Genomic DNA, 57,671 nt, shown 5'->3' on the forward strand with positions numbered 1-57,671 from the left:
ATGCTAATCGCTTTACTTTCGCTGTCATTGATGTAACCGTCGGCTGCTACGGCAATTAGCGCGATCGCCGCAAATGCTTCTGCCGGCCCTAACGTTACGTCCGTTTCTTGACGAGTCTGCGATACTTTATCAAATAAACCCATGATATTTTCCTCATTATTTAGTGGTCGATTTATGGAGTCAGGATGGGTTCTGGCTCTGGAGGTTTCTTTGTGGATTTTGATAATTATATCAAATTTTGTTAGTTATTTATTATCAATAAAATTATGAAAAACTTAAGAATTTTTCTTTCGCCCTTAGGCGCTGCAATGGCGGGTTTATTCAGCTCGTGAATTGCCTTGCCATATTTCAGGTAAAACCCGCCCTCCCAGCGCAGACGATCTACTTGTGAAAAACGGCTAAATCTGCTTTCAGGAAATCAACAAACTGCCGCGCAGTCCTGCCAGATCGCCCGTTGCGACGAGTTGCCCATTCTTTAGCGCGGTGTTCCAAATCATCGGGAGCGAGTTTGATTCCAGCAAGCTCTGCCAGATGTCGGACAATTGTTAAATAAGTGTTTTGATCGGCCGGTTCAAAAGTTAAAGTCAAGCCAAATCGATCGCTAAATGAAAGTTTTTCCTGCACAGTATCCCAAGCGTGAACTTCGTCTCCATCGCGGGGGCGAGGCCTGTCGTCAAAAAACTCTCGAATTAAATGCCTGCGGTTAGATGTTGCGTAAACTACCACATTTTGAGAGCGAGCAGTGACATTTCCTTCCAAAACAACTTTCAGAGCTTTAAAAGCATCGTCATCTTCCTCAAAGGAAAGGTCATCCACAAAAATAATAAACTTTTGAGCAACTCCCCGCAACTGCTCGACAATTAGCGGCAAATCTTGCAAATCCGATTTAGATATTTCAATCAAGCGCAGATTGCGAGATCCAAATTCATTTAACAGCGACTTCACCAAAGAAGACTTGCCCGAACCGCGGCTCCCGTACAGCAAGACGTGCAAAGCCGGATAACCTGCTAACAAAAACTCCGTATTTTTCACCAGAGCATCCCGCTGCCAATCGCAGCAAACCAACTCTTTTAAAGTTATGCCATCGGGATGTGAAATACTCGCAAACTGCCCTCCCCGCCACCTAAAAGCGCGGTATTCGGCAAACAAACCCGTGCCAAACTGTCGGTAATAAACTGCCAAAGATTCCGCCGCGCTCGACCATTTTTCTAGTTTTCCGTGCAGCGGCAAATCTCGCTGTTCTGCTACAGTTTCTGAATACCAAATCGGAGGCACTGCGTCAAGTTGACCCGCTACCCGCACCCACTTGCTCAACTGTTCGCTGCTGCATTCGTAAATATTTTGCAGCACTTGTAAATCATGTCGCGCGGCCTCCACCAAAGCGGGGGGCAAACTTGCAAAATCTGTTTGCTGTGCTCGGCGTGAAAAGGGGTTTTCGTCTTTGAGAATTTCGGAAATCAGAGAATCTTTCCAGCTTAAATTTTTAGCAGCCTGAACTTTGAACCAGTTCCCGTAAGCTACCTGACATTCCAAACCGCTGACTTCGCTGTGGTGAAGGGCTTGCAGCAAATCGAGAAAAGCTTGACCTGCGGGGCTTTTGAAAACCGATTGATACAGCAGCAGGGATGCTGCTTGGCGCTGGAGGTAACGGATTTGGGCGATCGCAGCAGAAGTTAGGGCTGACATAATGGCAATTGTATAACAGTTACATATCCTGACTGGCTTTAATAAATTTTCTAACAATTCGTGACACTAATTGCAGGCTGCGCTGTATAAATTTAGATGCAAAGAGTGAAATCGGGAGGATTAAAAATGAATTTAGGGACAGCAGCGGCGATCGGCTACGGCATTTTAACACTGGTTGGCGGCATCATGGGTTATATCAAGGCCAAAAGCCAAGCCTCGCTCATTTCGGGCGTGATTAGCGGTTCCCTCCTAATTTTTGCCGGCACCGCCCAGCTTATGGGACAAAGTTGGGGTTTAACATTAGCAGCAGCCATCTCCGCTGTTTTAGTAATAGTCTTTATTGTGCGCCTTGTTAAAACTCAAAAATTCATGCCTGCAGGAATGCTAATTTTAGCTAGCTTAGCGTCTTTGGGCGCGATCGTTTACGAAATCAGCGGTCAATATCAATAATCGGTTGACTGTTGACTGTTGACTGTTGACTGTTGACTGTTTTTAGTGGTCAGTGGTTATTTGTTAATTGTTAGTTGTTCGTTCTAATAACCAATAACCAGTGACCAATAACCAATAACCAGTGACCAATAACTAATGACTAATCACTAATGACTAATGACTAATCACTAACCACTAATGATTGATGGCTGCATCAATATACTGCTGAACTTCCCTGAGTTGCTGCCGCTGGCATTCGATCCACTCTTTTTCCGCCGATCGCTGTTCCGGCGTCTCTTTCTGATACCGCGCCTGCTTCTCTAAAAAATTATTGTAGAATTTAAGCGCTTTTTCAACTGTTTTAATAGCCAGTTTCATGCGCTCATCAAAAACTGCTACAATCGCATTATCTAGGATTAACCCAATCACTTTACAGGATTCTTCAAAATCGACCAAAGTGACTCCCAGATTGCTTTTATGAACGAGAGTTTCTACAGGTTCTTTCAACGTTTCTTTAAAACTTTTTATATAAGAATCAGGCAAATATTTCAGTGGCTCCGTAAACTTCGATACAATCTCTCCGCCTATTGATTGTAGCCGCTCTCTAAATTTAGATTGACTGTTTAGGTCAAAACATTCTATACAAGCTTCAATTTTTTCTATATCAATAGATTGTAACTCTTTGAAAATTAAACTCAGTTCATTCTCCATAATTAAACTCACTCGCTCTGCCTGGGAATCCACTTCATTACGCAACTCTTTGTACAAATTATCTTTGTCGAAAAAACCAATAGTATCTCTTTGAAATACTTGAGGGTTTTTATCCCACAAAAACCACTGAGTTTTTAACTTGGTCGCCTTGTCGCTCCAAGATTTGCGAACTTTAACAACCGCATCATATTTGCCCTGTTTTCCTAAACTGCGAATTCTCACATCGCATCCGCTTAGTTCGCCAATTTGCTCCCAGACATCAACATGAGATGCTCCAGCAATTCTCGGCTTGCTATTCCAGACATCCTCAGCCTGAGAGACATCTTTGAAACATACCTGAAGTAGCCCCTTGAGTCTGATGGCAGATTGCTTAATTTCGTCAATACAAGGTTCCACATCTAAACTAAGTTGGGTAGCTGACTGTTTAATCTCCACGGATTGATATTCGTCTGCCAACAATCGATCGCTAAACAGGGTAATAGCCTGGAATGCCTTGAGATACTCATTCATTTCCTTTCATCCCTCGTTTCCCTAAACAGCATACAATACAGAACATCTGCCTTTTTGAATGGAAACTGAGCCACAACATGGATTATATATTCACCCCTGCAACTCAGGCACGACTCAATAGTGGCAACCTAGTACAGCCTGCTGCAAAAACAGGAAAATTGCTCCCGGCAGCTAGAGATCCGGTGACAGGGGAGTTTGTGGAGCTTGCAAAAATTTTTTATCAATCAAGAAGTGAAACTATAGCCGATCGCGGAGTTATAGGATTGCTCGCACAGTTAGCCGGAGGTGGGCCCATACAGCCGCTGGTAGCTCCCGTGTACGTGACACTGGCGCCGCTGCAGGTTGCTCAAACTCATCAGGGGTTTCAAAAAATATACCGAATGCTTAACTGTCTGAAAATTAATTTGGCAGTGATGCAAGCGACTGCTGCTGTCATTGGTATTGGCACTGTATCGAGCACAGTTTTGTCAGCAGTAAACCTCAACCAAGTATTAAAAATCCGAGAAGAGGCCAAACACCAGAAGCTAAAAATTAAAGACGGATTTATCGATCTCAGACACATCCTCAAAGATAGGGGAGTAGAGGTGATCCAGCAGATTTTTAAGGTGGCTCACGACTCTAGTTTTGAAATGCACCGCCAGAAACTGGTTAACGGTTACGAAATTTTTTCTAAAGCTATCAAACGCTGTCAGTCTGCCCTGACAGTGCCAGATATTAAACTTCGGAATTCCGAAATTAATAGCGGGCGGGATATGCTGTTTGAGGCTTTAAAAATTTATGATAATCCTAGTTTGTTGGAGGGGCTGTCTTCTGCTGGACAGCTCAGGCAAATGGAATGTGTTTGGGCGATCGAGCAGGCGATCGGGGTCACGTTTCAGTTGCAGCGGGCTTACAAGATGGTGAGCGATCGCCTGCTGGAACTGCAATCAAAAATTTGTCAAAATCTTCTAACTGTTGTTAAAGGATGTCAATCCGAACCCGAACTAGATTTTTTATTTCCTGAAGTTACTAGGATTCTCGGTCATGATTTAAGTGTAATAGAATTTTGGCAAAATGAGGTTGATTGGATGCAAACTTTGTCTCCAAAAGAGCAGCACCAGTTAGCGAGTTTAGATAAACTCACCGGCGAGAGTTTAAAAAGCAGCGTGTACACTACCTTCGCGGTATTAGCTGCGGAACCTTCCCTTTATGAAACTTTAAAGCAAAAGTCTCACTTTCTATCCTTGCGCGACCAGCTAACCTTCGCTGTGTCGCCGGAAATCCGCCGGAGATACGAATTTTATGTCAGCCAGCAGGCGATCGCTACTGGCTATCAAGCTTTAGCTGCCTCGAATTGGCAAGAAATATCCGATTTAACTGTAGCTAACCTCTACCACTTTTTTCAAATCCGAGAGAAATCAACTGAAAATTATCCAACTGAGGACGAATTAGAAACGCCTTATTGGCACTTTCCCCAAACCTTAAAAAACGAGCTTAATCTTAGGAATTAAATGACCAGTGACTAATGGATACTGTTGACTGTTGACTGGCTTCTTCAGTCCTGGACACAAGTTTTCAATTGTTACACTATCTGTAGTAGTAAGGTACGCACTTCGTACCGTACAAGTATAGTCTGTGCGTCAAGGACTATTTTTCCTTCTTTCTTCTTCCTTCTTCCTTCTTCCTTCTTTCTGATTACCTCAGCCACAACTTAATAGTATTGTCTTTAGAACCGCTAGCAATAGTTTTGCCGTCGGGACTAAAAGTCACCACATAAACTTCATCGGAATGTCCAGTCAAAGTATTCAGCAATTCTCCGGTAGCAAAATCCCAAACTTTAATAGTTTTATCCTTGCTCCCGCTCGCAATAAACTTCCCGTCCGGGCTGATAGCAACCGAGACAATATCGTCAGAATGTCCCTGGATAGAGCGAATTAAATCTCCTGTTTCGATATTCCAGATTTTAATACTTTCATCGTAGGAACCGCTAACAATTGTCTTGCCGTCCGGGCTAACAGCAACCGACCTCACCGCGTCGCCGTGTCCCTCAATAGTTTTGAGTAACCTCCCCGTTGCTACATCAACAACTGTAATTTTTTTATCCTTAGAAGCGCTAACCAAACTTTTTCCATCGGGAGTGAAAGCAACAGAATAAACAAAATCTGTATGGTCTGGAAAATTCTGAATCAAACTGCCAGTTGCTGCATCCGAAATCTTCGTGGTTTTGTCTCCGCTACCGCTAGCAACAAGCTGTCCGTCGGGGCTGAGAGCGACAGACCAAACAGAAGCAGTGTGGTCGAGACTGCGAATCACTTGCCCTGTTTTCAAATCCCACAGCATGACTCGCCAAAAACCGGTTCCAGTCGCCAGTTTCGTACCGTTTGAGTCAAAAGAAACCGACCAAATAGTGGAGGAATCTCCTGGAAAAGTGCGGATCGACTTGCCTGTAGCTAAATCCCAAATTTGGATGGTTTTGTCTTTAGAACCGCTGGCTAACATTAAGCCGTCTGGACTGAAAGCAACAGACCCAACTGCATCTGAATGCTGAGCGAAATTTTTGACTTTGGCGTTCTTCCACCGCAGACCTGCTTGGCACTGTTCCTGTAACTCCTGAGCGGACGCATAGGTGCTGGAAGTGTTGGCAATTGTTGGTATTTGGTTGATGCAGTCTTCATAATTGCTGGCTTTATAGAGAGCGGCAATTTGATTGAGCTGTTGGGATTCTTTCTGAGCTCGCTGCTCCCATTCTTGCCACTTGAGATATCCGTAAATTCCGCCGATCGCAGCTAAGATAGCCGCAATTGTTGCCCCGGCGAGATAAGGATTGAATTTGCGAGTTTCTTTGGGGACAAGTGCTGCTGGGCTGGCGATCCTCTCCGTTGGCGTAGCCCCCGTAGGGGCGGGCTGCGCTAACGAGAAATCGGTTTTTCCGTTCAGATGTACCTGCGAGGATACCGCCGGACTTGCCTGCAATTCGAGTTGAGGGGCGCTGCTGGCTGGTGGTCCACTGGGGTTGCGGTGTCCCTCCAAAACTGTGGAGATCGCCTTGTACAATTTAGCAAATAAAGATTTAGGAATGACTAATTCTTCGATTTTCGCGGCATCTTCGTCGGTAAGCCCTAAAACTTGCTGCAAGCGTTTTAATTCGTCGCGAGTTTCCTGAGAAAAGGGATATTCTTGCTGCATTGCTTCTTGCAGTGATTGTTCGTAGCGTTCGCCTTTTTGCCTGTATTTGCGGTAAGGGTTCAATACCTCATCTTCGATCGCCTCTGCTTCTTCTGGCAGCAATTCCAAACTGACGCGCAGTTCATCTAATATTCTCCGACCGACGACTGTAATATCACCCCGGCTGCTGCTGCGCCGATCGACTTCTTCGCGATATATTGTCAGCTTGGGAATCCGCGCCCGCGAGCGATCGCCAATTTTCCTCAAATCGGCTAAAGCTTCCGCCGCCGACTGGTATCTCTCCCGAAAATCGTAGCGCACCATATTATCCAAAACATCGGCCAGCGCTTGGGAACACGTGGCTAAATGCCGCCAAACAATTTCGCCCTTATTAGAATTTTTCAAATCCCGCAGTTTAGGCAAATCGTAAGCCGGCAAACCCGTCATTGCTTGGATACCAATCATTCCCAAAGCGTAGATATCGCTGTTGAGTTGCGGGTTGTATTGAAATTGTTCGATCGGCATATATTCCAGAGTGCCAATCCGCACAGTTACCGGTGCTTGTCTTTGAGCGATGTGAATTTCTTTCACCGAGCCAAAGTCGATTAAAACTAACTTGTTGTCTGAATAGCGGCGGATTAAATTTGCCGGTTTAATATCTCGGTGAATTACTCCCTGTCCGTGTACAAACACTAAAATTTCTAACAGTTCCTTCAGCAAAGAAATCATTTTTTCTTCGCTCAGAGGTTTGCCCGGTACAATCTCGGTTGATAGCGAGTGACCGGCAACAAAGGATTCAACTAAGAAAAATTCTTCATTTTCTTCAAAATAAGCGAATAGCTGAGGAATTTGGTCGTGTTGACCGAGCCTTTCTAGAACTTCTGCTTCTTTTTGAAAAAGACGGCGCGTAGTATTAATTAATTTCGGTTCGGTAGTACCGGGACGCAGGTGCTTGACAAAGCACTGCGGTTCTCCGGGACGGCGAATATCTTTAGCAAGATATGTTTGTCCAAATTCTCCTGTTTCTATGACTTCAATGATTTGATAGCGTCCATCTAAAAGTTGGCTCACCATGATAATAACGCAGCCTTTTTTTGGTTGATTTTCGCAAGAAACAGTTGCACTGTTGAGTCACTTGTCTTTGAGTTTCGCTCCCTAAATCCTCCTTTTTCAGGGGTTTGAGGGGAGCGAAAGAAGGCTCTTGTCCCACCCCCTAATCCCCTTTTTTTATGGGTTTAGGGGGAACAAGGAGCTAATCCTTCTTCCTTCTTCCTTCTTCTTTCTTCCTTCTTCCATACTTTATTTTTTCAACATCTGCAAAGCTTGATATCCTAAAAAGAAAAAACCGAAAGCACCAAGTACGGCTATCCCGTTCGCCAACACATCGACTGTCAAAAATTCGCCCATTCCAATATCCTCTGACAACTGATATCTATCCTCGGCTTTTCGGTCGCTGTCTGGGTGAGGGGTCTTACCCCTCGCTGCGAGCGAGCCGAAAGATGCTCACAAATTATAGCAAAAGAGGCGGTCAAAATAACTTTTCGGGCGATCGACTAGCTTTTTGTTTTAATATTTTTTAATATTTAGGGAGACAAATCGTGTACCGAAAATTTGAGGTCTGTTCGCTTTGATATTGTTAACCCTGCTAATTTTTTCTCTGATTGTAAGTAGAGCTTACACTAAGAACTTGCGCCGATCAGTGGAAAATGCGCCTCGAACCGACAGAAGTTTGGCTAAGCTGTCACCGGAGTCCGCCGCGCAGTTCCCTAAATTTTCGGTAATCGTACCAGCATACAACGAGGCAGAGAATATTCGGGATTGCGCGATCGCCATTTTGGAGAGTACACCGCTGTCTGTGGACAACCTAGAGGTTTTGATTGTAGACGATCGATCGACAGACGACACGTTAGCGATCGGGCAAACCCTGCAACAGCATCTCAACGACCCCCGGCTTAAAATATTAGCAGGTCAGCCGCGACCAACCAACCAATTACCTGGTTAACTATCTGTTTATCCGTAATCGTAATTTGGCAGCATTACACTTTGCGCCGCTTGGGTGCCGAGATTGCTGAATGTCCTACGAAATACTGGTGGTTGGGAGGTTTCGGAGGTGCGTTAGTGGCGGCGATTGCGATCGGTTCTGCGATTAAAACCGAAACAGGTTGGGGATGGACTTGGCGCGGTAGAACTTTGCAAGTTAAGAGTTAATTAAGACTTGCAGATGGGCAGGCAAGATGCCCACCCACAAAAAATTAACTCCTTGTGGAACAGGCATCTTGCCTGTTCTTAAAAATCATCTAAAATGTGAGTTATAGAAGAATGAAGGAAGAAGAAATAAGGCAGAGCTAATCATAACATCCCTTACATCCGTTACAGAATCCGTTGCCGAACTTCCGCGTATACAAAAGCAGGTACGCGCTTGTAAGCAGGCGTGCCCGATCGCCTTTCAATTTCCGGGTGAAAAATCACATTAACTTCAGGGTAAAACATCAAAGCAGCACCCTCACGCACCGCCCCGTAAATCACCTCGACATTTTCCATTTTCCCCACATTTCCCTGCACCGTAACCCGCTGATGTTCATGCAAACCCACACTTTCTGCATCCGCACGATTCATCAAAATGCAGTTGCGGTGTGGCATTCCCCGGTACTTGTCATCAATTTTGTAAACTACAGTATTGTGCTGAGAATAGCTGCGTCCCGTCATCAAAGCCACAGCTAAACCCCGCACGGAGTCGGATACTCCAAAATCTTGAGCTAGCGGTAATTTCAGCTTAGGTAAAGGCGTGACAAACATCTTCGCTTTCCCAGACTCTGTAGGGAATTTAGGTTCCGTAAAAATGCGACCGCTGATGGTGAATTCCTCTTTGGTTTCATCAATTGTCGCTATTTTTTCATAGCCAGGAATAGTTTTAGCAATCAATTGCCGAACGTATTTTGTGTCTTGAAGTTGGCGCCAATCAACGGGAAAATCGCCGTGAATCCTGCTGGCTAATTCCGTCAAGAATTCTACCTCGGGAATCAGATCGGCATTTTTGAGATGAGTTTCACCCTCATCATTTAAACGCACAAAATTATTACCGGCTTCCACCGTTGTTTTGTGGGGATTTTCAAAGCGATTCAGTACAGGAATCACAATTGTATTGTGCTTTGCCAATCCGTGAAAATGCCCTAAATTCGGTTTGGTTGCGAGGTAGATAACGGTCTCAACATTGCTTAAAGCCTGTTTTGCCTGCGTTGAATCTGGATTCGCCCCATACAAGTTACCGCCCAGACAGATCAGCGTATCGACTTTGCCTGCATCTGCTGCTTCAATGAGCGATCGAGTGTCGTAGCCCTTAACAGGACTGAGGGGACGATTCAATAACTTTTCTAAAGCTTGTTGAATTTCTTTTTTCAGCTTCACAGTGACGCCCATAGAGCCGAATCCTTGGACGTTTGAGTGTCCTCTGACGGGCATTAATCCCGCCCCTTCTTTGCCGACATTTCCCGTCATCAATGCCGTGTTGGCAATGCTGAAAACGTTATCTACACCGTTATCGTGTTGGGTAATTCCCATCGCCCAACCGAATACAACCCGCTGGGATGTGCCGATAATTTTGGCTGCCGCCTCAATTTCTGCTTGGGAAACTCCGCAGGTTTTAGTAATAGTTCCCCAATCGGTTTCGCGGGCGTGCTGGACTACTGCTTCCCAACCTTCTGTATACGCTTGTAAGTATTTTTTGTTCAGGAGTCCTTGTTCGATTAGAGACTTTTGAATGCCGACAAAGAGCGCCGTATCGCTGCCGGGAATTGGCTGCAAGTATAAGGAGGAAATATCGGAACCGGGGATGAGCGACTTGACGGGAAATGCGGGAGAACCAAACTTGACTAACCCGATTTCCATCACCGGATTGATTACAATTATTTTACCGCCTTTGTCGCGAATTTTAATTAACTCGTTCATCAATCGGGGATGGTTGTAGGAAGAATTGCTGCCCGCAAGCACGACGCAATCTGCTTCCTTCAAGTTTTCTAGACTCACTAACGAGGTGCGGGTGGCAAACATTTCGCTTAACCCGATTGTCGAGGGAGCGTGGCAGAGATCGGAACAATCTGCTAAGTTATTGGAACCCATCGCCCGCATCATCAATTGCAGCAGAAAAGCGGCTTCGTTGGAAGAGCGACCGGAACTGTAAGATGCCACTCGTTCGGGGGTTGTGCGAAATGCAGCTTCGGCAATTTGATAAACTTCTTCCCAAGAAATGCGATCGTAATGAGATGAACCAGCCCGCAAAATCATCGGAAAACTCAGCCTTCCCAACCTATCGGCTTCCATTGAAGTTAATTGCTGAAGTTGGGCAATACTCTGCTGTTCAAAAAATTGAGTTGAGATAGCCGGCTTGATTTCAGCGGAGATTGCTTCAACGCTTTTCATGCAGCGCTGAAGTTTTTCCCCCTCTTCATTTGTAAAACCTCCTTTCTGCCCGCCAGTACCCCAAGAACAGGACAAACACGCACTTTTGTGCAGCAAAGTTCTCCAAAGTTTCGGCCCTTCCGGGGACAATGTATGTTTTGCCCAATATTCTATTACGGGCAAACCGCCACCTATCTCTGGTGTTTCCTCGTTTGTCTCGTTGAATGGCGGGATTGGTTGGACATTTTGGGAATTGACATCCATGTGGTTTACCTTTTGTTTGAATTGCGGATTAGTTGAAGAAAGGCAGCCGGAGCACAAGGCATTCGGCAGAATGAAATTAAAATTTTGAAGGCAACAATTTTGTTGTTTTTCAAAGCGATTTTTTTGAGCGCACTGTACAATACAATTCTGCCACAGACCGACTTACTTCTATTGACTCGGCGGGGGAACCGCCAGAGGTGTTAAATTTATTACTTTAATTTTACCGCAAATTTACAACAGAAAAAACTACTCAACCGATAGATGTTTTAATCTCTATTCAAGAATAGGTTCGCAGTAAGGACTTTAATCCTCATTCACAGATAGAGAGAAAGCTGAAGTCCTCACTACAAACCAGAATTACTTCCTCTTATTTAACGCCTGCTTCCCAAATCCAAGACACAGCAGTCGATCGCCCTCAGGAACATTCGGGTCATTCTGCAAATAATCTCCCAACCACTCGCAACTGCGAGCAATGATATTATTTAGTTCCAAATTCTCCACAGGCAACAGAATTACAGTCCTATCCCGACTAGCAAAACCCAGAGTTTTGCTGTCAGCACTAAAAGTAACGCTCAACACGCGATCGCTCGATTCCAAAGTCTTAGATAGCAGCGCCTTCTTGCCGTCAAAATCCCACAGTTTAACAGTATTTCCCCCACTCGCCGCCGCAATCAATTTGCCGTCTGGACTAAAACTCACGCTTTCTACAGTATCGCTGTGGTCGAGTTTTTCAGTTAAATTCGCCCCCTTTCCATCAAACCCCCACAAGTAAACTTTTTTGTCAGCGCAAGCAGCAGCAATAGTCTTGCCGTCGGGACTGAAACTAACATTTTTAACGCTGTCTTGGTGGTCGAGAGTTTTCAGAACTTTCGCCGACGAACCGTTAAATTGCCACAGGTAAACTCTCTTTTCTCCGGTAATTTCAAAAGCCTTTTTCTTCCCGCTTGCCTTGTCCTCAGCAGCGGTAGCAGTAGCAATAGTTTTGCCGTCGGGACTGAAGCTAACGCTAATTACTGGATTGCTGTGATCGAGTTTTGCCAACAAAGTTGCTTTAGCACCGTTCCAGCGCCAGAGGTACAATTTGCGATCGGCATTGGCGGCGGCAATTATCTTTCCGTCTGGACTAAAACTCACGCTTCTAACAATGCCGCTGTGGCTGAGAGTATCTAACAGTTTGCCGTTTAAACTCCAGACTTTCACTGTTTTATCATCGCTCGCCGAAGCAACAGTTTTATCATCAGGGGAAATACTCACCCAGGTAACAGAATCCTTGTGACCTTCTAAGGTTTTCAATAAACTGCCGTCAGCCCGCCAAAGTCTCACGGTTTTGTCCCCGCTAGCAGAAGCAATTGTTTTGCCATCAGCGCTAAAACTTACTTTGTAAACCCAGTCTTCGTGTCCAGATAAAATCTTATTCAGCGGAGTGCTGTCCGGTTTCCAAATTTTCACTATTTTGTCTTTACTTGCGGAAGCAATAGTGCCGTCCCCGCTGAAACTTACGGCCCTAACGTCGTCTTGATGTCCTCGAAAAGTATTGAGCAAAGTGCCGCTGCGACTCCAAACTTTCACCGTATCGTCTGCACTGCCGGTGACAATTTTTTTGCCGTCGCGACTGAAACTCGCGCTGACAACTTCATCGTTGTGTCCTTTGAGAGTTCTGATTTCCTCACCGTTTCGATTCCAAATTTTAGCTGTGGTGTCGGCACTTGCTGAGACGAGTTCTCGGCTGTTTGGACTGAACTTAATGCTGTACACAATGTCAGAATGTTTGGTTAATGTTTTGGGATTAATTGTAAATTTCTGGGTTTTACTTTCTCGGTTCCAAAGTTTGACAGTTTTGTCAACACTTGCTGAGGCTATTGTTTGGCCGTCGGGGCTGAAACTGACGCCGAGCACCCAGTCTTTGTGTCCGGTTAAGGTTTGCAGCAATTTTTTGTTCGCAAGGTTCCAGATTTTTACGGTGTTGTCGTGACTGGCGGAAGCTAGGGTTTTGCCGTCGGGACTGAAACTGACGCTGGTGACGATATCGCGGTGGCCGGATAAAATGCCGATGGCACTTTTGTCGTTATCTACTTGCCAAATTCTAATTGTGCGATCGGCACAACCAGTAGCGATCGTTTTCCCATCGGGACTAAAACTAACACTCGTCACGCTATCTGGGTGATTGAAAGTTTTTAATAACTTACCTTCTTTGCTCCACAATTTAACAGTTTTGTCAGCACTCGCCGAAGCAACTGAATTGCCGTCAGGGCTGACACTCACATCCAAAACAAACTTGCTGTGCTGCTCGAAACGGTTGCGTTCTTGCACCCCGGAAACTGCTTGTCTGAGTCTTTCAGCAATTTGATTTTTAGTGTCCACAGGCAGCGCTGTACTTTTCTGAGAATCACGGCCGATTTTGATACTATTTCCCAACACACCTAATTGATTTTTTTCATTAGAAAGCACTAAAGCTTCCGACGCCGAATTTAGGGCATCAGTCCGACTTTTTTCTGCTTCTTGCCGCGCGCTTTCTGCTAGTTTCGCTTGCTCGAATGCCATCGCCGAAACACCTCCGAGTACAAGCACTCCTAGAACCGCCGCCCGCAATTGCCATCTCCGAGTGTGGTAAAGTTGAGCTTCCGCTTCGTGCTGTTTGTCTCGGGCTTGGCGCTGTTTGTCTCTAGCTTCCGACAGCAAAGCGTCTCGCTCTCTGTCTTTGCGAATTTGTTCAATTTCATCTCGGTTAATTTGATTTTGCTTTCGCAGTTCCTCGAACTCGGCCTTTTTATCTAATGCCTGCTGCTGGCGGATGAAGGTAACTAAATAGTCGTGAACGAGCTGATAAAGCTCTGCGGGCAGTTCCGTCCATCGAAAAACCAAACCCGAGTTTACTAACAGTTCTAAGACTAAATCTAATTTGTCAGATTCGGCAAATGTCGCTAAATTTGAGGCTAATTCGGCGCGGGTTTTTAGGGGACGGATCTCATCTTCATCTGTGAGGAAATACAAAACCCGGCGCGCCGCTACTTCATTTTCCGGGCCGCAATCTTTGATGACCTCTTCAAGAAACCTTTCGACTAATTTTTGTTGCGGATTGTTGCCTAGTTCCTGATATTGAGTTAAAGTTCTAATGTCCTCTTGTTGCAGTTGAGCGCCGACAAGTTGTAGTTCGATCGGGCGGACTTCTCCCAATTCTCCAGCTAAATCTTTGACTAATTCTTCGATCAGATCCGGTTCTAAGTAAAACTGCGCTCGTTCAGTTAAAGTGCGAATTACCGAGCGCGCATCGACCAGCGAAAAATTTCCCAAATAAAACAGAATGTTTTTGCTGAGAATGTCCTCCAAAATATCATTGTTAACGAATCCTGTCTGGTTTTTGGGTCGGGAAAATTCCAGCAAATAGTGCAGGTAATCTTCCCGCAAACACAGGACGACTTTTAAATATTTAATTTTCAAGCATTCCCGCAAAAAATTAAAAAATATTTGCCTTTCGGCTGGCTCTTTCCACACGAAAAAAAATTCTTCAAATTGGTCAAATATCAGAACACTCACTAAATGTTCGGAATTTCTTTGCAGCTCCTTGAGAATATTTTCGTATTCGATCGCCTGTTGTTCTATGATTAATTCTACTGGCTGTGACTCTTCCCTTTGATCCTCATTATTCCCAGTCGATCCACTGTGAAATCCCGAAATAAGATTTCCCTCGACTGCACCTCCTTCTACTGGAAAATCTACCGGAGCATTCTCTGGTAATGCTTCGGAAATTTCCGGATCGAATATTTCCGCTTTCCCAGCAGATAACTGTCTGGTTAATTCCCGCGGCCAGTTGTTGTAAACTTGCAGCACTATCGGCAAAACAGTCCGCATTTCTATTTTTTTTTGTTTGAGAGCTGGTACTAATCCTCCCGTGAGTATTGAACTTTTGCCCACTCCAGACTGACCGTAAATTACTGTCAGTTTGTCGGGGGTATTGTTCATCCTATATATCAAGCGGTTGAGGTCTTGCTCTCTGCCGGAAGCTGTAATTTCGTCAGCAATAGTAGCAGCGCCGGCAACAGTTTCGGCGACGGAATTAACCGCTTCTCTGTGCGGCTGCAACTTTCCGGCTCCAATAAAAGCTCGGAACCGATACGTGTGCTCCACCGCTCGATAATCTTGCTTAATTTGAAAGGCTTTGAGATATTCTCCCCGCTGAAAATAGAGCGATCGCAGCATTTCTAAAACCCGCAAATACAGTTGCGGGTTGTAGCACGCTTCGGTTTCCGAGCGAGCCAGCTCTAAATGGGCGATCGCCTCCTGCATCTCGCCCAACTGGCTCTGGGCCTCTGCTAAAATTAACAGATACGAGCCTAGATGCTGCGACTTTACAGGGGTACCCTGTCCCGTCGCTTCTAAATTTGAGTTGAGAACGTTTAGAGCCACTAAAGCCCATTCTTTCGCCCCTTGCCAGTTCTTCTGCTCTAAGGCTACTCTAGCCAAAAAGCCGTAATCTTGAGCTAAATTAACTGCTGAATTTTCCATATTTTCATGTAACATCCGAGCTTTGATAGCTAAATTCCAGAGTGCATCCCAATCTTCTAAATGCTGCAATACTTCGCCAAGTTGATTGATGAATACACCAACGGCATCCGATCGTCCCGCCCCTTCTAAAACATTAATACATTCCTGAAAATAATTCTTAGCTTCCGTCCAGTAAGGACGGTTGCCGCTGCGGTGTTTTTCTGCTTGGAAGCGGTAGCAAAGACCGATGTGGAATAGCAGAATTCCCTCTAATACCGGTGCTGGGTGAACGGTAAATAACAAATCGCTAAATTGTGTTTTAGACCCAATAAACGCTACTTGATGCTTCCAAAAAATGAGACTTTTTTGATACAATTCAATAGCCGCAGGGATGCGGTGACAAGCATATTCGTGCCTACCGCGAATAAATTGCAAACTCGCTTCTATAGCTGGTTCTAACCTGATGTTGCAAGTTTGCAAGTCTTGGCTAGCCGACTCTAGTTCACTCAAAGAATTGGCTCCGAGAATGGCAGAATTAGTTAAACGCCAATTGCCACTTTCTAAAATATTGGAAAAAATGCGATCGGCACTTTTGCCAAGGAAATCCACCAAGTCGTCGGGGCCGATCACAAATTCAACAGTGGTCGTCCAAGTCTCGATATCTGTTACTAACCGAATCAGTTTTTTTAATATTTTGTCTGTCACCCACAGCACCACCGGGAAGGGAAAATTATTCCGAAATTCTTCCCTCACGTAGTTGGTAGAAGTCAGCAGTCGATCGATCGCACTTACCGATTCCAATCCAAACACCATTAAAGCTGCCGGGTGGCTGCAGGAAAGTTTGGTTTCTATCGTCGTGTAAAGAGTTTTAACCGATGGCGGGAGGACAATTTCTAGAATCTCGATATCAGACTCCTCCCGCAATTGCCGTACAGTTTCCTCTCTCATCGCACTGTAATTGCACCGGACCAAAATCAGCGAAAATTGCCCCTGAGACATTCTCAGAGTCCGGGAGAGAGTTTGCAGCGAACTTTTGTTTTGCTTTGCTGCGGTGTCTTGCTGACAATGCGAATTCATCATAATTAATATTTGAAAAAGTTTTTCAGAAGAGGTGCTGTCAACTGCCGAAGCCAGAAAGAATGCCCTTCTACTTCGCAAGCGAGGAAAAATAAGGAAGAAGGATTTGACCGCATGGGAAAGGTGCAATTAAGAAAGTGCTGACCCTTTTTGCGGTTGATCTAAGCTGATTTGTAACCGTTTTTGCGATCGCCAATCCCAGCGAACAATGGCATAGTTAAGTTGATTTCAGCTTCTTTTTGCGATCGCCAATCACAGCGAACAATCACCTAGTTAAGTTGATTTCAGCTTGCATACTTATTGTTGTAGCGGATCAAATTAAAGCATACCCGAAAAAATACATACTCTGTTATTCGCATATTCTCAGCAAAATCAACCATATTTTACTGAAATCTTTACGATCGCTCCAATTGTACCCAGCAAAAGAGTCGATCGCCCAAATCCGATTCAGTTATTCGCAGATCCCCGAAATCCGGCATTGCCGGGTTGACTGGCCCCTCGCCGCACTGAGATAAACTACCGGCGGCGGCTCATCAATTACAGCTTGAAGATTGTTTGTCATAAATTTACTAATCTCCATATCTAAAGTAGCTGTAAAATCAGGTTCATCCCAATCCTCGCTTTCTTCAATGCTGATTGTTGTTGGTGCAACCATATCAAAATCAAGCTCATCGCCCAAATCCGAAACTTTCTTAATTGGATCTATTTTCGGACTGGTATCAGCGGCAAAAGCTTGAGTTGTATTGGTCATTAGTAGGATCGGCAGTGCTACTATGGCGCTTATTGTTTGTCGCGCCGTGATTTTCCTCATGGTATCCTCCTGATATAAACCAAACTTTGGTGCTGCTATACATTCAACATCCGCCGCTACTTTAGAGCGCTGTGAGCCGATTTAGATTTTAGATTTTAGATTTAGTCCACAGATGAATCTGAGAGCTTGAACGAGGGTCTAAAATTGTGGGCTACTTACCACTCCTGCCCTTGGCAAGTATCCGTTTTTGAGCATAGTCATTAATTAATAGTGACTTGTTTTTCCACAGGATATAACCTTATCTGACTCTTCGCGGCAAGTTTGCTTAACGGAGCATATCCGGTCAACTGTTTGCCTTTCTATTTACTACGTGAAAACTCTTAAACAGTCAGGTTTTCCCGTTAAGTAATTCCCCAGCCTTTGCGAATGTTCATCTCAGACTCAAAGCAAAGTGGGTGAGAAGTTCGATCGCACACCAGTTTTCGCACTCCCGCGCTGCCACCAGCAAGCTGATGTGACATACCACAGGCCCCGGATATCTGTCAATACTTATATCTTAACATTTCTAAGTTTTTTCATAATTCTCGTTACCAGGAAGAGCCTGGTAACGCAGCTCGCCGAGGCAGAGCCTCCAGCCAAGTCGAGAGGACGTTTATTTCGTCAAGCCGTGTTCGAGAGCGAAGCGAACCAACTCAGTACGGCTGTTAGTACCCGTCTTGCTAAACAAACGGCTGACGTACTTTTCCACATTGCGGACGCTAGTTTCCAAGCGGCGGGCAATTTCCTTATTCATCAAACCTTGAGCAACCAAATCCAAAACACTTTGTTCTCGCGGAGTCAAATCAATTTTAATCGGCGAAGGACTTTGGGCGATCGAACTCCGCCCGCTCAGCAAAGACTCAATTCTCGCCATCTGGCTTGTCAAAGCAGCAATATCTGGACTTTCAGCATTTTCGCTCGTCTCCTTAGCAGCCGCGCGGCGGGCCAGCAAATTGGTTACTATTGCTACTAACTCGTCGGGATCGAAGGGTTTAGAAAGATAAGCATCGCAGCCTGCTTGATAGCCTTGAATGCGATCGCTCGTCATCCCCTTAGCAGTCAAAAACACCACCGGCAAAGCCTTATAGCGAGGATCTTCCCGCACTTGCTTGAGAAATTGATAACCGTCCACCTGGGGCATCATAATGTCTGAAATCACCAAATCCGGATTAGTCTGCTGCAAGAGTTCCCACCCATCCCGAGCATTACTGGCCACCTCAACCGCGAAATCGCTATCTTCCAAATAAGCTTGTACTGCTTCCCGCAAGCCCGGTTCATCATCTACCAATAATAATCGTGCTGACATAGTTGTTACCCTTACGCTTTACCACTATTTTTTAATTTAGCCGTATTTAACTCTTCTTGTCACTCTATCCCTCGAAGGAAGTTAAAAAATTGTTGTTCAACTCAAGAGCTTTGAGTTAGGTTTTGATCTAACGATTAAAAAGTTCTTAAATCTTTAATTCAAAACTCGAAACTCAAAACTCAAAATTATTGTTGAACCCTTCAACTTAAACTTTTGAACGATCTGTCAAAATTTCATAACCAGTTTCTGTCACCAACACAGTATGCTCAAACTGAGCCGACATAGCATTGTCAACGGTTACAGCAGTCCACTTGTCAGAAAGCGTCCGAGTGTACTTAGAACCGGCATTCAGAATTGGTTCGATCGCCAATGTCATGCCGGCTCGCAATTTCACGTTCGGCATTTCCCGCGTGCGGAAATTGAAAACCGACGGTTCCTCGTGCAAATTTCGCCCGACACCGTGGCCGGTAAACTCCTCAACGACGCTAAAACCGTTGCTTTTGACATGATCTTCGATCGCACCAGCGAGATCGAGCAAATAAGCTCCAGCCTTCACTTGTTCGATGCCTTTGTATAGAGCTTCTTCTGCGACTCGGATTAATTTTGCCGATTCGGGAGTCACTTCCACAACTGCGATCGTAATGCAAGAATCGCCGTGAAAACCTTGATAATATGCCCCCGTATCTACCTTAAGAACATCTCCTGCCCGAATTACTTTTTTGGCGCTGGGGATGCCGTGAACAACTTCGTTATTAATGCTAGAGCAAATCGATCCCGTGAAACCGTGATAGCCTTTAAAACTGGGAGTTGCGCCCATTTCGCGGATGCGTTTTTCGGCATAAGCATCCAAATCAGCAGTAGTCATTCCCGGTTTCACCATTAGGGAAATTTCTTTGAGCACCGTTGCAACGATTTTCCCTGCCTGTCGCATAATTTCGATTTCGCGTTCCGACTTAATTTCAATGCCTCGACGCTGTTTTTTGACTTGGGGTGCTTGAGTTGGGCTAGAAAGCAGACTGCTAAAAATATTCATGTATTGATGGCGGGTAATTTTGTACTTTGACGGCAGGTTGAAGCAAAAAAACGGCAAATATCCAGTTTTTTGTGGAAAAACGGGTGTCTTGTTCCGAACTGTCGATCGCTTGTCCTTTAAGCTAGCTTAATATTTTTCTCACTAATCGGCACGGGATTGGGGGGTCAACAAAGCGGTTGAAACCGCCGAGTCCGTCTGCTCGGGATTTCCGAGCCTTCCTGTGAGGTTAGCAATTGCGGTAATTAACTTAGTTAGCTCAACTGGTTTAGATAAGTGCATCTGGAAACCAGCTTCCAGCGCTTGCTGCCGCTCTTCCTCTCTGGCGTAGGCCGTCAGGGCGATCGCAGGCATCTTTCCACCCCTGAGCCTTTCCATTTCTCTCACGCGCGCGATCAACTCATAGCCGTCTGCTTGCGGCATTCCAATGTCGCTCAGCAGCAGATCCGGCCAATAACTCTCCAGTGCAGCTACAGCCCCGGCCACCGATGCCGCCGATCGCACCATAGCTCCTTCGTCCTCGAGTAAAGCAATCAAAAACTCCCGCGTGTCATCGTCATCATCCACCACCAGCAATTGCAAATTAGCCAGAGTTGGGAGAGTCTCTGTCGCCTCATTGAGCGGCGACCAAGCATCCTCTGCACCTCGGGTCTTCTTCTGTGCCAGAGGTAAAACCACCGTAAATTTCGCACCCGCGCCCGGATTATTCTCTGCATCCACCTTACCGCCGTGCAGTTCCACCAAGTGACGGACGATCGCCAATCCCAGTCCCAAACCCCCGTAAGACCTAGTTGTGCTGCTATCAGCTTGGCGGAAGCGATCGAAAACATAAGGCAAAAAATCAGGAGCGATACCAATGCCGCTATCAATTATTTCAATTTGAGCCTGATCGCCAACTGACTCTAACCGCACCTGTACTTTACCCTCTTGCGGACTAAACTTAATCGCATTTGACAGCAAATTCCACACAATTTGCTGTAAGCGATCGAAATCGCCGATAACTTCACCTACATTTGGACTGCACGTTAATTCTATGACTATTGATTTTTCCTCAGTCAGCGGCTGCAAAGAATCTATTGCCAGCTTGATCGCAGATTCCAACCGAATCGGATGCATATTTAAATTTACTTTCCCCCGCAGAATCCGCGAAACATCTAAAATATCGTCAATGAGTTGCGATTGAGATTTAGCATTGCGCTCAATTGTTTCTAGGGCTTTCTCAATAGTGTCTTGGTCAAATGTTTTGCAGCGAAGCAGCCTAGACCAGCCGAGAATTGCATTTAAAGGAGTACGGAGTTCGTGAGAGAGAATAGCTAGAAATTCATCCTTCATTTGGTTAGCTCTCTCCGCTTCTTGCCGCGCCACTTGTTCGCGGATTAGTCTGCCGCGTTCTTCCTCTGCTTGCTTGCGGTCTGTGACATCTCTAACCGTGCCCACGTGACCGATCAGTTGTCCAAAATCCGAAAACATTGGCGACGACTGTACGTGAATCCACCGCACAGTTTCGCTACCAGCTAATCGAAACTCGTTAGAATATTCCTGGCTTTCTTTAATCCAAGCTAACCAATCTGCTACTACGCGATCGCGATCTTCTGGATGAACTTCCCGCTGCCAAACCTCTGCCAAACTTTCCTCCAAAGTTAACCCGCAAATCGCTTGACAACGCGGGTTGATGTAAGTACAGCGGCCTTCAACGTCAGCTAAGTAAATTCCCAGTGGTGAACAAGCACACAAAGTGCGAAACCGCTCTTCACTTTTCCTTAGTTCACTATTAACCGCAGCTAACTGTGTTGCTTGCTGCTTCACCTCGACTGTTTTTTGGAACAATTCCACAAATACCTGCACCTTCGAGGTCAATATTTCCGGTTCTAAAGGTTTGAACAGGTAATCCACCGCGCCCAGAGAATAACCTTTAAACACGTGGGTGTCATTACTGCTGAATGCTGTGATAAAAATAATCGGAGTCGCTCGCGATCGATCTCTAGAGCGAATCAATGTAGCTGTCTCAAATCCATCCATTCCCGGCATCTGCACATCAAGCAAAATTACCGCAAAATCTTCATTAAGCAGACATCTCAGAGCCTCCGCGCCCGAATTAGCTTGTACTAGATGATAAGAAGGGCTGTTGAGAATAGCTTCTAGAGCTACCAAATTTTCTGGGCGATCGTCAACTAAAAGGACATTTACTCGATGGGGGGGCTGCAGAGTCATAGTTTTTTTAATCTTTAATTCTTAGCAAATTGACTAAACAGGGAGCGATTTTAGAGAGGGGTAAAATCCAGTCTACTTCAACATTTGCGATCGCCGACGCTGGCATGGCCGGGCATAGAGCTGAAGCCGGTTCCTCCACAAATGTCAATCCTCCCTCAGCTTTAATTTTTGCCAGCCCTTTACTGCCATCCGAATTAGCTCCCGTTAAAATTATTCCGATAACTTTCTCCCCAAAGGCATCCGCAGCAGACTCAAACAGCACATCGATTGAGGGCCGCGCGTAGGAGACAGGAGCCTCAGTTGATAGTGCAAATTTAGGAGTTCCGCGATTGGGGATTGGGGATTTTGAATTGTGGATTGGCTCCGCTGCCACGCTCCCCCATTCTGTAAAGTCGTTTTCATACAGGCTAAACTCCTCGTCAGATGGCGATTCTATTAGCAAGTGATAGTCAGCAGGAGCCAAGTAAACCCGTCCAGGTACGATCTCCTCTTTGTCTCGGGCCTCTGTGATTTGGAGAGAGCTTTGCTTTTGTAAAAAATAAGTCAGCCTATTCTGAGAACTCTTATGGCGGTGTTGGACAATAACTACAGGCAAAGGAAAGCTTTGCGGCAAATTTGCCAGCAGCACAGTCAGAGCCTCTAGCCCTCCCAAAGACGTGCCAACAACCACTATTTCAAAATTTTTTTTATTTAACTCTTCGGTAGATTTTCTCACTACTTTCAATTGGTTCATAGTATTTTTCATAAGGTGTAAAAGTCAGAGACTCCTGATGTCCTAGTCCCAAAACTCCAAACATTGCTAGGCTCTCATAAAAAAGCTTGTGTACCCGCTCTTGGAGGCGTGAATTGAAATAAATCAGCACATTACGGCATAATATAACATTAAATTCATTAAAAGAATTATCCGTTGCTAGGTTGTGGTGAGCAAAGACAATATTATCTTTAAGTGAAGAGCGAAAAATCGCATTTTCATAGGCAGCCGTGTAATACTCAGAAAACGCTTTGTTGCCCCCCGCTTGGTGGTATAGTTGCGTATATTCTTGCATTTGTTTCAGCGGGAATATCCCTGTTTTGGCTGTTTTCAAAACTAATTCATTCATGTCCGTAGCGTAAATCCGACAACGGTCATACAGTCCTTCTTCTTGCAGCAAGATTGCCATAGAATAGACTTCTTCTCCCGTTGAACATCCAGCGTGCCAAATCCGAATAAAAGGATAAGTACGCAGTAGCGGCACCACTTTATTTCTGAAACTAATGTAAAAGCTGGGATCGCGAAACATCGCCGTTACATTGACAGAAATGTCCAGCAGTAAACGGTCTAGGTAAGCAGGATTGTGAAGTACCTTTTCCTGAAGTGCAGAGACCGTGGTGAGCCGTTCCGAGCGAATAGTGTTCCAAATACGGCGCTTGAGAGAGGCAAGAGCATAATTGCGAAAATCAAATCCGTAATAGCGAAACATTCCCTCTAGTAGGAGTTGAATTTCGATTGTTTCCAGTTCATGGCTTTCGGACATTTTTAATTAGTAATTGGTTATGGGGCATTGTTGACTGTTGACTGTTGACTGCTGACTGCTAACTGCTGACTGCTGACTGCTGACTGCTAATAACTAACAACTGCCAACAGTCAACTGCCAACTGACAACGGACTTCCATTATCTATAAAGCCAGACACGCAGCAGCGAGAGCAACTGTTCCGTATCAACAGGTTTGGTAATGTAGTCAGACGCACCAGCTTCGATACATTTTTCCCGATCGCCCTTCATAGCTTTCGCAGTAAGAGCAATCATTGGCAACGAAGCAAATTGAGGCATATTACGAATTGCTTGCATTGTTTCGTAACCGTCCATCTCTGGCATCATCACGTCCATCAACACAATATTTATGTCAGGCGTATTTTGCAATTTAGCAATGCCCTCTCTCCCATTCTCAGCATACTCAATTTTCATTTTATGGCGCTCCAGCATACTCGTGAGGGCGAAAATATTCCGCATATCGTCGTCAACAATCAAAACTGTTTTGCCCGCGAGCGTCGAATCAGTTTGATACAATTGCTCTAGCATTTGGCGCTTTGGTTCCGGCAAATTTGCTTGGACTCGGTGCAAAAACAAAGCTGTTTCATCTAACAAACGTTCCGGCGAGCGCACATCTTTAACAATGATTGTTTCCGCCATGCGCTTGAGTTGAGTTTCTTCGGTTCTCGTCAACTCTTTGCCCGTATAAATAATAATCGGCAGACTTTTCAAATTAGCCTCTTGCTTGATCTGCTCGATCAGTTCAAAACCCGTCATATCTGGTAGTCCCAAATCGAGTACAACGCAGTCAAAATGCCCCGATTTCAAAATTGCTAGCGCCTCTGCACCACTCCCCACAGCCGTTGTAGAAACATCGTGATTGCCGATTAAATCCACAATGCTCAGACGCTGCGTTTCGTCGTCTTCCACGACTAGCAAACTCTTCACTGGCCGCTCCACAAACCCCTTAATATCAGTTAAAGCTTTGCTCAAAGCTTCGCGACTGACAGGCTTTTGTAGGTATGCGATCGCCCCTAACTGCAAACTGCGCTGCCGCCCTTCTTCAACTGATACAATGTGAACCGGAATGTGGCGCGTACTTGGGTCGTGCTTCAAGCGATCGAGCACTGTCCAGCCATCCATCACAGGCAAATTTAGATCCAGCATAATCGCAGTTGGCTTGAACTCTCGCGCCATCGCCAAACCGATATCGCTCCGCAAAGCCACCAAACCTTTAAAACCCTGTTCCTGCGCCATATCCAACAGAATTCGAGCGAAGTTTACATCATCTTCAATAATCAACAGCACGCGATCGTCACTCTCAATATTTTCTCGATCATCAGAGATTAAAGGTGAGGGGTAAGGCGCGATCGGCAAGTGGAAATTCGGCAAAGGAAGTGCGGGAGAATTAGCAGAGGGTAATTGAGGCGTTTGCTTGCCCGTTCCCGAGCCCGTATCAGTGATTATTATTCGCGATTCTTGGTAAGTTTGTGGCAGATAAAGCGTGAACCTACTACCCTCACCAGGGCTACTTGTCAATTTAATTTCTCCGCCTAGCAAATTAGCGATTTCTCTACTAATTGACAAACCCAAACCCGTACCCCCGTATTTGCGGCTAGTGCTACCATCTGCTTGTTGGAAAGCCTCAAAAATAACCCTGTGTTTTTCAGCAGAAATCCCAATCCCGGTATCGCTAACTGAGAAAGCCAAAACAGTAGGGGAACTCCTTAAACTTTCTATCTCTAAACTCCACCCTTCCCGCGCTACTTCGGCACGCAATTTCACCTCACCTCGCTCTGTAAACTTAAACGCATTAGAGAGGAGATTCTTCAAAACTTGTTGCAGCCGTTTAGCATCAGTATAGAGACCTTTTGGCAACCCAGCCTCAAGCTCTATTTTAAAACTCAACTTCTTATCCTGCGCGATTTGGCGGAAAGTCCGATCCAAATGATCTCGCAAGTCCGTAAACAACACTTGCTCAATTTCCACCGACATCGTGCCTGATTCAATCTTAGCGAGATCCAAGATGTCATTAATCAGCCCCAGCAAATCATTTCCCGCCGAGTAAATTGTGCGCGTGTATTCAACTTGCTTCTGAGTCAAATTGCCTTCCGTATTGTCAGAAAGCAATCGAGCCAGAATCAACAGCGAATTTAGCGGAGTTCGCAACTCGTGAGACATATTTGCCAGAAACTCCGACTTATACTTAGAAGTTAGAGCCAACTGTTCGGCTCTTTCTTCCAACAACCCCCTCGCCTGTTCGATATCTCGGTTTTTCCGCTCAACTTCCTTATTTTGCAGCGCTAGCAATTCAGCTTGTTCTTCTAGTTCTTCATTCGTTTGTTGCAACTCTTCCTGCTGACTCTTCAACAGTTCCTCAGATGCGCGGAGTGACTGCGCTTGTTGTTCGAGGCGCTTGTTAGTTTCCGTTAGTTCTTTTTGCTGAGTTTGTAACTCTTCTGCCAAAGACTGTGACTGTTTCAGCAACTCTTCCGTCCGCATACTCGCCGCAATTGTATTTAAGACAATGGCGATACTTTCTGTAAGTTGGTCGAGGAATGTCAAGTGTATTTCGCTGAAGCGGCGGAACGAAGCTAGCTCGATTACTGCCGTTACTTGTCCCTCAAATAGTACGGGTAAAACCACCACATTCAGCGGCGTAGATTCTCCCAGTCCCGAGCAAATTTTAACGTAGTTTTCTGGCACTTCTGTCAACAGTATTCGTTCCTTTTCCAGGGCGCACTGTCCTACCAAACCTTCGCCTAAATTAAATCTATTCCCCAGATGCTTCCGTTCGCGGTATGCGTAGGTACTTAACAGTTTGAGAAACGGATCGTGTTCGACAGCTTCCATCATAAAGAAGACGCCATGCTGAGCAGACACCAGCGGCGTCAATTCTGAGAGAATTAGTTTAGAAACAGTTTCTAAATCCCGCTGACCTTGTAGCATTCTAGTGAACTTAGCAAGGTTTGTTTTCAGCCAATCTTGCTCAGTATTTTTCTGCGTAGTCTCCCGGAGATTGGCGATCATCTGGTTAATGTTGTCCTTAACAATGGCAACTTCTCCTTCCGTGGCGACGGAAATTGACCTCGTTAAATCGCCTCTGGTAACAGCAATTGCCACTTCTGCGATCGCCCGCAACTGAGTAGTCAAATTCGCCGCCAATTCATTCACATTATCCGTCAAATCTCGCCACGTCCCCGCCGCGCCCGGAACCTTGGCCTGGCCGCCCAATTTCCCTTCAATTCCCACCTCCCGCGCCACGGTAGTAACTTGATCGGCAAACGTCGCCAGCGTATCAATCATCTCGTTAATCGTATCTGCCAGAGTCGCAATTTCTCCCTTAGCTTCCAGCATTAATTTGCGCTTCAAATCGCCATTCGCCACCGCCGTCACAACCTTAGCAATACCCCGCACTTGCGCTGTCAAATTCCCCGCCATCGAGTTTACGTTGTCGGTTAAATCTTTCCAAGTTCCCGCAACTCCTTTCACCTCAGCTTGACCGCCCAATTTACCCTCGGTTCCTACCTCCCGCGCCACCCGCGTTACCTCAGAAGCGAAGGAATTAAGCTGATCCACCATCACGTTAATAGTGTCTTTCAACTCCAGAATTTCGCCTTTAACATCCACGGTGATTTTCTTAGACAAATCGCCATTTGCCACCGCTTTCGTCACTTCCGCAATATTCCGCACCTGCGCGGTCAAATTCCCCGCCATCAAGTTTACGTTGTCGGTTAAATCTTTCCAAGTTCCCCCTACACCCCGCACGTAAGCTTGCACACCTAATTTACCTTCGGTTCCCACTTCTCTCGCCACCCGGGTTACTTCTGATGCGAAGGAACTCAACTGATCCACCATGATGTTAATCGTGTTTTTCAGTTCGAGAATTTCACCTTTTACATCTACTGTAATTTTCTTCGACAAGTCACCATTTGCCACAGCGGTTGTCACTTCGGCAATGTTACGCACTTGTGCTGTTAAATTCCCCGCCATCGAGTTAACTGAATCCGTTAAATCTTTCCAGGTTCCAGCAACTCCTTTAACTTCTGCTTGCACCCCTAATTTCCCTTCGGTTCCCACTTCCCTAGCAACCCTGGTTACTTCCGAAGCAAAGGAATTTAACTGATCCACCATCGTGTTGACGGTGTTCTTCAGTTCAAGAATTTCACCTTTAACATCTACAGTAATTTTCTTCGACAAGTCGCCATTTGCCACAGCAGTCGTAACAGCCGCAATATTCCGTACTTGCTCTGTCAAACTACCCGCCATAAAATTAACTGAATCCGTTAAATCCTTCCAAGTTCCTGCTACGCCTCGGACATCCGCTTGACCGCCGAGTTTACCTTCGGAGCCCACTTCTCTCGCCACCCGCGTTACTTCAGAAGCGAAGGAATTAAGCTGATCCACCATCACGTTAATGGTGTTTTTCAGTTCTAAAATTTCTCCTTTAACCTGTACCGTAATTTTTTTAGATAAGTCACCGTTAGCAACAGCCGTCGTCACCTCAGCAATGTTGCGGACTTGTGCTGTTAAATTTCCGGCCATTGAGTTAACTGAATCCGTTAAATCTTTCCAGGTTCCTGCTACCTCCTGCACTTCAGCTTGTACGCCTAATTTTCCTTCATTTCCCACTTCCCTAGCAACCCTGGTTACTTCAGATGCGAAGGAATTTAACTGGTCAACCATCGTGTTGACGGTATTTTTGAGTTCGAGAATTTCCCCTTTAACATCTACGGTAATTTTCTTAGATAAATCGCCCTTTGCCACAGCGGTTGTCACTTCAGCGATGTTCCGCACTTGCGCTGTCAAACTGCCTGCCATGAAGTTAACGCTATCCGTTAAATCCTTCCAAGTTCCTGCAACTCCTTTAACTTCTGCTTGACCGCCGAGTTTGCCTTCGGAACCTACTTCTCTCGCCACCCGCGTTACTTCAGAAGCGAAGGAATTAAGCTGATCCACCATGATGTTAATAGTGTTTTTTAACTCCAGAATTTCACCTTTAACATCTACTGTAATTTTTTTAGATAAGTCACCATTTGCCACAGCCGTCGTCACGTCGGCAATGTTCCGTACTTGTGCGGTAAGATTGCCGGCCATCGAGTTAACTGAATCCGTTAAATCTTTCCATGTTCCTGCAACTCCTCGGACTTCAGCTTGCACGCCTAATTTGCCTTCGGTTCCCACTTCTCTCGCCACCCGCGTTACTTCAGATGCGAAGGAACTCAACTGATCCACCATGATGTTAATCGTGTTTTTCAGTTCGAGAATTTCACCTTTAACATCTACTGTAATTTTCTTCGACAAGTCGCCATTTGCCACCGCCGTTGTTACTTCGGCAATGTTACGCACTTGTGCTGTTAAATTCCCCGCCATCGAGTTAACTGAATCCGTTAAATCTTTCCAAGTTCCAGCAACTCCTTTAACTTCTGCTTGCACCCCTAATTTCCCTTCGGTTCCCACTTCCCTAGCCACCCGCGTTACTTCCGACGCAAAGGAACTCAATTGGTCTACCATTGTGTTAACAATTTGCGCTGTTTGGAGGAATTCTCCTTTGAGGGGTCTGTCTTCTATTTCTAAGGCGATGGTTTGCGATAAATCTCCTTTTGCTACGGCCCGAATTACTCTGGCGGTTTCAGAGGTTGGTTGTACTAAATCTGTAATTAGGGTATTGACAGAGTTTACGCTAGCTGCCCATGACCCCTCGGCGCTGCCAATGGTTGCCCGCTGGGCGATTTTGCCTTCTTTACCGACAACTGTGCCGATCCGCTCGAGTTCGGCCGCCATTCTCTCATTGAGATCGATAATGTCGTTAAGTTCGTCAGCAATTTTCCCCGCTAGACCGGTCTGGTCTATAGGCATCCGAACTGAAAAGTCCCCTTTTTTGACTGCCACTAAGGTTCTAAGTAACTGTTTGGCATAACCATTATTGGAACTGGGGCTTGTTATCTGTGCAGTTGACATGAGCGTTACCTTTGACGAGTTTGAAGGGGAGGGGGGGAATATTTTTGAGATTATTGATATTATCCAACTAAAGCAGTGTCTGATTGCTTCTGTCGAAAGATGGATGACAAATTGCTGTGTATCAGCTATTTTGTTATTGGTTATTTTATAGTGGTTCGCAGGCTCTTCTTGGTAACCAGTTAATTGTCGGGTGTCAGGAACAAGCCCGAAAGCCTGTTCCACCCTGTTCTACAAAGAGTGAATTTTATTGTAGGGCGGGCAGGATGCCAGCGCTACAGATTCCCAACTGCGATTATTTCCAATTTTGCCACGAACTATTGAAAATAGAAGTACCCGGAAAGGCGATCGGATTGGCATTTTGTTGCAACCGCAACTGCAACACTTCCAAGTTCGGCTCGCGGGATGGCAATTCGTCCACTAATTCATAAGGTAGAATCCCTTTTTCCAAGGAAAAAGCCGCCGTAACTCCCGCCGCCGCACCGGCAGACCATTCAAAAGAATGCACTCGATAAGCAGCCGCCGCTGTGTGGCTAACAGCAATACTTTTACCCGCTACTAACATATTGTCAATTTTCTGGGGAATCATTGCCCGCAGCGGAATTTGGAAGGGGTAAGCTTGCCCTTGAGCTTTGCGAGTGCCTTCGCGTTCGGTATTTCCCGGTGCTTCCGGCGGACTATTAGTCATGCAGGGGTGAAAGTCGATCGCATAATGACCGATACCCACAGAATCAGGATAAATCGTAGCGCGCGATCGCGATTTTGTATCCTCAACAGATTGACTTCCCACAGCCAAAGCCGGCGCATTCAAACCACCCACAGCCAACCACAAATTGCGATACTCTTCCTCCGACAAATTCTGGCGGTAAAAATCAGCCGTAAAGTCAGTGCGAGACATATCAACTTCCCACACCATAAAACCTTGAGGCTGATTGAAACTCGGCCGCCCAATTATACGCCGGCCCTCCCGCATATAAGGATATTTAGAAAGTCCGTGCGCCGTCCCCATCGGCGAATCCAACCCGCTCAAAAAACGATTGTTTGGATTAGGCTTTTTGACTCCCCCTCCTAGCTGCGAGTCAGTAGTTCCTGTTACCAGCCAGTAGAAAAATCCTTTGGCATTTTCCTCTCCCTTTCGCAAAGTTTCCGTTCGCAAACCGCCCATCCATCCCCCCGGTTGCAGTTGACCTGCTTCTGCCAACTGCTCGCGAGAATAAATTAAATTATCCTGGGCAGAACCGGGACGATAGTCATTGCCCCAAGTCCAGTTTTGCATCGAAATATCCCCCGGATAAATCGGGAATTGCTTCGGGTCTGAAGGTCGCTTTTCATCCGGTCTCATGCTCCTGATTTGGCGGTAGGTGAAAACTAAGGGAAAGCTCGCCAATCTCTGCAATTCGTAGCTGTAGTAAGGAGCGTATTGTTGATAAAAAGACGGCACTTGATGCTGCTGCGGTTCCTTCGTTGCCTGCATCGCAAAGGTGTAGGTAAAACCTTGAGTGCAGTAAGCGTCGCCCGTTGGGCTGGGGGAGGAAGGTTCGAGAGGGGAACGCGGGTCAATTCCGAGGCGGTAAGGAACATCCGCAAGTCCGATCAATTCGCCTGTTTCAGTGGCATCTACAACGTACCAATCAGCAGGTTGAGGTTTTGAATTTGACTGGTTAGGTGGTTTGGGAATAAACTGAATAATAGTTTTGTTAAATCGCGGCGAATTTTCGTAGCGATAGGCATCTTCGATAGTTTGAGAAAGAGTTTCGGTGTTGAGTGGTGGCGTGTTGGCGGCGGGTTTGTGTTGAATGGCGATCGCACTTTTAATTTGTTGGCCCCCAACCGCATTGCCGGCCACAGCAGGAGTAATTGCTAGTTCTTTAATAACCGTATTGGGAAACCATTTCAGCGTGCCTTTGCCTTTTCTAGCGGCATCCTGCAAGATGTTAAATAGAATTTTGTGACCGTCGTAGGGCATGAAACACGAATAGCTAACCCAACAGCCTCCGGGATTTAGCCGGCCGTAATGTTGCTCGATCCGCCCCCGCAATTCGAGGTAGCCGCGGGGGTAAAATAAGAGCGATCGCTGAGTCTCTCTTTCATCGAGTGCGGAAGTTCCCTGGGAGGAAATTTGACCGCCTACCCAGTCAGTAATTTCAGTAAGGCAAACTGTGCGCCCCGCCAGCAAACCTTCGTAAGCGGTAGCAGCGCCTGCGAGCCCGCCGCCTGCTACTAGAATGTCGCAAGTTTCTGCATTGTCCCGATTGCGCGGAGGTTCGGCAAATACTGGCGAAATGCTCCCTATCGCGGAAATTAGACCGAGGGTGAGGCTAAGGATCGATCGACCTTTGAGCAAAAATAGATACTGTCGAAGTTTCATAGGAGATTGTGGAATTAATTTTGACATAGCGCGAAAAACACTCATGCCATCTAAATGTTTATTTTGCAGTATACTGGTATTTCGCGGTGTTGTCAGGGAAAACTTTTTTAGAGAAGAGGCATTAATACCAGCAACAACTATTGAACAGTCGGCTCTACCTTATGCTCAAAATCGTCAAAATTTTTAGGTCATTGATTCCTTTTGAGAGTTTAACAATTACCACCAGTTTAACTTTTTCGGAGGTTTTACGCAGGTTGGACGAAGTTGTTACTCCTCCCAAAGTTGTTAGAGTAATTATACCCTTTGGGCCGCCACCTGCGAAACCCTATGAAGGAACGATTTCTGGCAAAACCTTCACAATCAATCGCATCATCATCGGTCGAAATTTATTGTTCCCCATTATACAAGGAGAAATACAGACTCAACAGTTCGGTTGTTCCATCAAACTTAGGATGACTTTACATAAAATAGTCATAGGAATTTTGATTCTTTGGCTGTGGACAACTGGCAGTATTGGAATGTTTTCTTTATTTGCTTGGTTAGTCGAACCCTCCGTGGGGGCAATATTTTTACCCATTTTAGGAATGTTTATTTTTGGCTGGCTTTTGTGCTTGATTCCTTTTAAAATAGAAGCAAAAGCAGCTACAAAGTTTTTGTCTATTCTCTTAACCTAAAGTAATTGGTAACGGCAATATTTTAGCTGTTTTATTAAAAACAATTTAGGTCCATCGGTCGTCAGCGGCGGTAAAAAAACTCCAAATTTATGCGTCAAAACCAACTCAAACAAAAAATTAAACAAGGGGAAACAGTCCTCGGTTTATTTATGAACTGCGCTTATCCCGCATTCATGGAAATATGCGGTCACGCTGGATTCGATTTCGCCGTTATCGATATGGAACACGGCCCCCTGAACCCGCTTGCTGCTGAAGATTTGTGTCGCGCCGCCGACTGCACTGGAATTGCACCGATTATTCGCGTCCGCAAAAACGACGGGCCGCAAATTCAACGAGCTCTTGACATCGGCAGTGCAGGCGTTCAAGTACCTCAAATTGAAAGCAAAATCGATGCCGAAACCGCTGTCAAAAGCGCTAAATACAGTCCTCTGGGCACGCGAGGCCTTTCCTTCGCTACGCGGGCGGGACTTTACACCGCCGCAGGTACAAATATCACCGACAAACTCAACGAAGAATCCTTAGTTGTGATTCATGTCGAAGGCAAAGGCGGCATCGACAACCTGGAAGAAATAGTCACTGTCCCAGAGGTGGACGTGATTTTTCTAGGGCCTTACGATCTGTCACAGTCGATCGGCATTCCCGGCCAAGTCCGCGATCCCCGAGTCATCGATATGATGCAGGAGGCAGTGCAAACCATCCGCAAAGCAGGCAAAGCCGCGGGTACTTTTGCTGACAACCCCGAAATCGCCCAGCAGTGGATTGATGCTGGCGTTCAGTACGTCACACTTGGGGTCGATGTTGCCGTTTTCCTGCGCGCCTGTCAGTCGTTGGTGAAAGCAGTCAATCGATTTTAGATTTTAGATTTTAGATTTTAGATTTGGGATTTGGGATTAAAAGAAGAACAAGCCCCCGGATTCGTCTTGCAAGCTTTACGATATCTTTGCAATTTTTGTAGTGTCTTTTACGACACATACAAAAATCCTGCGCTAGAGTAGAAGCATACACCTCCTCCAGGCTAAATTAGGGAGGGGAGCAAGGCTTCATGGAGAACAATCTATGAAAACGGTATTAGAATCCATTCATTTGGATTATGCTTTCATGTTTACTTTCAAAAAAGTAAACTCGATTAAGCTAGAAGGTTTCAAGGAATTTTTTGACGATATGCCTGTCGATCCGTATGTGAAAGGTAAGTATCGTTCTAGAAGATTATCGCGGTTTGCAGTCAACGGAGATCAGTTAGTTAAGTTACCTCACGGCTATTTGTATCAAAGCAAAACCTACAATCCGCTAGTGGGTGATATCAGGCGGGAATTTGCCGAATTGGACGATCGGCTAATCGCCCTCGATAATTTCAAACAGATGATTTTTGCTTTTTTCGATTCCTGCAAAATTCACCCGGAAGCTGAAATCGGCATCCATCAAATCAGGACGACTTGTTCGCCGCACAATTTCGGCAACCCCGCACCGGAAGGCATTCACCAAGACGGTACTGACTTTATCGGGATTTTCTCGGTTGACAGAACTAATATTGTAGGCGGGGAAACGCATTTGTACTTGGCTAAAAAAGAGAAGCCTGTTTTTAATAAAGTTCTGCAGCCAGGGGAATTGCTGTTAGTTAACGACCACGAGTTTTTCCACTTTACTACGCCGATTAAACCGGAATCTGAAGGGGTGGGAACCAGGGATGTGTTTGTGCTGACTTCTCCGAGTTTGCTTTGCGATTGAGGATACAGTCTTGGACGCATAACCTAATGAAGTAGGGTGCGTACTCCGCACCTTACTTCGATTACCGATTACTGCATCTCACAGAGCACCTTTTGGTTTCGCCCCCACCCATCTCGATCGTGGTTAATGCTTGGGAAAATCGATTCCTGAAATGGATATTCCTTCCATCTTCTGCACATATCGTCCTTGAGCAGCTACACATTCTGCCATTTTTTTAGCTTGTATGGGTTGACTCCTTGGATCGGGCGAGATACCTCTATACTCCCATGTACCGCGAATGTCGCCAGAGAATGCTTTTCCATTGTTTTTTAATACTAGCTCTGTGCCAGTTGCATCAATATAGAATTTCCCATTTTCCAAAGACACGCTGCTAATTGTGATAGATTCGACTCCTTTGTAGGGATTTGCAGGGCCATCAACGATCTTGATGCAGATTCTATTGTTTTGATGTGCAATCTCTCTACGGGAGTTATTGAACATTGTTCCTTGAGCGTAGTAAGATCCTGTGGGGAGAATTGTAGAGACCTGTTGATTACTTTGAGCAGAGGACAATGATGAGATTGACAGAAGGATAGAACTAACAATTAGTGTTTCGATCGCCAAAATTTTCATTTGCAACAAAACTCCATTAAAATTATTTTTTCAGATTCTACACGATCGCAGTTGCTCTATAAACTTCTTTAGAGTTCTTGCAAAAGTCAAATTTACCCCCCGCCAGTCCCCCCATATCTGGCTAGAGATTTAGTAACTATAACAAGCCGTACACATCTCCTCTGAAGACCAAGGGCGAGAGCCCTTCACTCTGTTCTGCCTGCTTTTGGAGGAAGTTGTGGAGCGAGAGCCCTCCTAACATAAATCTTTATTTGTATTTTTTTTAAGAAATGTAAAAATTAATATTTTTTTTAGTTGAAATTTAAGTTTTGCTTAAAGTGCAGGCTAGTCTTTATATTAGAGGGTACATCTACTTAGAAATTGAGAATTGCTAAAAAAATGTGTATTTATTATTTAAATAGGCTGCAAAGATGATTAACTTAGCTGGCTACGAGATTACTAACCAAATTCATGAAAGTAACAATTCTTTAGTTTATCGAGGAGTGAGAAAGCAAGACAACCAACCAGTCATTCTCAAATTTCTCAAGCAAGATTATCCGATGCCAGCTTCGTTAGTTAGATACAAGCAGGAATACGAAATTACACGCAATCTTAACCTAGAAAGTATCCCTAAAACCTACAACTTAGAAAGATACCAAAACAGTTTAGTTATTATTTTCGAGGATAGTGGTGGAAAATCATTAAAGCTGGGGTTGGGTTCTCAAAAACTTACCTTACAAGAGTTTTTGTTAACAGCTATAAAAATAACCAGAGCTTTAGGCCAAATCCATCAACATAACATTATTCATAAAGATATCAACCCCAGCAATATTATTATTAACTCGACAACAGGGCTAGTCCAAATCATAGATTTTGGCATTTCTACAGTCTTATCGCGTGAGAATCCTACCCTAAAAAATCCTAATGTTTTAGAAGGCACTCTGAGCTATATATCGCCGGAACAAACAGGCAGAATGAACCGCTCGATCGACTACCGTACGGATTTTTACTCATTAGGAGTCACTTTTTACGAACTGCTAACGGGGCAACTGCCATGGGATTACGATGATGCAATGGAATTAGTCCACTGTCATATTGCTAAACAAGCAGTGCCGCCCCATGAAATTAATCCACAAATTCCTAAAGCGGTTTCTGATATTGTAGTAAAACTGTTAGAAAAAACGGCTGAAAAAAGATACCAAAGTGCTTGGGGAATCATTGCAGATTTAGAAGAATGTCTGGAACAGCTACAGGCTAAAGGAACGATTGTAGATTTTGATCTCGCCCAAAAAGATATTACCGATAAGTTTCAAATACCTCAAAAACTCTATGGGAGAGAACGAGAAATTGAAACCTTATTATCAGCCTTCGGGCGCGTCAGTAATGGCACAACGGAAATTATGTTAGTGTCGGGTTACTCTGGCATTGGCAAATCAGCCTTAGTGCAAGAAGTTTATAAACCGATTACTAAGGCAAACGGTTATTTTATTGCCGGGAAATTCGACCAATTTCAACGCAATGTTCCTTATGCGGCTGTTGTCAAATCCTTTCAGTCCTTAGTCAAGCAACTATTAACTGAAAGCGAAACGCAACTGGGCGCCTGGAAAGAAAAACTTTTAGCGGCGTTTGCTGATAACGGTCAAATCATTATAGATGTCATTCCCGACGTAGAATTCATTGTTGGCAAACAGCCACCAGTCCAAGAGTTAGGTGCTACAGAATCGCAAAACCGTTTTAATTTAGTATTTCAAAAATTTATTCGGGTGTTTTGTTCAGTCGATCATCCCTTAGTCATTTTTCTAGACGATTTGCAATGGGCTGACTCCGCTACTTTGAAACTGCTGCAAGTAATGATGGCAGATGAGGAAACAAAATATTTATTTCTAATGGGTGCTTATCGAGATAACGAAGTGAGCCCCACGCATCCCTTAATCATGACTTTGGAGGCGCTGCAAAATCAAGGCGCGACTATTAACCACATTACCTTAACTCCCTTAGATATCGAACATATTACTAACTTGATAGCTGATACTGTGCGTAAGGATAGAGGCTCAGCCATCCTCCTAGCTGAGTTAGTCGTCGGTAAAACTCAAGGCAATCCTTTTTTTGTCAATCAGTTTCTCAGAACTCTCTATGAAGAAAACCTCCTGAATTTTAATTCTGAGCAAAGAAACTGGGAGTGGAATATTTCAGAAATTGAAGCCGTAGGGATTACCGATAACGTCGTTGAGTTGATGGTGGGTAAATTGAGAAAAATGCCAGATTCCACTCAGCAGGTTTTACGGTTAGCTGCTTGTGTGGGCAATAGTTTTGACTTAAATACTCTCTCGATTGTCTACGAAAAATCTACCGCCGAAACGTTTCAAGAGCTATTGCCCGCGCTCCAAGATGGATTAATTTTAGCCACTTCTGAATTAGGCACGACAGAAGAAGAAATCGTTAAGTCTCATCTAATTATTACTGCTTATAAGTTTTTGCACGATCGCGTGCAACAAGCAGCTTATGCTCTGATTGAAGAATCTTCTAAAAAAACAGTTCACTTACAAATCGGTCGCCTGCTTTGGCAAAATACCTCGCCCGATACGCGAACGGAAGAAATATTTGCGATCGTCGATCATCTTAATTTAGGAATTGAAGGGGTTGACGATGGATCCGAACGAACTGAAATTGCAAAACTTAACTTAACCGCAGGCCAAAAAGCCAAAGCTGCAACGGCTTATGCTGCGGCTACCGAATATTTGCAAGTGGGTTTGAAACTGCTAGTAGATTCTAGCTGGACTCATCATTACGAACTGACATTATCGCTGCATGAAGAAGCAGCAGAGGCAGCTTTTTTGAGAGGTGATTTTGACCGAATGCAGAGATTCGTTGAGATAGTCCAAAATTCCGCCCAAACGCTGCTGGACAAAGTGAAAGTGTATGAAGTCCAGATGCAAGCTTACGTGGGACAGAACAGGCTGCTAGAAGCGGTTGATACAGCGCTACAAGTTTTAAAGCTGTTCGGGGTGGAGTTTCCCCAAGAGCCGAACCCGTCTGATATTGGGCAGGCATTCGAGGAAACTGCGGCAATTTTGAGTGGAAGGCGAATTGAGGATTTAGTTGACCTGCCTCAAATCACCGATCCATATAAATTAGCAGCTATTCGAGTTCTGTCAAGTACCTTTGCTCCTGCATACATTGCTGCTCCTGCGCTGTTGCCGTTGACATTATGCAAACAGGTAAATTTATCTGTCCAATATGGTAATGCTTCCGTGTCTCCCTTTGCTTATGCCAATTATGGTCTTCTGCTTTGTGGAGTTGTGGGAGATATTGATTTGGGTTATCAGTTTGGTCAATTGGCTTTAAGTTTGCTGTCAAAGTTAAATGCTCAAGAAATCAAAGCCAAGACAGTCATTATAGTAAATGTATTCATCCGACCTTGGAAAGAGCATCTGAGAGAAGCTTTAAAACCTTTGGTATCAGCTTACTCTACTGGAATGGAGACAGGAGATTTACAATATGCTGCCTTTGGTCTAAAGCTGTACTCCTATTTTGCTTACTTGAGTGGCAAAGAACTTACTGCCCTTGAAAGAGAGATGGCAATCAACAGAGATGCTATTTATAAAACCAAGCAAGAAACACCGCTTAATTATCACGAAACCTATTGGCAGGCTGTCTTAAATCTGCTCGGAAAAAGTGAAAATCCTACCGTTCTAAAGGGTGAAGCCTGCGATGAGCAGATCAGGTTGCCACTGCTCCAGCAAGCGAACGATAAAACTGGAGTTGCCTACATATATTGGAACAAACTTTTACTTAGTTACTGGTTTGAAAATTATTCAGAAGCAATTGAAAATACTGCCAGAGCAGAGAAGTATTTGGACGTAGTGATAGGATTGCCCCTTGTTCCTTTATTCCATTTTTACGATTCTTTAGTATGGCTAGCGGTGTATCCCGCTCGGCCTGAATCAGAGCAAAACACCATCCTAGAGCGTGTGAGCGCTAATCAAGAAAAAATGCAGAAATGGGCGCATCATGCCCCCATGAATTTCTTGCACAAATTCTATTTAGTAGAGGCAGAACGGCATCGGGTTTTAGGGGAAAAATTAGAGGCAATGGAAATCTACGACAAAGCCATTGCTCTAGCTAAAGAAAACGAATACATCAACGAAGAAGCACTCGCTCACGAACTCGCCGCCAAATTCTATTTGTCATGGGGCAAAGAAACGATCGCCCAAGTTTATATGCAAAACGCTCATTATAGCTACCAACTCTGGGGCGCTATAGCTAAAGTTGAGGATTTAGAAAAAAAATACCCCCAATTCCTAGCTAGAACATCAGCCAAGACAACAACTCAAACAAAAGCTAACCGAACAACGATTAAGCCTACTACCACTACCAGTCATTTGGGAGAAACGCTAGATTTAGCCACAGTAATGAAAGCTTCTCAAGCGATTTCAGGTGAAATTGTCTTGAGTAAATTGCTGGAAAGGTTGATGAAAATCGCGATCGAAAATGCAGGCGCCCAAAAAGGATTTTTAATTTTAGAAAAAGCAGGAAACTGGGCCATCGAAGCTGAAGGTTCCGTCAAGGAAGATGAAATTAGCGTGCTGCGATCGCATCCCCTGAATGCAGAAGCAGCTTCTGGGGAAACGCCAAAACTGGCAAGTGCGATCGCCCACTACGTCATCCGCACCCAGGAAAACGTAGTTTTAAATAACGCCACCCAAGAAGGCCAATTTACCCGCGATCCTTATATAGCAGCCACTCAACCCAAATCCATTCTCTGCACACCTCTGCTGCACCAAGGCAAACTGACAGGCATTCTTTACCTAGAAAATAACCTCACAGAAGGAGCTTTCACTACAGATAGACTAGAACTGTTAAAATTGTTATCGGCCCAAATAGCCATTTCCATTGAAAATGCCCAACTCTACAATAACTTGCAGGAGTTCAATCAAAACTTAGAGCAATTAGTGTGCGATCGCACCCACGAATTATCCAACGCCTTAAATAACTTAAAAGCTACTCAAAGTAAGCTAGTCGAAGCCGAAAAAATGGCATCCCTGGGAGGATTAGTAGCAGGCGTCGCCCACGAAATTAATACTCCCATCGGCGTCGGCGTTACCGTTGCGTCAGCTTTAGCCGAACATACCACAGAATTTGCTTCTACTTATAAGAGCGGCAAAATGAAACGCTCCGAGCTCGAAGAATTTTTGGATATAGCCACCACTAGCAGCAACACCCTTCTCACCAATCTCAACCAAGCAGCAGCATTAGTTCGGAGCTTTAAAGAAGTAGCAGTCGATCGCTCCAGCGAAGAACGGCGAACCTTCAGAGTAAGAGATTATCTCGATGAAATTTTAATCCAATTAAAACCAAAATTGAGAAATAGCAAACATTCGATCGAAATTAAAGGAGACACCAAAATAGCCCTAGATTCTTATCCAGGTGCATTATCCCAAATTATCACCAACTTGCTGATGAACTCTCTGATTCACGCTTACGAACCGGGCGCCAGTGGAAAGCTAGCTTTTGATTGGCAGCAAGAGGGTTCTCGACTTAGATTGGAATATTCCGATGACGGTCAAGGCATCCCCCCAGAAAATTTAAGTAAAATTTTCGAGCCATTCTTTACTACAAAACGCGGTCAGGGTGGTAGCGGGTTGGGATTGCATATTGTCTACAATTTAGTAACCCAAAAACTTCTGGGTGAAATAGAATGTAAAAGTGAGGTGGGAGTCGGCACCAAATTTATTATTAAGCTACCCGTCCAAATAAATTCACAACCGTAGTTTCCTCAATCCCAACATCAGTAACAAAGAAAGGTAAGCAGCAATGGACAAGAGTATTTACGGCTTTTCAAATAAAATCTCATCTGAAGAAGTGTTATTTGCGGATGAAGTAAACTCAGATGAAGAGTTATTTTTTGCCGATGAAGTATCAGAAGATACTCCCACAGAAAGCTGGAAAGTTTTGATTGTAGATGATGAAGCTCAAGTTCACACAGCTACCGATATAGCCTTAAGAAAGTTTGTTTATGAAAATAAATCTTTAAAATTTATTAGTGCTTATTCCGCTAAGGAAGCTAAACAATTAATTCAAGAACATCCAGATGTCGCCATCATCCTGCTTGATGTAATCATGGAAACGGATGATGCTGGCTTAGAGTTTGTGAAATATGTCCGCCAAGTGTTAGGCAATCAGTTAGTGCGAATTATTTTACGCACGGGTCAACCCGGTCAAGTCCCCGAAAAAAGTATTATTATCAATTACGATATAAATGACTATAAAACTAAAACAGAATTAACGACATCAAAGCTATACACTACAGTGCTAACAGCTTTGAGAAGTTTTTGTCTCGGTCATAAATTGCAGTCAGAAATAGAGCAGCGCGAACAAGTAGAGAAAGCACTGCGTATCAGTGAAGAAAAAGAACACCAAAAAGCTCTTGCCTTAGAGCATTTTGTCAAAGAACTACAAGACACACAACTCCAGCTAGTTCAAAGTGAAAAAATGTCTAGTCTCGGTCAATTAGTTGCAGGTGTCGCTCATGAAATTAACAATCCGGTTAACTTTATTTACGGCAATATCTCCTATGCGAAAGATTATATTAAAGAACTCATCTATATGTTGAATCTCTACCAACGGCATTACCCACAACCAAAAGCAGAAATTCTCAATGCAATAGAAGATGGAGAGTTGTCATTTATCATGGACGATTTGCCAAAGTTGCTTTCTTCCTTGCAGTTAGGCATCGAACGCATTCGTATGATTGTGGAGTCTCTACGAAATTTTTCGCGGTTGGATGAAACTGAAATCAAATCAGTAGATATCCACGAAGGTATTAATAGCACCTTGATGATATTGCAGCATCGGCTAAAAGCTAGGGCAGATCGTCCTGCTATTAACGTGATTAAAGAGTATAGTCCATTGCCACTTTTGACCTGTTATGCAGGTCAGCTCAACCAGGTGTTTATGAACCTTTTAGCGAATGCTATAGATGCTTTGGAAGAGCGGGGAAGTAGAGAAGAGGGTAAAGTTTTTTACCCGCAGATTTTGATTCGTACTGAAGTTGTAGCAGGCAATTCCTATGACAGCAATAGCACGGGCTCAGACATTCGGGTAACAATTGCTGATAATGGTATTGGCATGACTGAGAAAGTTCGTTCTAAACTTTTCACTCCCTTTTTTACTACTAAGCCAATCGGAAAAGGTACAGGCATGGGATTGTCAATCAGCCGAAAAATTCTGCTAGAAAAACACTGCGCTCAACTACAGTGTTTTTCTACGCCAGAGCAGGGAACGCAGTTTATTATTGAGATACCTACTATCTGTACAGCAACCAATTTTGCGGTATCTATGGTCTAGGAAACTGATTGCGCCCAATTCATCATATAGCGGCTTTCAGTTGCAGGGGAGAAATCAGCAGTAATTCCGAAAGTTACGCTAACGGGCTTAGACAAAAACTGAAGCCAAAATGGCTTAAAACCTAGATAGAGAAAGACTTTTACCTCGAAAGGGCATAAATCTAATATTTACAATGGTTTCAGGCATTTTTAGGCCATAGACCTCTTTCTTTTGCGAGGGAGAGGTTTTCAGCCCCTAAAAAGGTGAGAAAATGTCTAAGTTTCATTAAGCAACTCACAGATAACTCCTATCGAAACTTCCGTTCAGACTCTTGAATGGGAACATCATTAATACTAGCTTCACGTCTTCGCATTAACCCATTTTCTGCAAATTCCCACTGTTCGTTACCATAGGCGCGATACCAGTAGCCAGAATCATCGTGCCACTCATACTCAAATCGAACAGAAATCCGATTGTCTGTAAAACTCCACAGTTCTTTCTTTAAACGGTAATCTAATTCCTTTGCCCATTTTCGTCTTAAAAAAGCCTTGATTTCTTCCCGTCCGCTGAAGAATTCGGCACGGTTTCGCCACTGAGAATCTTCCGTATAAGCTAAGGCTACTCGTTCTGGATCGCGGGTATTCCAGGCATCTTCAGCAGCTTGAACTTTGGCTTTAGCCGTTTCCAGCGTAAAGGGCGGTAGAGGTGGTTTAGTTTCCATAAGCTTGGTTTTGTGTGATTATAAAAGGTAAGGTACGGGATGCTCGCGCTACAGAGAGAGTTTTGGGAATTTGATATCAATCCTCAGCATCGGGATCGATTCCCATTGCTCGCAGTCGCTCCGCTAACTGGGTGACTTTTCGCTCTGCTTGTTCGGCTCTTTCCCGTTCTTGTTGAGTTCTTTATTGCCAGTTCTCATTTCATAAATACCCTAGTAAGGAATGCGGATAATTCTCTCGTACACCCAAAACTTACCCGGTTTAGTGGTGGTACCGTCAGCGGCCCCAGTCAAGGGAGTACGTGAAGCGAAGCTATCCCGTTCCCCGCAGGGGTTCCCGTTCCCCGTAGGGGTTCCCGTAGGGTAGGGTAGGGAATCGCGCTCTTCCTCTCCATTACCGCTAGCAAATTCTAAAGCAATGAACGGAGCCATGTGTTCCCGCCAAAGTACATAAGAACGGCGAAAACCATCAAGTGTTGCCGGTACATTCGGCACGTAAAACCAATCCGGTGCTTCTGCACCTCGCTCTGGCGGATCAGTTTCTCGCCAGTAAATGCCGCAATCTTGCCCGATCGCATATTGTCCGTCTGGATGCAGCCGCTCTACAACCGGCCCGATCGAATCTGTCAGAATGAGGCTCTGGGGATGCTCCTGAAAATTTTTTACAAATGTACCGTCTTCGTCTGGCAATTGGCTATGGTCGGGGAATGCAGGAGGCAGACCAGTAGCAGTTATTGTCTCGTTCATCGTCGTTTTCCGTGCAGTTATGGTTGATTGTACTGCGAATTTTTAGAGCAATGTGATTTGAAAATTTAGCTAATTTTAACTAAACCCAGCTAACCACAGCGGAAGCATCAACAGCAACCCGACAGAAGTTATGGCGATGCTGCTAGCTAACAAATCGCGATCGAGCTCGTAGACTTCTGCTAAAATCAGCACGGAAAGAGCTGTGGGCGTTCCCGACATCAACACCAACACGAACCTCGGATCGCCGCTCAACCCGAAATAACTAGCACCCAATCCGATTAGCACCGGCACAATTACCACTTTTAACAGCGACGGGATTAACGCCAGTTCAAAACTTTCCCATTTCTTAATAGACCTCAGCCGGATGCCAACCAGCAGCAAAGCACTGGCAATTACCACCCAAACAGCAGTCTGCAATCCCGATTCCACTGTCTCGGGCAGGGGAATGTTTCTAGTATAAAAACCAATTAAAAATGCCCACAGAGCGGGAACTGTCAGCACGTCCCGGATCTGAGTCCACCAGTGATTTTTTTGCTCGGAGTTCCCGAAATAGCTAGCAATAAATACACCGAAACAATAAGTTCCAATAACGTTGTTAGTGACGCTGTACAAGACAGCCCAGTTGCTGTTATCGGTGCTGATGATAGACGGGGTGATTGCTAATCCAACAAAGCCCGTATTCCCTAACATCGAAGCTAGGAGAAAACTGCCTTGGCTCGATCGCTTCAGCGAATTAAAATTTAATAGAAATAAATTTACTAGAGAATTTTTGCCCTGAAAATAGGGCTTTTTGATGTGGGCCGCACTCAGCCTGCGTAATAATACCCAAGTCAGCCAAGCAAAACTCGTACTCAGAAATAACACGAATAGGGCGATCGCCGGCGTGAATCCCACAGCACCCGAAAAATCGCTTTGACGGGCTAAAACTAGAATTTGCAGCGGTATCCCAATCCAGAAAAGAAAGTGGCTCAGCAGCTTGGGAAAATTCACTGGGATGTACTGAAACAGCAGCAGTCCCAAGCCCGTCCAGATAACTAGAGGGGTATAAGCGTGAAATAAGGTTTCAACCATAAAAATTTAACTTGACAATTGGAAATGCCTTTATCTATTAATAGTAATGCTAAAGTCCGTTTAAGAAATGCGAATTGTCGTTAGCGGAGCCCTCGAAGAGGATCGCACTTGCACGCTTTTTCCTCCTAGCGTGTTCGCAGCACTCCAGGCCCAAAAATTTCCGCCCAAATTCCCGCACCTTCCCGGGCACAATCCTCAGACTCGCCGCCCCAAATAATTGCAGCTTTTTGCCTTCAGGTTCACAAAACCTCTGTTAATTTGACCAATGTGCGATCGAGCTATCTTGCCTTTTCCAAACAGATGCCCCCCCTTTTCCGGCCGTTTCGAGCGAACGGAAACAGGGGGAGACTAAAGCTGCTGATGGCTTGCACTCATTAATTCAATTTCAAAGCATTAACAGGCACCTCATCCCAAGAACTAACAGTCCGCAAGGTAGCAACCCAGCCCTGCTGTTTTTGCTCCGCCGTCAAATTCTGCTCAAAAGATTTGTGGCAATCCTTTGCTTGAGTCTCATCGCAACAAGCAATGCAAGAATAAAGAATGCCCGACGGATCGATTTGCTCGTTTACCCAAATAATCACGATCGACCCTCTCAATCAAAATCTACTGTTACTTAAATTTTCCTATATTTTTGCCAATTAAGTAGGTCGGTATTAATTAACCGGAGTGCGGCATTTTAGCTTAAGAGGCAAGATGCCTGTTCCACAACAGATGAATTTTTTGTGGCGAGTAGGGGTTTGCCACGCGAAGGGGCCCTGAATTACTTCGATGCCAAAGTTGCCAAAGACTCGCCCGCAACCCGGCAAATCCGCCAGTCGGGCATCACATCAGCACCAATACCCTTGTAAAATCCGATCGCCAATTCATTCCAATCCAAAACGCTCCATTCCAAACGCCCGCAGCCCCTTTCAACAGTCAACTGCGCTAAATAAACTATCAAAGACTTGCCAATTCCCCGCCCTCGAAACTCAGGGATCACAAACAAATCTTCCAAATAAATTCCCGGCTGAGTCAAAAAAGTAGAATAATTGTAAAAAAACAGCGCCCAGCCCACAACTTGACCTTCGCACTCGGCTAAAACCGCTTCAGCAAAAGGTCGATCGCCAAACAAATGATTCTCCAAATCAACCGCATTGCCCGTAACGGCATGAGATAATTTTTCGTACTCAGCTAAAGCTTTAATCAAATCAAACAGCACCGGCACGTCGGCGCGGGTAGCTGGACGCAAAATTACCTCAGAAGACATAAATAAGTAAGTAGTACGCGACAATCAAGAATTAAAAATACCACATCAAGACATTTTTAATTTGTAATTTTTAATTAAGTTTTTCCCCATTGAATAAGCATATATAGCAATCCTTGTAGGAGTCGTAAATTTTTTACCCCACCCCCACCCTCCCGAACCAGCGGGGAGGGAGTAATAAATTCACAAATGATGCAAAGATTGCTATATACGGCGGAGTCGGAGTGTCCCCACAATAATTTTAAGATTTTTCAAAATGCCAACTCAATGTTTTTTAGTTTATTTCAACCAGCCCTTCAATCGTTCCGTCACTTGAGGGCGGCGCAGCTTTCGCATTGCCTTATTTTGAATTTGACGGACTCGTTCGCGGGACAAATTGAACAAACTGCTGACCTCTTCTAAAGTGTAAGGTTCGCCGGTCAGCAAACCGTAACGCATAGCAACAATCTCTTTTTCGCGCTCAGTCAAAATACTGTCCAACACCTCCAAAATATCTTGACGCATCATCATCTCATTCATCTGAGCTTCGGGAGATTGCGTCGCGTTATCTTCGAGAACATCCAAAAGTTCCGAACTTTCTTCTGAGCCGATGCGGTGGTTGAGAGACAAAGATTGCCGGCGTACTTGCTGGAGGTAGCGAAGCTGTTCGCAAGAAACTTGCATTTCTCTAGCAAGTTCAGTTTCAGTTGGATTGCGTTTAAGAGAACGCCTCAAATCTCGATAAACTTTTTTGAGTTTATTTAACTGTTCGACAATGTGAACCGGCAAGCGAATCGTCCGCCCTTGATTGGCAATTGTCCGGGTAATTCCTTGGCGAATCCACCAATAGGCATAAGTAGAAAACTTGTAACCCTTCTCCGGATCGAACTTTTCGGCTGCCCGGTTTAAACCCAAAGCTCCTTCCTGAATTAAATCGAGAAAAGGCACGCCCCGATTGAGATAGCGTTTGGCAATCGAAACCACCAAGCGCAAATTCGAGCTGATCATTTTCCGTTTCGCCGACTGACACTGGTGGCGAAGTTGTTGCAGTTGAGTTTCGCTCACTCCCAAAGCCGCTGCGAGTTCAGCTTTTGTCGGCACTCTGTCTAATTCCTGCTGCAAACGCTGTTCTAGTTCATCCAGGGCTACCAATTCTTGAACGCGGCGCGCCAACTCCACCTCTTCGGTGGCAGTCAGTAGAGGATAGCGAGCCATTTCCTTGAACAAAGCTCCCACGGGATCGTCGGCAGACCAGTTGTTGTATGCTGACGAGCGAGTTACCGTGGGACGATCGATCTCGGTGTCCTCATCCTCTGCGATTGCGAATGAGGCTTCGGGTGCCACCGCAAAACTGCCTAGGTCAGATTCTGCCATATGGTGCTTGGTGTCGGTGGGAGGATTTGAAAAGTATCCCTTAACTTTAACGAATTTAACCGGAAATTTCCGAAATCCATCTAGAAGCCGGTGAGTGACTTTAGTGGCTGATATCTGTTCGCCCCTTTTTTAGACCTTTTATTGAGTTCGAGCCAGTAAAGGAGCTGCCTGCAATAATTGCTGAGTGTAAGGGTGCTGCGGATTAGTAAAAATATCCCTAGTCTTACCGATTTCAACAATTTTTCCAGCATTCATTACCGCAATACGATCGCAAAAAAATCTCGCCACCCACAAATCGTGCGTAATAAACAGATAAGTCAAATTGAATTCCTGCTTCAACTCCAACATCAGCTCTAAAACTTGAGTCTGCACGCTGGCATCCAGCATACTCACAGGTTCGTCGCAAATTATCAGTTGCGGCCGAGTAATTAAAGCGCGGGCGATCGAAACTCGCTGCTGTTGTCCTCCTGACAATTCCCCCGGATAGCGACGAAAGAAATCCTCCCCTGGACTTAAACCCACCCGCTCTAACATTTGAATTACTTGTTTTTTAGCTTCGCTGGCATTAGCTAATTTGTGAATAAACAAAGGGTCAGCAATACTTTGCCCGACAGTCATCATCGGATTCAGACAAGCGTGGGGGTCTTGAAAGATCATTTGCATTTCGCGGCGGTGCTTCCTCACAGCATCGCGGTTCAGGGCAGTTATATCTATTCCTTGAAATTCCACTTTGCCGCCAGTCGCGGTAATTAGCTGCAAAATTGTGCGTGACAAGGTACTTTTGCCGCAGCCGGACTCCCCTACCAGCCCTAGGGTTTCTCCCCGTTGTAGCTCTAAACTAACGCCGTCTACTGCTTTAATTACCTGGCGATTCCTGGACAACAACTGATCTAATAAATTGCTTTCTAAACTGTAGTGTTGCTGCAAATTCGTTACGGTCAAAAGAGGCGAATTTGTTAAATTTGCAGTAACGGCTTCAGTCCTGATTTCCTCGAATGCTAACCCTTTGTCGGAATCGGCTTGAATGTGCAAAGCTGCTTTGAGGAGCGATCGAGTATATTCGTGCTGCGGCTTTTCAAACACGTTTTGCACCGGCCCTGTTTCTACGACTTTACCGCCGTACATCACCGCAATGCGATCGCAATACTCAGCCACCATCGCCAAATCGTGAGAAATCAACAAAATAGCCGTTCCCCGTTCCTCGCAAAGTCTGGTTAATTCCTGCAAAATCTGAGCAGCTACAGTTACGTCCAAACTTGTAGTCGGTTCGTCCGCCACAATTAATTTGGGATCGAGCAAAAGAGCCAAAGCAATTGCTACTCTTTGCCGCATTCCGCCACTAAATTCGTGGGGAAATTGCGACCAGCGAGACGCGGGAATTTTCACAGCTTCCAGAGTTTCGATCGCCCGTTTCTTAGCTTGCTTGCGATCCAAATTCGGTCTGTGAGCTTGCAAAGTCTCGATGCAATGTTCTCCTACAGTCATCAAAGGATCGAGACGAGTCATCGGATCTTGAAAAATCAATGCTACAGCTTCCCCCCGAAACTGTCTGAGTCGAGAGGCATTCATGTCAAACACCGACTCTCCAGCAAAACTAACTCGCCCCTCAATCAGCGTCGAATCCGGCAACAACCGCATCGCCGCCCTTCCCAAAGTTGACTTACCGCAGCCAGACTCCCCAACTAATCCGAGCTTTTCCCCCGGTTTCAGCGTCAGGGAAACCCCGTCAACGGCCCAACCGGATTGGCCTCGCCGCTGAGGATAAGCTACTCGCAGATTGTCAACGGAAAATAGAGAAGAGTCATTAGTCATTAGTCATTAGTCCTTAGTCTGGTGTCTGTTGTCTGTTGTCTGTTGTCTGTTGACTGTTGTCTGTTGTCTGTTGACTGTTGACTGTTGTCTGTTGACTGTTAACTGTTGTCTGTTGTTATTTATTATTTATAAATCTACGGGCGGTTAGTTGTTAGTTATTAGTATTTTTTCCGGACTTATTAGTTCTTGGCAAAAGACCGATATGCTGTTTGTAAATACCAATATAAATTGCTACAAACAAAGATTTTATTACTACATCATTAACCGACCAACCGCTTACTAACAACAGTCAACAGTCAACCGTCAACAGTTTGTAAATACCAATATAAATTGCTACAAACAAAGATTTTATTACTACATCATTAACCGACCAACCGCTTACTAACAACAGTCAACAGTCAACCGTTAACAGTCAACCGTCAACAGCCAACAGCCAACAGCCAACCGTCAACTGACTAAATTTCCTTTCGCTTCAACTCAGCTCTCCGCAGTATGTAAGTAGCCGCACAATCTGCGTGAGGATGGTCTGCTAAAACTTCCGCCAGTTCCAACACGTATCCGGCGATATCCGGCCCCAGCTTCTCAGTCAGCACTTGACGTTCCCGAGAGGCGAGTTCTTGCACGCGGGCCTTAGCTTGCCAATTCGGAGAAAACATCTTGTCAATCTCGGTGTGGAATCCCAGACTTTCGAGAATGTCCCACTCGCCGTTATCGCACCAAATGCCCCCGCACAACATACAGCGCTCTATGTAAAAGGGCACTCTGCTGAAAGGAACTTTCGCCCGCGACAGATAGTGACCGTCTTCGGGACACAGCGCTGCTTTGCTGTCGTAGACAGACGGCGTGAATTCTATGCCGAGAGTCCCTGTCGCCTCTGGCTTCTCGGATTTGTTGTACCACTGGCTCTGCTCTTTCTGCCAAGCTTCGTATTCTCTGCCTGGAATCCAGATACCGTAACAGTTGGGACACCACTGCACCGACATACGGCCGGCTAAGGTACCGCCTTCTAAGTTGGGATGTTTACATTTTGGACATTCCACCGCTTTATTTCTCCTTGCCTTCTTAATTCCCTGTTAATTCAATTATTAATTCTGCATCTGGGCGGGCCCTGAAGAATCAGAATTTTTTTGTAGCAGCGCGCCACAGTAGCCAATTAGCGTGTTGAGCCGCGCGATCGCCGCAGTTTGCCTCGCCTTTGCTGTCGCTGGCTGGCGCGACGCTTGCAAAAACGTGACATCTGTCCCCAACAACCGCAGTTGCTTGTGAATTTCCGTCAAATAGGACTGCTCTGGGGGTGTTTCTGAGGCGTCTAACTCATCGCTTTCGGCTCTCATAATTTGGTTTCCGAAAAATTGTTGCACTTTTCTGTATTCGATCGCCAGCGCGGCCCGATCCAGATTATCCTCTGCAGCAGTTCTTTGTAGTTGTTCTAGTGCTTGCTTTAATTCTTGGTAGCACTGGCGGCGGTCTTCGGACAATATCATGATTTTGTAAACAAATTTGTATTTATAATCAAAGTAGATACTTACTTAAGTTTGCTCATATGGAGGGAAGCCGTGCGTTTTTGGAGCAATTCCCTGTTTTGTGAGAACTTTTTTTGATTTGCTGCCCTGACTCTACCCTTCTGGCTGCTGCTTGTAGTTTAGCGTTGCCGGTAAATGCCGAGCCCCCGCAACCTCAACTGCTACCGCCAAAATATGCTTATTTTACCCGATTTTCCCCGATCTGCAGACTGCGGCGGCGGCAGTGGTGTCACTATATTTTCCTACCTCCGAGGGGGGGCGACTCGGGATTACATAGGTATAGTTAACAAAAAAATCGACTATTTTTTTGAATTGCAAATTGTGGCATTCAATTAGTTTAGTATAGCTAAACACATAATTTCCGCAATTCAACCGGAAACCGGCTTTTAACCATTTGTATTTCTAAGTTTTAAAGGTGTACCCCATGAACGCGAACACTCTGACTCCCTCTCATTCGATCGATCCTGCTGTAGTCCCCGATTGGCTGCAAGAATGCCTGAATAGTGGATCGCAGCCTGATGGGGGCGCTAACCCCAATTGTTCGACTGACGACAGCTTAATTTGTCGGGCCTTTGAATTTGCCCGCGACTTGCACGAAGGACAATACCGCAAATCGGGAGAACCTTACATTTGCCATCCGGTAGCTGTCGCTGGAATACTCCGGTATATGGGCGGCAACAACGTCATGATTGCCGCGGGCTTCCTCCACGACATTGTTGAAGATACAGATATTACTCTCGAAGAAATAGAACAGCGGTTCGGCGCCGAAGTGCGACAGTTGGTTGAAGGTGTCACCAAGCTTTCTAAGTTTAATTTTTCCAGCAAAACAGAGCGTCTTGCGGAAAATTTCCGCCGAATGTTCCTAGCAATGGCTAAAGATATTCGCGTTATTGTCGTCAAACTGGCAGATCGGCTGCACAACATGAGGACTTTGGAGCATTTGTCCGAAGAAAAGCAGCGCAGTATTGCCCTAGAAACCCGAGATATTTTTGCTCCCCTGGCGAACCGTTTGGGTATCGGCCGCTTTAAGTGGGAATTGGAAGATTTAGCGTTTAAATACCTAGAACCGGAAGCTTACCGCGAAATTCAGGAATTGGTGGCCGAGAAGCGGGCCGATCGAGAAACTCAACTCGCAGAAGTCACAGATTGTTTGCGAGAAAGACTTGACAATTTAGGCATTAAATGCTATGAAGTTAGCGGTCGTCCCAAACATTTGTACGGGATTTATGGGAAGATGCAGCGCCGCCAAAAAGGCTTTAACCAAGTATACGATATTGCTGCGGTGCGGATCATAGTAGAAACCAATGATGACTGTTATCGGGCTTTGGCGATCGTCCACGATTCTTTCCGCCCGATTCCCGGCCGCTTTAAAGATTATATCGGTTTACCAAAAGCCAACCGCTATCAATCTTTGCACACCGGAGTAATCGGAACCAGCGGCCGCCCCATCGAAGTGCAAATTCGCACCGTAGCAATGCACCACATTGCAGAATACGGCATTGCCGCCCACTGGAAATACAAAGAAACTGGCGGTTCTAACACAACAGTCACCGGCGACGACGAAAAATTTACTTGGCTGCGACAACTCCTAGAATGGCAAAGCGACCTCAAAGACGATCGCGAATATTTACAAAGCATTAAGGACAACTTATTCGACGAAGATATTTACGTTTTTACTCCTAACGGAGACGTGATTGCTCTCAATAGCGGGTCAACTCCCGTAGATTTTGCTTACCGCATTCACACAGAAATTGGCAATCGCTGCACCGGTGCCAGAGTAAACGGGCGAATGGTAACACTAGACAAGGTTTTAAAGAACGGCGATATTGTAGAAATCTTGACCCAAAAAAATGGTCATCCGAGTTCCGACTGGCTGAATTTTGTCAAGACAAACGGAGCGAAAAACCGAATTCGTCAGTGGTTGAAGCGATCGCACCGAGATGAAAATCTTGCTCGGGGACGGGAATTGCTGGAAAAAGAATTAGGTAAAAACGGCTTAGAATCTTTGCTGAAATCTGAACCCATGCAGTCGGTAGCTCAGCGCTGCAACTACCACAGCGTCGAAGATTTAATCGCCGGTTTGGGCTACGGCGAAGTGACTCTAAATCTCGTAGTAAATCGACTGCGAGATTTAGTAAAATTGCAGCAAAAAATTGAAGCTGCTCCCGCAGGAGGGCAGGAATTGCCCCAGCTAATACCTGCATCGACGGCACCGAAACCCGTACCGAGTTCGTCTCCGAGCAAATCGCCGATCGCAGGTGTAGAGGGATTGCTCTACCATTTATCCGGCTGTTGCTGTCCGATTCCCGGGGAAGCAATTATTGGAGTTGTGACTCGCACTCGCGGAATTTCGATTCACCGGCAAGGCTGTTCAAATGTTGAGAGCGTACCTGGGGATCGGTTGGTTCCTGTGAGTTGGAATTCCAGCAACCGCAATGAATCTCGACCCAACACTTATCCGGTTAACATTCAAATTGAAGCCCTCGATCGAGTGGGAGTTCTCAATGATGTTTTATCGCATTTGAAGGACAACCAAGTAAACGTCCGCAGCGCTCAAGTCAAAACCTATCCCGGATTGCCGGCATTAATTGACTTGTGCATGGATATCCAGGATAAACAACAGTTCGAGCGCACTTGTATGCAAATTAAAAAGATGAGCGATATTTTGAATTTGCGGAGGCTGAGTGAAGGGACTTAAGAAGATAGCCTAACTGTATTGTAGGGTGCGCCCCGCGCACCTGATAACTAGCTGAGGAGAGGTTCAGCCCCATAAAATTTAAAAGGCTAAGGAAAGTTTTACTCAGCTTCGCGAGGTTCAACTACCAGCCTAATTCCATCAAGAATTTGACCAACTCGCTCGGCAGAGAGTGTGCCAATTTTCTCACCTAACTGAGATTTATCGATCGTCAAAATCTGCGAGACGTTAACCACACTCTGTTCTGGTAAATCAGCTTCTCCTGCTTCTAACAGGACATTTCCTGGTGAATTAGCCCGTCTGAGATTTGAAGTAAGCACACAAACAACAACCGTATTAATGCGGGAACGATTGAATAAATTGTTCTGAATGATTACATGGGGATGGAGATAACCGGGTTCTGAACCAGAAGGCTCATCAAGTTCTATCCAAAAAATATCACCTTGATTTATTACCATTCGCCTTCCACCAGCCTGCGATGAGAGCGACTCATCTTGCGAAGCAAAACTTGTTCTTCTTCAGAGAGAGGTGCTTCGCAAGCAGCATTAATTTTTTCTAACAGTTGTTGATTTTCGCGGCGGCGGATAAATTCTTCAAGGGCTATTTCGATCAAAAAACTCTGAGAAATTTGCATTTCGCCAGCTACTGTTTCGGCTTGTTCAAATAAAGATGCTGGCAATGAGATAGCAGTTTTGACAGTTGTCATAGCTTTATACCTTCATTTATTTATATGAGTCTAACTCATAGTATAGCTAACCACAATAGGGTTCAGCAAACAGGCAGAACAATGAAACCCTTTATTTGGGCGGACTTACTGGCTTTGAATCGCCCAACTTTTGCTGCAAAAAGTCCTGGGCTACTTCTCCAGCTTCCTGCTGTTTCTTATCAACTTGATAATTGAGTCGTCGCATATCTTCCTCGGAGATTTTGCCCCCCAGCTCTGCGAGCACTTGACGCAATTCCGGGTATTTTTCCAAAACTTGCGATCGCACAACCGGAACTGCTTCGTAGGGCGGGAAATAGTTCTTGTCATCCTTGAGAACTACTAAACCTAAACTTTGAATCAAACCGTCCGTCGTATTACCAGCAATCACATCTACTTCTTTTTGTTGCAGCGCTTGATAAAGCAATCCTAACAGCAATTCCTTCGGTTCTTCTCGAAACTTAATCCCGTAAGTTTTAGCCAATCCGGGAAATCCATCTTCTCTCTCGTTAAATTCTGGACCGAAACCCGCCCGGAGTTTAGGTGCAGCTTTCCCAAGTTGCGACAGAGTTTGTAAATTGAGTTTTTTGGCATCGTCTCCCCGCACAATAATCGCAAAACTGTTATTAAATCCCAGCGGTTCCGTCCACTCAGCTTTAAACTGTTTGGGATATTCTTGTTTGAGGTAATTGAGGACTTTTTTGGGGTCAGAAATCGGTTTCTGTTTGAGCAGGTTGGCGTAAGCAGTACCCGTGTATTCGACGTACAAATCGATTTTACCTGCTGTTAGGGATTGATGGCAAAGCGAACCTCCGAGATTCTGTTCTTGTTCTACTTTGATATCTGTTTTAGCTTCGATGTGCTGTGCTAAAATTTCTGCGAGAATGGCTTGTTCGGTAAAGTCTTTCGAGCAGATGACAACTTGCTTTTGGGGCTTAGAGGTACATCCTGCTACTGCAAGCAAGCAAAGCAGCCAGCAGGAATAGAAAAAAAAATCGTTCTTAGAGATTTTCATGACTTAACTCACATTAAAAATCTACACTTAATACCTTATAAGTTATAGCATAAAGCCCAGATCGCAGACTTTTTCAATAAGTCTGCGCTTTAACACCGATCGCACTTTACGCAACTTTCGTTTTCCTGCTGTAACATTTATTGATAGACATGGAGGAATAAATATGGTAATCAGAGTCAGCGATATTATCCAGCAGCAGCGACAATTTTTTGCGACTGGGAAAACTAAGGATGTGGATTTTCGGATCGAACAACTCAAGAATCTCAAAAGTGCGATCGTTTCCAATCAATCACGGATTGTGGATGCTGTCAAGGCGGATTTGAACAAGCCGGAGTACGAGGCTTATTTTGAAATTGCTGCGATCGCAGAAGCTAATTATGCCATCAAAAACGTTAAATCGTGGGCAAAGCCGAAAAAAGTGCCTACTTCGATCGATCAATTTCCAGCATCGGCCTGCCTTTACCCAGAACCTTTGGGCATTGTTTTAATCATCGGGCCTTGGAATTACCCATTTCAGCTAATGATATCACCCTTGGTCGGGGCGATCGCCGCAGGCAACTGCGCCATCCTCAAACCTTCAGAAGTCGCCTCGCACACGTCGGCAGTTGTCGCCGACGTGATTACCAAAACCTTCGATCCCGCCTATGTAGCCGCCGTCGAAGGAGGAGTCGAAACCAGTCAACAATTATTAGCCGAAAAATTCGACCACATCTTCTTTACAGGAGGCACAAAAGTCGGTAAAATAGTGATGCAAGCCGCTGCCAAACACCTGACCCCTGTCACATTAGAACTAGGCGGCAAAAGTCCTTGCATTGTAGACTCAGATATTCAAGTTGAATACACTGCTAAACGCATTGCCTGGGGCAAATTTATCAATGCTGGTCAAACTTGTATCTCTCCCGATTACCTGTTAGTTGATAAAAAAGTTAAACCAGATTTGATAGAGGCAATTAAAACAGCAATTCACGGATTTTACGGCGACGACCCGCAGAAAAGTCCCGACTATCCCCGAATTATCAATCAGCATCATTTAGGACGTTTGGTAGAGTTTATCAAAGACGGAGAAGTTGTCGTCGGCGGTCAAACAAACCCCGAAGATAAATATATTGCACCGACGGTTCTCGACAAGGTTTCCTGGGATTCGCCTGTCATGCAGGATGAGATTTTTGGGCCGATTTTGCCAGTTTTGGAGTATGATGATTTCGGGGAGGCGATCGCCCAAATCAACGCCCGTCCCAAACCTTTAGCATTGTATTTATTCTCGAAGGATAAAGAAAAACAAGAGCGAGTCTTGCGGGAAACTTCCTCTGGGGGAGTTTCCATAAATGATACTGTAATGCAATACGGGGTGGCAGCTTTGCCTTTTGGGGGAGTTGGCGACAGCGGGATTGGGAGTTATCACGGCAAAGCGAGTTTTGATACTTTTTCTCATTACAAAAGCGTGCTGCAAAAGTCATTTTGGCTTGACTTGAAATGGCGGTATGCTCCCTATAAGGGTAAGTTGGATTTGATTAAGAAAGTTATCGGTTGATCGATCGCACTTGGAGGGGCGGGTTCACCAACGTTGACAATATAAGTGAGATAGCCAAATCAACCCGCCCCTTCCTGATATTATCGGTTAAGCGATTCCACGGTGAACGATTATTTCCATAAACTTTAAATGATTGCTCATCTGTTTTTTGCTCGATTTCCATCACAATCTCTACGTCACTCCTAAAGGACTGTTGCCCAGTCCAAAATAATCCACATTAGAAATGTCTATAATATCTTTTAGCATCTTCTCGCTAACAAGCAATTTATGGAACCTTTAACAAAAGAACGCTGTGCCGCCTGCCGCCCAAACTCTCCCCGCCTCACAGCTTACGAAATTGTCCAGCTAAAACCTCAAATTCCCGACTGGAATTTAATCGAAAAAAATGGCATTCCCCAAATAGAACGCACCTACGAATTCCCGGATTTCAAAAGTGCGATCGCCTTTACAAACAGCGTCGGCGAAGCAGCAGAAACCGAAGGACATCACCCCGCACTGTTAACCGAGTGGGGAAAAGTTACCGTTACTTGGTGGACTCACGCGATTTCTGGACTGCACCGCAATGATTTTATTATGGCTGCGAAAACCGATGCGATCGCCAATCAATTCTCAAAATAAAATCCGACTTATAGCCCGATCGTACTCTAAGAACTCACAGCTCCGGGTACCAGCGGAGAATGCCGTTGATTCCCATTCAACAACTCCAGATTCAGTCGGTAGCCGACATTCCGTACAGTTTGAATCAGGCTCGGCTGTCGCGGGTCGATTTCGATTTTTTTACGCAGAGAGAGTACGTGAGTGTCGATCGTCCGGGGGTTATCAATAGCATCGGGCCAGGCCCTCCGCAGCAAATCCGATCGCGACAGCGGCACTCCTCCAGCTTGAGCTAGCACGTACAGCAGGCTAAATTCCTGGGGAGTCAGCTCAATATGTTCCTCGTACAGCCTCACTCGGCGCTGCACCAAATCAATTTTCAGCAGCCCGCACTCCAGCGTCGCCGGCGGTACCATCGTGCGGTTACGGCGCATCAGAGCTTCCACCCTCGCCATAAACTCTTGCATCCCAAAGGGTT

General features: G+C 45.1%; 39 protein-coding genes and 1 pseudogene (2 of these 40 cut by a window edge). 12 read left to right on the forward strand and 28 right to left on the reverse strand.

The features are described from left to right. Both QUB33_RS03450 and QUB33_RS03455 read right to left on the reverse strand, forming a co-directional pair. On the reverse strand, positions 1 to 143 hold the 5' portion of the coding sequence (locus tag QUB33_RS03450; protein ID WP_190739853.1) for a tellurite resistance TerB family protein. It extends 304 nt beyond the left edge of the window; only the first 143 of its 447 coding nucleotides appear in the window; its start codon is at positions 141 to 143; the stop codon falls past the left edge of the window. Positions 144 to 381: 238 nt separating this feature from the next. Beyond that, positions 382 to 1,686, reverse strand: a complete 1,305-nt coding sequence (locus QUB33_RS03455; protein WP_333347273.1) for an ATP-binding protein — start codon at positions 1,684 to 1,686, stop codon at positions 382 to 384. 126 nt (positions 1,687 to 1,812) lie between these two features. Between QUB33_RS03455 and QUB33_RS03460 the strand changes: the two genes are divergently transcribed. Beyond that, the gene (locus QUB33_RS03460; protein ID WP_333347277.1) at positions 1,813 to 2,136 is read left to right on the forward strand and encodes a TMEM14 family protein; all 324 of its coding nucleotides are present in this window, start codon (positions 1,813 to 1,815) and stop codon (positions 2,134 to 2,136) included. A gap of 174 nt (positions 2,137 to 2,310) precedes the next feature. Here QUB33_RS03460 and QUB33_RS03465 read toward each other — a convergent pair whose 3' ends face one another. Further along, complete coding sequence (locus QUB33_RS03465; RefSeq protein ID WP_333347280.1) at positions 2,311 to 3,336, reverse strand: hypothetical protein; 1,026 nt, start codon at positions 3,334 to 3,336, stop codon at positions 2,311 to 2,313. A gap of 77 nt (positions 3,337 to 3,413) precedes the next feature. Between QUB33_RS03465 and QUB33_RS03470 the strand changes: the two genes are divergently transcribed. After that, positions 3,414 to 4,826, forward strand: coding sequence for a hypothetical protein (locus tag QUB33_RS03470; RefSeq protein WP_333347283.1), 1,413 nt, complete (start codon positions 3,414 to 3,416; stop codon positions 4,824 to 4,826). Positions 4,827 to 5,010: 184 nt separating this feature from the next. On the opposite strand, the gene QUB33_RS03475 is transcribed toward QUB33_RS03470, so the two are convergent. Further along, on the reverse strand, positions 5,011 to 7,554 hold the full coding sequence (locus QUB33_RS03475) for a protein kinase domain-containing protein (RefSeq protein ID WP_333347285.1): 2,544 nt from the start codon (positions 7,552 to 7,554) through the stop codon (positions 5,011 to 5,013). A 625-nt stretch (positions 7,555 to 8,179) separates the two neighbouring features. On the opposite strand from QUB33_RS03475, the gene QUB33_RS03480 reads away from it, so the two are divergent. Both QUB33_RS03480 and QUB33_RS03485 read left to right on the forward strand, forming a co-directional pair. Then, positions 8,180 to 8,482, forward strand: a complete 303-nt coding sequence (locus QUB33_RS03480) for a glycosyltransferase family A protein (RefSeq protein WP_333347288.1) — start codon at positions 8,180 to 8,182, stop codon at positions 8,480 to 8,482. Positions 8,483 to 8,523: 41 nt separating this feature from the next. Beyond that, on the forward strand, positions 8,524 to 8,688 hold the full coding sequence (locus tag QUB33_RS03485) for a hypothetical protein (RefSeq protein ID WP_333347291.1): 165 nt from the start codon (positions 8,524 to 8,526) through the stop codon (positions 8,686 to 8,688). Positions 8,689 to 8,850: 162 nt separating this feature from the next. On the opposite strand, the gene QUB33_RS03490 is transcribed toward QUB33_RS03485, so the two are convergent. The 10 genes from QUB33_RS03490 to QUB33_RS03535 form a co-directional block, all read right to left on the reverse strand. Next, positions 8,851 to 11,139, reverse strand: a complete 2,289-nt coding sequence (locus QUB33_RS03490; protein ID WP_333347294.1) for an FdhF/YdeP family oxidoreductase — start codon at positions 11,137 to 11,139, stop codon at positions 8,851 to 8,853. Between the two features lie 357 nt (positions 11,140 to 11,496). Further along, positions 11,497 to 16,701 (reverse strand): nSTAND1 domain-containing NTPase, encoded by a 5,205-nt coding sequence (locus QUB33_RS03495; RefSeq protein ID WP_333347297.1) that lies wholly within the window; start codon positions 16,699 to 16,701, stop codon positions 11,497 to 11,499. Between the two features lie 448 nt (positions 16,702 to 17,149). Further along, positions 17,150 to 17,449, reverse strand: coding sequence for a hypothetical protein (locus tag QUB33_RS03500; RefSeq protein WP_333347300.1), 300 nt, complete (start codon positions 17,447 to 17,449; stop codon positions 17,150 to 17,152). A 652-nt stretch (positions 17,450 to 18,101) separates the two neighbouring features. Next, positions 18,102 to 18,794: a response regulator transcription factor gene (locus QUB33_RS03505; protein ID WP_190663224.1), complete on the reverse strand. Its 693-nt coding sequence runs from the start codon at positions 18,792 to 18,794 to the stop codon at positions 18,102 to 18,104. 205 nt (positions 18,795 to 18,999) lie between these two features. Further along, positions 19,000 to 19,827: a type I methionyl aminopeptidase gene (map, locus tag QUB33_RS03510; protein ID WP_333347303.1), complete on the reverse strand. Its 828-nt coding sequence runs from the start codon at positions 19,825 to 19,827 to the stop codon at positions 19,000 to 19,002. Positions 19,828 to 19,968: 141 nt separating this feature from the next. Then, positions 19,969 to 22,035, reverse strand: a complete 2,067-nt coding sequence (locus QUB33_RS03515; RefSeq protein WP_333347306.1) for a response regulator — start codon at positions 22,033 to 22,035, stop codon at positions 19,969 to 19,971. A 7-nt stretch (positions 22,036 to 22,042) separates the two neighbouring features. After that, a complete protein-coding gene (locus QUB33_RS03520) occupies positions 22,043 to 22,768 on the reverse strand; it encodes a chemotaxis protein CheB (protein WP_333347309.1) in 726 nt (241 codons plus the stop codon). After that, complete coding sequence (locus tag QUB33_RS03525) at positions 22,722 to 23,549, reverse strand: protein-glutamate O-methyltransferase CheR (protein ID WP_333347311.1); 828 nt, start codon at positions 23,547 to 23,549, stop codon at positions 22,722 to 22,724. Before QUB33_RS03525 ends, QUB33_RS03520 begins: the two co-directional genes overlap by 47 nt. 138 nt (positions 23,550 to 23,687) lie before the next feature. After that, positions 23,688 to 29,507, reverse strand: a complete 5,820-nt coding sequence (locus tag QUB33_RS03530; protein WP_333347315.1) for a HAMP domain-containing protein — start codon at positions 29,505 to 29,507, stop codon at positions 23,688 to 23,690. A gap of 292 nt (positions 29,508 to 29,799) precedes the next feature. Further along, positions 29,800 to 31,872 (reverse strand): FAD-dependent oxidoreductase, encoded by a 2,073-nt coding sequence (locus QUB33_RS03535; RefSeq protein ID WP_333347318.1) that lies wholly within the window; start codon positions 31,870 to 31,872, stop codon positions 29,800 to 29,802. 161 nt (positions 31,873 to 32,033) lie between these two features. Here QUB33_RS03535 and QUB33_RS03540 point away from each other — a divergent pair, with 161 nt between their 5' ends. From QUB33_RS03540 to QUB33_RS03550, 3 genes are all read left to right on the forward strand, one after another. Beyond that, on the forward strand, positions 32,034 to 32,546 hold the full coding sequence (locus QUB33_RS03540; protein WP_333347321.1) for a hypothetical protein: 513 nt from the start codon (positions 32,034 to 32,036) through the stop codon (positions 32,544 to 32,546). Positions 32,547 to 32,635: 89 nt separating this feature from the next. Further along, positions 32,636 to 33,400, forward strand: coding sequence for an aldolase/citrate lyase family protein (locus QUB33_RS03545; protein WP_333347324.1), 765 nt, complete (start codon positions 32,636 to 32,638; stop codon positions 33,398 to 33,400). A gap of 202 nt (positions 33,401 to 33,602) precedes the next feature. Then, the gene (locus tag QUB33_RS03550; protein ID WP_333347329.1) at positions 33,603 to 34,271 is read left to right on the forward strand and encodes a 2OG-Fe dioxygenase family protein; all 669 of its coding nucleotides are present in this window, start codon (positions 33,603 to 33,605) and stop codon (positions 34,269 to 34,271) included. A 123-nt stretch (positions 34,272 to 34,394) separates the two neighbouring features. Here QUB33_RS03550 and QUB33_RS03555 read toward each other — a convergent pair whose 3' ends face one another. Next, the gene (locus tag QUB33_RS03555; protein WP_333347332.1) at positions 34,395 to 34,883 is read right to left on the reverse strand and encodes a hypothetical protein; all 489 of its coding nucleotides are present in this window, start codon (positions 34,881 to 34,883) and stop codon (positions 34,395 to 34,397) included. A gap of 410 nt (positions 34,884 to 35,293) precedes the next feature. Here QUB33_RS03555 and QUB33_RS03560 point away from each other — a divergent pair, with 410 nt between their 5' ends. After that, a complete protein-coding gene (locus tag QUB33_RS03560; RefSeq protein ID WP_333347334.1) occupies positions 35,294 to 40,633 on the forward strand; it encodes an ATP-binding sensor histidine kinase in 5,340 nt (1,779 codons plus the stop codon). A gap of 43 nt (positions 40,634 to 40,676) precedes the next feature. Then, complete coding sequence (locus tag QUB33_RS03565; RefSeq protein WP_333347337.1) at positions 40,677 to 42,209, forward strand: ATP-binding protein; 1,533 nt, start codon at positions 40,677 to 40,679, stop codon at positions 42,207 to 42,209. Between the two features lie 286 nt (positions 42,210 to 42,495). On the opposite strand, the gene QUB33_RS03570 is transcribed toward QUB33_RS03565, so the two are convergent. From QUB33_RS03570 to patD, 9 genes and pseudogenes are all read right to left on the reverse strand, one after another. Beyond that, positions 42,496 to 42,909 (reverse strand): nuclear transport factor 2 family protein, encoded by a 414-nt coding sequence (locus QUB33_RS03570; RefSeq protein ID WP_190657739.1) that lies wholly within the window; start codon positions 42,907 to 42,909, stop codon positions 42,496 to 42,498. 213 nt (positions 42,910 to 43,122) lie between these two features. Then, positions 43,123 to 43,653, reverse strand: a pseudogene (locus QUB33_RS03575) (Uma2 family endonuclease); the annotation flags it as partial. A gap of 75 nt (positions 43,654 to 43,728) precedes the next feature. Continuing rightward, positions 43,729 to 44,724: an AEC family transporter gene (locus QUB33_RS03580; protein ID WP_333347341.1), complete on the reverse strand. Its 996-nt coding sequence runs from the start codon at positions 44,722 to 44,724 to the stop codon at positions 43,729 to 43,731. 374 nt (positions 44,725 to 45,098) lie between these two features. Next, complete coding sequence (locus QUB33_RS03585) at positions 45,099 to 45,305, reverse strand: hypothetical protein (protein ID WP_006634050.1); 207 nt, start codon at positions 45,303 to 45,305, stop codon at positions 45,099 to 45,101. A gap of 179 nt (positions 45,306 to 45,484) precedes the next feature. Continuing rightward, a complete protein-coding gene (locus QUB33_RS03590; protein ID WP_333347345.1) occupies positions 45,485 to 45,970 on the reverse strand; it encodes a GNAT family N-acetyltransferase in 486 nt (161 codons plus the stop codon). Positions 45,971 to 46,246: 276 nt separating this feature from the next. Further along, positions 46,247 to 47,320 (reverse strand): RNA polymerase sigma factor, RpoD/SigA family, encoded by a 1,074-nt coding sequence (locus QUB33_RS03595; RefSeq protein ID WP_333347348.1) that lies wholly within the window; start codon positions 47,318 to 47,320, stop codon positions 46,247 to 46,249. Positions 47,321 to 47,458: 138 nt separating this feature from the next. Continuing rightward, a complete protein-coding gene (locus QUB33_RS03600; protein ID WP_333347351.1) occupies positions 47,459 to 49,132 on the reverse strand; it encodes an ABC transporter ATP-binding protein in 1,674 nt (557 codons plus the stop codon). A 455-nt stretch (positions 49,133 to 49,587) separates the two neighbouring features. Continuing rightward, positions 49,588 to 50,172: a zf-TFIIB domain-containing protein gene (locus tag QUB33_RS03605; protein ID WP_333347353.1), complete on the reverse strand. Its 585-nt coding sequence runs from the start codon at positions 50,170 to 50,172 to the stop codon at positions 49,588 to 49,590. Positions 50,173 to 50,217: 45 nt separating this feature from the next. Further along, positions 50,218 to 50,616 carry a heterocyst frequency control protein PatD gene (patD, locus tag QUB33_RS03610; protein ID WP_333347356.1) on the reverse strand — a complete coding sequence of 133 codons (399 nt, stop codon included), beginning with the start codon at positions 50,614 to 50,616 and terminating at the stop codon, positions 50,218 to 50,220. A gap of 463 nt (positions 50,617 to 51,079) precedes the next feature. Between patD and QUB33_RS03615 the strand changes: the two genes are divergently transcribed. Next, positions 51,080 to 53,353 carry a bifunctional (p)ppGpp synthetase/guanosine-3',5'-bis(diphosphate) 3'-pyrophosphohydrolase gene (locus tag QUB33_RS03615; protein WP_333347359.1) on the forward strand — a complete coding sequence of 758 codons (2,274 nt, stop codon included), beginning with the start codon at positions 51,080 to 51,082 and terminating at the stop codon, positions 53,351 to 53,353. Between the two features lie 98 nt (positions 53,354 to 53,451). On the opposite strand, the gene QUB33_RS03620 is transcribed toward QUB33_RS03615, so the two are convergent. The 3 genes from QUB33_RS03620 to QUB33_RS03630 form a co-directional block, all read right to left on the reverse strand. Next, positions 53,452 to 53,808 (reverse strand): type II toxin-antitoxin system PemK/MazF family toxin, encoded by a 357-nt coding sequence (locus QUB33_RS03620; RefSeq protein ID WP_333347363.1) that lies wholly within the window; start codon positions 53,806 to 53,808, stop codon positions 53,452 to 53,454. Continuing rightward, on the reverse strand, positions 53,802 to 54,056 hold the full coding sequence (locus tag QUB33_RS03625; RefSeq protein ID WP_333347366.1) for a hypothetical protein: 255 nt from the start codon (positions 54,054 to 54,056) through the stop codon (positions 53,802 to 53,804). The genes QUB33_RS03620 and QUB33_RS03625 overlap by 7 nt, the downstream gene beginning before the upstream one ends. Positions 54,057 to 54,147: 91 nt before the next feature. Beyond that, entirely contained in the window at positions 54,148 to 55,068 is a 921-nt protein-coding gene (locus tag QUB33_RS03630; RefSeq protein WP_333347369.1) for a glycine betaine ABC transporter substrate-binding protein, read from the reverse strand. 163 nt (positions 55,069 to 55,231) lie between these two features. On the opposite strand from QUB33_RS03630, the gene QUB33_RS03635 reads away from it, so the two are divergent. Both QUB33_RS03635 and QUB33_RS03640 read left to right on the forward strand, forming a co-directional pair. Then, a complete protein-coding gene (locus QUB33_RS03635; protein WP_333347372.1) occupies positions 55,232 to 56,599 on the forward strand; it encodes an aldehyde dehydrogenase in 1,368 nt (455 codons plus the stop codon). A 267-nt stretch (positions 56,600 to 56,866) separates the two neighbouring features. Then, a complete protein-coding gene (locus tag QUB33_RS03640) occupies positions 56,867 to 57,217 on the forward strand; it encodes a 4a-hydroxytetrahydrobiopterin dehydratase (RefSeq protein WP_333347375.1) in 351 nt (116 codons plus the stop codon). A 26-nt stretch (positions 57,218 to 57,243) separates the two neighbouring features. Here QUB33_RS03640 and QUB33_RS03645 read toward each other — a convergent pair whose 3' ends face one another. After that, positions 57,244 to 57,671, reverse strand: partial view of a response regulator gene (locus tag QUB33_RS03645; protein WP_190657709.1) — the 3' portion only. Its footprint extends 307 nt past the window's final position; 428 of the gene's 735 nt are visible here — the last part of the coding sequence; its start codon lies beyond the right edge, outside the window — the gene reads right to left on this strand; its stop codon occupies positions 57,244 to 57,246.

Origin of the sequence: Microcoleus sp. B3-A4 (assembly GCF_036705385.1) — a bacterium.
Classification (GTDB): Bacteria; Cyanobacteriota; Cyanobacteriia; order Cyanobacteriales; family Microcoleaceae; genus Microcoleus.

Excerpts from the sequence above, each read along its gene's own strand:
- QUB33_RS03465 (WP_333347280.1), bottom strand. The coding sequence starts at position 3,336 with ATGAATGAGTATCTCAAGGCATTCCAGGCTATTACCCTGTTTAGCGAT.
- QUB33_RS03500 (WP_333347300.1), bottom strand. The coding sequence starts at position 17,449 with ATGACCAATACAACTCAAGCTTTTGCCGCTGATACCAGTCCGAAAATA.
- QUB33_RS03545 (WP_333347324.1), top strand. The coding sequence starts at position 32,636 with ATGCGTCAAAACCAACTCAAACAAAAAATTAAACAAGGGGAAACAGTC.
- QUB33_RS03475 (WP_333347285.1), bottom strand. The coding sequence starts at position 7,554 with ATGGTGAGCCAACTTTTAGATGGACGCTATCAAATCATTGAAGTCATA.
- map (WP_333347303.1), bottom strand. The coding sequence starts at position 19,827 with ATGAATATTTTTAGCAGTCTGCTTTCTAGCCCAACTCAAGCACCCCAA.
- QUB33_RS03620 (WP_333347363.1), bottom strand. The coding sequence starts at position 53,808 with ATGGTAATAAATCAAGGTGATATTTTTTGGATAGAACTTGATGAGCCT.
- QUB33_RS03590 (WP_333347345.1), bottom strand. The coding sequence starts at position 45,970 with ATGTCTTCTGAGGTAATTTTGCGTCCAGCTACCCGCGCCGACGTGCCG.
- QUB33_RS03550 (WP_333347329.1), top strand. The coding sequence starts at position 33,603 with ATGAAAACGGTATTAGAATCCATTCATTTGGATTATGCTTTCATGTTT.
- QUB33_RS03615 (WP_333347359.1), top strand. The coding sequence starts at position 51,080 with ATGAACGCGAACACTCTGACTCCCTCTCATTCGATCGATCCTGCTGTA.
- QUB33_RS03540 (WP_333347321.1), top strand. The coding sequence starts at position 32,034 with ATGCTCAAAATCGTCAAAATTTTTAGGTCATTGATTCCTTTTGAGAGT.
- QUB33_RS03580 (WP_333347341.1), bottom strand. The coding sequence starts at position 44,724 with ATGGTTGAAACCTTATTTCACGCTTATACCCCTCTAGTTATCTGGACG.
- QUB33_RS03565 (WP_333347337.1), top strand. The coding sequence starts at position 40,677 with ATGGACAAGAGTATTTACGGCTTTTCAAATAAAATCTCATCTGAAGAA.
- patD (WP_333347356.1), bottom strand. The coding sequence starts at position 50,616 with ATGATATTGTCCGAAGACCGCCGCCAGTGCTACCAAGAATTAAAGCAA.
- QUB33_RS03635 (WP_333347372.1), top strand. The coding sequence starts at position 55,232 with ATGGTAATCAGAGTCAGCGATATTATCCAGCAGCAGCGACAATTTTTT.
- QUB33_RS03525 (WP_333347311.1), bottom strand. The coding sequence starts at position 23,549 with ATGTCCGAAAGCCATGAACTGGAAACAATCGAAATTCAACTCCTACTA.
- QUB33_RS03490 (WP_333347294.1), bottom strand. The coding sequence starts at position 11,139 with ATGGATGTCAATTCCCAAAATGTCCAACCAATCCCGCCATTCAACGAG.
- QUB33_RS03455 (WP_333347273.1), bottom strand. The coding sequence starts at position 1,686 with ATGTCAGCCCTAACTTCTGCTGCGATCGCCCAAATCCGTTACCTCCAG.
- QUB33_RS03515 (WP_333347306.1), bottom strand. The coding sequence starts at position 22,035 with ATGACTCTGCAGCCCCCCCATCGAGTAAATGTCCTTTTAGTTGACGAT.
- QUB33_RS03470 (WP_333347283.1), top strand. The coding sequence starts at position 3,414 with ATGGATTATATATTCACCCCTGCAACTCAGGCACGACTCAATAGTGGC.
- QUB33_RS03595 (WP_333347348.1), bottom strand. The coding sequence starts at position 47,320 with ATGGCAGAATCTGACCTAGGCAGTTTTGCGGTGGCACCCGAAGCCTCA.
- QUB33_RS03530 (WP_333347315.1), bottom strand. The coding sequence starts at position 29,507 with ATGTCAACTGCACAGATAACAAGCCCCAGTTCCAATAATGGTTATGCC.
- QUB33_RS03570 (WP_190657739.1), bottom strand. The coding sequence starts at position 42,909 with ATGGAAACTAAACCACCTCTACCGCCCTTTACGCTGGAAACGGCTAAA.
- QUB33_RS03505 (WP_190663224.1), bottom strand. The coding sequence starts at position 18,794 with ATGTCAGCACGATTATTATTGGTAGATGATGAACCGGGCTTGCGGGAA.
- QUB33_RS03555 (WP_333347332.1), bottom strand. The coding sequence starts at position 34,883 with ATGAAAATTTTGGCGATCGAAACACTAATTGTTAGTTCTATCCTTCTG.
- QUB33_RS03640 (WP_333347375.1), top strand. The coding sequence starts at position 56,867 with ATGGAACCTTTAACAAAAGAACGCTGTGCCGCCTGCCGCCCAAACTCT.
- QUB33_RS03600 (WP_333347351.1), bottom strand. The coding sequence starts at position 49,132 with ATGACTAATGACTCTTCTCTATTTTCCGTTGACAATCTGCGAGTAGCT.
- QUB33_RS03630 (WP_333347369.1), bottom strand. The coding sequence starts at position 55,068 with ATGAAAATCTCTAAGAACGATTTTTTTTTCTATTCCTGCTGGCTGCTT.
- QUB33_RS03495 (WP_333347297.1), bottom strand. The coding sequence starts at position 16,701 with ATGATGAATTCGCATTGTCAGCAAGACACCGCAGCAAAGCAAAACAAA.
- QUB33_RS03460 (WP_333347277.1), top strand. The coding sequence starts at position 1,813 with ATGAATTTAGGGACAGCAGCGGCGATCGGCTACGGCATTTTAACACTG.
- QUB33_RS03535 (WP_333347318.1), bottom strand. The coding sequence starts at position 31,872 with ATGAAACTTCGACAGTATCTATTTTTGCTCAAAGGTCGATCGATCCTT.
- QUB33_RS03625 (WP_333347366.1), bottom strand. The coding sequence starts at position 54,056 with ATGACAACTGTCAAAACTGCTATCTCATTGCCAGCATCTTTATTTGAA.
- QUB33_RS03520 (WP_333347309.1), bottom strand. The coding sequence starts at position 22,768 with ATGAACCAATTGAAAGTAGTGAGAAAATCTACCGAAGAGTTAAATAAA.
- QUB33_RS03560 (WP_333347334.1), top strand. The coding sequence starts at position 35,294 with ATGATTAACTTAGCTGGCTACGAGATTACTAACCAAATTCATGAAAGT.